Below are 55332 nucleotides of genomic sequence, written 5' to 3' on the forward strand. Positions count from 1 at the left end.
CGGCCCAAGGCCGGTCAGCCAAGCCACATTCCCCGGATTGGCTCTGTTGAGTGGGGCCGATCCGCAGGCACTGTCGTGTTCCAGTCGGTCGATCGGCCCGCACGAGAGGCGATCGGCCCGCACGAGAGGGGACACGGTGAACGCATCAGGAGGCACCCACAGGCCAAGACCGGACGAGCACGGCTGCCGCGCCAACTCCCGTACGGGGCGAGGCCGTCTGGTCGTCGGAGTGAGCGGCTCGCTGACGAGCCTGGCCGGGCTGCGCCAAGCCGCCGAGGAGGCCCGCCGCACCGGCGACACCCTGCTGGCCGTCATCGCCTGGGAGCCGCCCGAGGGGGAGCACGCCTATCTGCGCCGACCCGACAGGGCCTGGGCACGGCACTGGCAGCGGGAGGCGCACGCCCGGCTCGAGCGCGCCTTCGAGGAGGCATTCGGCGGCGCGCCGCCCGGGGCCGACGTGCACAAGCGCGTCGTACGGGACACGCCGTGGCGGGCGCTGAGCGAGGCGGCCGACCGGCCCGGCGACCGGCTGGTGCTGGGCGTCCGCCACACCGGAAGGGGCCGTGGAACCGTCGGCCGGACGGTCCGCCGCGTACTGGCCCACGCCCGCTGCCCCGTCCTCACCGTCCCCGCGCCAGCCGTGCCCAAAGGCATCCGGGGCGCCCTGCGCCGGGTGACGGCAGCGGACTTCTGCACGGCCGGTCTCGCGGCCTGACAGGACCGGGGGCCGTGCGGCGCGCGCCCCTTGCTCGACGGGGCGTAGCTTTGGCGGGGCACCGTGCTCCCTCATTGACGGGGCACAGCGTCCGCAGGCTCAGCCCAGCCCAGCCCAGCTCAGCCCACGGCCCCCAGCCCCAGGGCCCGCATGCCCGGGGCGCAGCTCTCGCGCAGCGCGGCCAGCTCCCGGGACGGGAGTCCCAGTGCCGCGCCGCGCCGGGAGCCGTCCAGCATCGCGGCGCCCGTATCCAGCCAGCGCGGCAGGGGTTCCACGTCCAAGAAACGGGCGAGTCGGGTGAGTTCGTCGTACGGCGCGTCCAGCAGCCGTTCGTAGGACAGCGTCGTACGCGCCTCCTCCGGCAGCTCGCGCAGGTTCTCGGCGCCCTCGGCCACCAGCCGCGACCACAGCGTGCCGAAGCGTGTCACCGGCATGGGCCGCTCCAGGACCAGCGCCGGATCGAAGCGGTCCGCCAGCAGCGCCGACAGGTGCGGCGGCAGCGCCGCCACCCGCTCGGGCGTCAGCTCGGACGGCGAGGCCACACCGGCGAGTTCGGCCATCTCCAGCAGCTGGGTGATGAAGCGGTATCCGGGGTGGCGGCTCATGGACAGCGCGCAGTCGGGTCCGTCGCGGAAGAGATGGACGAAGCGCGCGTTCGGGAAGGCACGGCGCAGCGGCGGAACACTGCCCGTCGAATACCCCGAGCGCTCGACGGCCGCCCGCGCGCTGCCCCCATGCTCGGCCAGCGTGTCGAACAGCGCCTCCCAGTGCCGCGGTCCCGGGCGTACGGGCCAGCCCGTGACCCGCGGCTCCAGCGCGTCCAGCAGCGCGTCCGGGTCGTCGGTGAGGTGGGGCAGCGCCATGAGGCTGAGCGCGGGGATGCCGGTCGTCTCCGCCGAATAACGCCCGGGGGAGCGGTTGTAGAGGAACTCGGGCAGTGCCGCGCCGCTGCGGATCATGCTGTCGAAGACCCGGTTGGGCTCGGTCACCCGCGCCCAGAACTCCCGCCCCGACAGCGGCTCCTCACCCAGCGTCGTGGACCCCATGGCGGTGGCGCCCAGCTCGTTGAGGCTCAGCACGCCGGGGTGCTCGCGCAGGACGCGGGAGAGTGCCGTGGAGCCGCTGCGGCCCGTGCCCACGACGAAGGTCAGCGTCCGAACACCCATCCCGCACCCCTCACCTCACCCGCGGCGGCCCGCGGCCTCGCACTCCCGGAAGTCGAGCGGCGAAGCGGCGCGCCGGAACTCGTAGAACTGCTCCACCCCGGCCATCAGCAGCGCCCCGTCCCACAGCCTGCCCGCAGTCTCCCCGCAGGGGGTGGGCGAGACACACGGTCCGAAGAACGCGGTGCGCTCCCCGCCTTGGCCGCTCACCGCGAGGACGGGCGTGCCCACCTCCGTGCCGACCAGGCCGATGCCCTCCGCGTGCGAGGCGCGCACCGCCGCGTCGTACCGCTCCGAGCCCGCCGCGTCCGCGAGCCCCGCGGGGAGGCCGGCCTCCGCCAGGGCCTCGGGCAGCACCCTGCCCCAGTCCCAGTCGCTCCGGGTGTGCACCCGGGTGCCGAACGCGGTGAAGAAGTCGCCGAGCGCCCGCTGTCCGTGTTCCTCGGCCACGGCGGCGCACACCCGCACCGGCATCCACAGATAGCCCTCGGTGTCGCCCTCGGGGTCCTCGTCGAGGTGCTCGTTCAGCACCGAGAGGCTCATCACGCGCCAGCGCACCTCCACCTCCCGCACCCGCTCCACCTCGCGGATCCAGCGCGAGGTGAGCCACGTGTACGGGCAGGAGGGATCGAACCAGAAGTCCACGACCGTCATGTGCCGAGCCTATGGTCCGTCCGGCGGATCTTTCACTGCTCTCTTTCCTGGTCCTTTTCGTGGGGCAGGGGAACGCGCCACACAATGCGGGTGCCCTTGGCCGCCCCGGGCGAAGAGTTGGTGCCACTCTCGTGCGGGGCGCTCTCGTGCGGGGCGCTCTCCTGCGGGGCAGCCCCGCCCCCGCTCCCGCCCACGGTGAGGCCGCCGCCGAGGAGTTCCGCCCGGGAGCGCATGTTGTCCAGGCCCCCCGAGTGGGTGCTCTCGCCGATGCCCAGGCCGTCGTCGGTGATCGACAAGGTGATGTCGTCGTCGACGTTCAGCGTCACATCGACGCGGCGCGCGTGTGCGTGCCGCACGATGTTGCTCAGCGCCTCGCCGAGCACCGCACGCACATGCTCGGCCGCCTCGGGCGGCACGTTCGTGTCCACGGGGCCTTCCATACGCAGCGCGGGCATGAAGCCCAGCTGCTCGGCGGTGTCGCTGACGGCCTTGGCCATGGTTCTGCGCAGGCTGACGCGCGAGGGATCGCGGCCGTCGTCGGAGGAGCGCAGCGCGAAGATGGTCGAGCGGATGATCTTGATCGTCTCGTCCAGGTCGTCGACCGCGCGGCCCACCCGCTCGGCCGCCTCGGGACGGTCGATCAGCCGCGCCGCGCTCTGGAGCGTCATGCCCGTCGCGAACAGCCGCTGGATCGCCAGGTCGTGCAGATCGCGGGCGATGCGGTCCCGGTCGTGGAGCAGGGCGAGCTGCTCCGACTCCGACCTGTGCTGGGCCAGTTCGAGCGCCAGTGCGGCCTGGGCCGCGAAGTCGGACAGGAGGCCCACCTCCGTGTCGTCGAACGGCGGCTTCCCCTTGAGTCTGCTCAGCCGCAGCGCGCCGGGAGAGTGCTTCTGCGCCAGCAGCGGCACGGCGACGGCGGGCCCGTGTGCGTTCTCCACGCCGGGAAAGGCGTGGGTGCGCGGGTCGTTCATGATGTCCGGCGTCACCGCGGACTCGCCGGTGCGCGCGGCCAGCCCCGGAAGGGTGTTGTCGTAGGCGACGACCAGCCCGGTCATCTCCTTCGACAGCTCGCCGACCGCCACGTCCACCCGCAGCGCGTCGGTGAGCGGATCGGGCAGCAGCACACACGCCGAGTCGGACTGGGAGACCTCCAGCGCCCCCCAGGCGATCAGCCGCAGCACCTCGCCGGAGGAGGCGCCGCTCAGCAGCGACCTGGTGATCTCGCCCAGCGCCTCCAGCCACTGCTCGCGGCGGCGGCTCTCCGCGTACAGGCGCGCGTTGTCGACCGCGACGCCCGCGGCGACGGCCAGGGTGGTGACGACGGCCTCGTCGTCCGCGTCGAAGTCGGCGCCGCCGCGCTTCTCGGTCAGGTAGAGATTGCCGAAGACCTCGTCGCGCACCCGCACCGGCACACCCAGGAAGCTGTGCATCGGCGGGTGGTTGGCGGGGAAGCCGTGGCTGGCCGGGTGCGCGGCCAGGTCCGTCAGCCGCAGCGGCTCGGGGTGCCGGATCAGCTCGCCCAGGATGCCGTGGCCCGAGGGCAGCGGCCCGATCTGTTCGGCCAGCTCGTCCGGGATGCCGACGGGCAGGAAGTTCGACAGCCGCTGCCGGTCGCCGATGACGCCCAGCGCGCCGTACTCCGCGTTGGTCAGGGCGAGGGCCGCCTCCACGATGCGGCGCAGCACCTGTGCCAGATCCAGCTCCCTCCCGACGCTGAGGACGGCCTCCAGGAGGCTGTGCATCCGGTCCTGCGTGGTGCGCGCGGCATCAAGCCGCGTCTGGAGCTCATCGAGCAGCTCGTCCAGCCGGAAGTGGGGTAACTCCCCCCGGTAGGGGCGGTGCTGCCCGTGGTCGGCCGAGTCCGTCATGCGACCTCCGTACGACAGCCGGGCGCGCTCGCACCCAGGTACGCATTCTACGGCCGAACCCCCTCCGTACAGTGGGTGTTGACGGCAACACGGACGACGGCGCGCGGGCGGTCTCGCGCGTGGAGGTGCCGAACGGCCCTTTCTTGACGGAGTGTGTGTACTTCAGTCTGGGAAGGCGTTCTGAGGAGGCTCAGTGCCGGACCCCGACACCCACGGTGACGCATCCGCTCACCACCCCATCCGTGTCTTCCTGCTCGACGACCACGAGGTGGTGCGCAGAGGGCTGCGCGATCTCCTGGAGGCCGAGCCGGACATGGACATCGTGGGCGAGGCCGCCGACGCGCGCCAAGCCATCGCGAGGGCGCCCGCGCTGCGCCCCGAGGTGGCGGTGCTCGATGTGCGCCTCGGCGGCTCCGACGAGGGCGGCGATCAGGCGGGCATCGAGGTGTGCCGCGAGCTGCGGGCCCGCATGCCGGAGCTGGTGTGTCTGATGCTGACCTCCTTCGACGACGACGAGGCGCTCTTCGACGCGATCATGGCGGGCGCGGCCGGCTATGTGCTCAAGCAGATCAAGGGCGCGGACCTGGTCACCGCGATCCGTACGGTCGCCTCGGGCACCTCGCTCCTCGACCCGCGCGCCACATCCCGGGTCATGTCGCGGATCCGGGCGCGCGAGCACCAGTCGGCGCCGCCCGAGCTGGCCAGGCTCTCGCCGCGCGAGCGGGAGGTGCTGGAGCTGATCGGGGAGGGGCTGACCAACCGGCAGATCGGCGAGCGGCTCTTCCTCGCGGAGAAGACCGTCAAGAACCGGATCTCCTCCATCCTCTCCAAGCTGGGCGTCGGCCGCCGGGTGCAGGCCGCCGTGATCGCCGAGCGCATCAAGGAGGCCGATGGCTGACGCCCCCGGTACGCTGCCGGCCGTCAAGGGAGCGCGGCGGAAGGGTGAGGCGTATGCGGCGGGTGGCTCAGGTGATCCGGGTCCGTCCCGAACGGCTGGCGGAGTACGTCGAATTGCACCGGGCCGTGCCCGGCCCCGTGCTGGCGCGGCTGCGGGCGAGCGGGGTGGCCAACTACTCGATCCACCTGCTCGGCGACCGGCTCTTCAGCTATTTCGAGTACCACGGTGACGACCTGGAGGCCGACCTCGCCGCTATAGCGGCCGACCCGGCGACCCAGGCGTGGTGGGAGCTGACCGACCCCTGCCAGGAGCCGGTGCCCGAGGCCGCCGAGGGCCAGTGGTGGGCGCCCATGGAGCAGGTGTTCTTGATGGAATGAGCCGTGAGCGAGCCGGGCGAGGGAGAGTGGTCCGTACGGGTGAGTCAGTGACCCTCGCGCAGCCGGTCCAGCTCCCGGCGCTCGCGCTTGGTGGGGCGCCCGGCACCCCGCTCGCGCTGCGCGACCACGGGGATCTCGACGCGGGGCGGGGGCGGCGGGCTGTTGTCGACATAGCACTCGGCCGCCGCCGGGGCACCCACCCGCTTCTTGATCAGCTTGCGTACGACCAGGATCCGCTCTCGGCCCGCCTGCCGTACGCGCACCTCGTCGCCCACCCGGACGGGGTGCGCCGCCTTGGCGCTCTCGCCGTTGACCTTGACGTGTCCGCCGCGCGCCGCCGTCGCCGCCTGGGAGCGGGTCTTCGTCAGCCGCACGGACCAGATCCAGCTGTCGACCCGCACCGATCCCTCGTCTGCCGTCATGTCTCGACTGTAGGCGAGCGGGCAGGGCCGCAGGGCCCACCGGCCGAAGGCCGTGAGCACCAGTACCTGCCCGTAAGGGCCGCCCGCCGCACCCGCGGCGGCTCCCGCGCGGCGAACTGCCGCCATACGCCCCAGAATGCCCCTATATGAACTCTCCGGCCCCCGCCCCCGGGCAACCCCAGGACTCCTCGCAGACGCACGCGAAGGCGCGTGACGACGCCCTGCGCGAGCTGGACTGCCTGGCCCTGCGCACCGCGGCCCTGGCCCGGATCCGGGCGCGCGAGCGCGTCGCCGAAGGGGCGGAGCACCACCCGGCTCCGGCCACCGGGAGCGTGCCGGACTCCGCTCACTCCGGCAGCGGTCCCTTCGCCCACGACGACACCGGCACCGACCAGCCCCGCGAGGCCGTCGCGCTGCCCGGCCTCCCGCCGTGGATCCCCGACGTCCTGGGCGTGCTGCGCGGCAGCTCGACCGTGCTGCGGCCCGACTACGCGCCCGACGGCACGGTGCGCGACTTCATCGTCGTCGCCGCCAACCACATCCAGCTGAACAACCAGGAGCGCGGGACAAGCGGCCAGGAGCGCACGACCGAGGACTTCCTGGGCCGTCCCCTCTCCGAGACCCGCCCCGGCGCCCGTACGAGCGGGATGTACGACGCCTATCACGCGGCCCTGGCCAAGGGCGGCCCCGTCAGCACCGGCACCATCGACTACGTCGACGTCCTCGACGGCACCCTCCAGCACGCCCGGCTGCGCGGCACGGTGACCCTGCTGGGGACCGAGGGGCTGCTGCTGACCAACTGGGAGCCGGTCGGCGAGGCCCGGATCAGCCGTCGCATCCAGGAGAGCAGCCGCACGGGCTGGGTGGAGTGGGACCTGGTCGCGGGGCGGGTGCAGTGGTCCCAGGGGCTGCGCGAGCTGCTGGGCCTCACCGTGCCGCCGTCTGAGGGCGTCGAGCCGGGCGACGCGCGGAGCGTGGACCGGGCGGCGCGGACGGTCGCCCCGGCCCGGGAGATCGCCTCCGACATCATGACCATCGGCAGGATGCTGGAGACCGACGACGTGCCCGGCTTCGCCGACGATGTGCGCGTCCTTCTGGAGGGCGGGGAGGTCTCCGACCGGGAGATCACCATCCACGGCCGGGACAGGGACCGCAGGGTGCGCTGGATCGGCTCGGCCCAGCCGCCGGGGGCGAAGCCGCCCGAGTCCGTGCTCCTGGCCGCGCGGGACATCACCGAGCAGGACGAGCGCCTGCGCGCCGCGCTCAGCGACGCCGAGCGGCTGCGCCAGGAGGCGGCGGCCGAGCGCCGCGTCTCGGAGACCTTCCGGCACGCCCTCACCCCGCCCCTTGCCGCGCTCAAGCCGAGCTGGCTGTCGGTGAGCGCCGCCTATGTGGCCTCCGAATCCGGGGTCGGCGGCGACTGGTACAAGTGCCGGGAACTGCCCGACGGGCGCGTGCTGCTGGCCGTCGGCGACGCCTCCGGGCACGGGGTGGAGGCCGCCAGCAGAGCCGTGCAGCAGCGCTCGGCGCTGGCCGGGCTCGCCTACACCGACGGCGACGCGGGAGAGCTGGCGACGGCGCTGGGAGAGGTCGTCTACTACGCCGGGATCGACACCACGGCCACGGCGGTCCTGGGCCATCTCGACCCGGAGACCCGTGTCCTGCGCTGGGCCAGCGCCGGGCACCCCTCGCCCGTCCTGGTGCGCGACGGCGAGCCGACGGTGCTGAAGGCGGAGCACGGGGTGATGTTCGGCGTCACCCCGGAGGCGACGTACCCGGTCAACTCCACCCAGCTGCGCTCCGGCGACATGCTGCTCATCTACACCGACGGCGTCATCGAGCGCAGGGGCATGGACATCGACGCGGGAGTGGCGGCGCTGCTGAGCGCTGTGCGGTACTGCGCGACCCGGGGCGACGACGCGGAGACGGTGACCGACTGCCTGGTGGAGACGCTGCTGGGCCCCGAGGCGGAGGACGACGCGACGATCCTGGCGCTGCACGTGGCCTGAGAGCGCGGGTACGGGCGTGGGCGCGGGTGCAGGTGCAGGCGCGGGCCGGGTCCTGCCGCGGGCCGGTCCCGGCCGCGAGGGGGCTTGCCGTCAGCGGGGCTGCCCCGGCGCGGCCGAGTTCCCGCGGGAGCGGCCGGACAGGCCCGAAGCGGTGAAGACGGCGCGCGCGGCCTCCTGCTCCACGCGCTGCGCGAGGCGCGCGAGGACCGGTGCGCCTCGCACGAGGGTGCCGGCACGCTGGGCGCGGCGAGCGCCCTCCTCCAGCCGGAGCCAGATCGCCGGCGTCGCCGTCAGCACAGCCAGGTCCAGCTCCAGCCGCGTCCCCTCGGCGTCCCGCAGGACGATCCGGCCCGTGCTGCCCGCCGCGCCCTGCTGCCAGTCCAGCGCCACCATCCGGTCGGTACGCACCCGGCGCTCGCCCCACACGTCGCGGGCGGCCAGCCAGCCGGGCCCGGCCGTCACGCGGGGCGGGACCAACACCACGCACAGCAGCAGGGAGAGCCCCGCCCACAGCGCGGCACGCTGCCAGGTGAGGCGGCCGTAGAGGTGGTCGACGATCAGCAGCGAGACGAGCAGGAACGTCCCCGCGCCGACCGCCCAGCGCACTTGCGCGGCCCAGCGGACGTCGCTCACCCGACGGTCGTGCCGCGCTTGTCCGCCGTGCGGCGCTCGCCCGTCGCGCCGTGCTTGCCTGCCGTGCCATGACCGGTTGCCGGACAGCCCCTTCATGACGTTGACATTAGGGACATTCCACCGGAGCTGCCTCTTGGCTGACGCCACCTTGACGAGTTCCGGCCGCGACGGTTGCGCCCCCGTTCTCGGGGCACTCGCAACGCGCCACGCCCAGCACGCCGAGGTCGTGCTGGGCGTGGTCGTGCTGGGTGTGGCCCTTGTGCGCCCGGGGCCGGGCTCCGGCGGTCTCCTGCCACTCACTTCGGGTCGGCCTTTCCGCGCTCGTAGCGGTGCAGCCTGCGGTAGCCGGTCAGCTCGCCGTCCTCGTCCAGCGTCACCTCGTACGAGCCGAGCATGCTGGTGCTGTCCGGCAGCCGGCGCAGCTCCACGACCTCCACGTGCAGGGTCCAGCCTCCGTCGTCGCCTCTGATGACCGAGGAGACCGACTCGGATTCCAGGCCGGTGAGCGCCTCCAGCGTGTCCTGGGCCGACCTCAGCACCTGTGCCGCGCCGGGCTTCTTGGGGGCGGGCTGCTCGGCGGGCTCCTCGGCCGCAGGCTGAGGGCTCTTGCTCCGGCTTCCGCTTCCGGTGCCGGATTTGGTGCCGGTGCCGGCACCGGTGCCGCGGGTGCGTGTGCGGGTACTGCGGCTGCTGGACCCGGGCTTGCCGTTCCGCGTGCTCGTGCTCTCCGGCTTCGCGCTCGTGCCGTTCGACTCCCGGTCGCTCATCCCGGTGCTCCTCCCTCTCCTTGCTGCGGGGAACTTCGGCGAACCGCCCGGGTGCCCCGATCCGCGCGGACTGAACCGCCGGGTCACGGGTACCGGGGAGGGGCTGGAAGGAGAACCGATGGACTTGTCAGACATCCTGAGCGCTCTGATCGTGGGGACCCTCATCGGGGCGCTGGGACGTGGGGTGCTGCCCGGCCGACAGCACATTGGGCTGCCGATGACCTTCCTCATCGGCATCGGCGCGGCGCTCGGCGGCCTGGGGGTCGCCCGGGGCCTGGGCCTCACCGGAACCGAGGGCGCCGCCTGGGGTCAGCTGTTTGTACAGGTGGGCCTGGCGGCACTCGGCGTCGCCGCGCTGGACCGGGTCCGTCACCTCTTCATGGTGACGGGCCGCCTCCCGCTGGCGCGGCTCCGCCTCCCGCTGGCGCGGCTCCGCCTCCCGCTGGCGCGGCGCTGAGCTGAGCCGGGCTGGGCTGAGCTGGGCTGGTGCGATGCGGGAGTCGGGAGCGATGCGGGAGTGACGGGCGCCCGTGCGCCGCGTGGCGGCGCAGAGGGGCGCAGAGGGGGCGGCTGAGAGCGTCGCGGCTGAGAACGCGGCGGCCGGGGTCGGGCCCCGCCGCTGTCGTGGGATCAGTCCTCGCCGCGGAAGATGTGCGGCTCGGGATCGTTCTCGTCGGCGGACCGGCGCGGGCCGTAGCCCATCGGTCCGTCCGGACGTCCCCGGCCGTGGCTCACGTTCCCTGAGACGACCACGGTTCTGCCGCCCCGTCGGCGGTCGTTCCGGTCGTGCGTGGTGCCCTCGGTCTTCTGCACCTGCGATCACCTCCACATTCGATTCGAACACGGGTCCCCGCGCCCCGCAGTGCGAAACGGGGGCGGAGGAGACGAAACGGCAGACGGAGGAGAAGAGATGGCGCACAAGCAGGATGTGCTGGAACTGCTCATGGACGACCACCGAGAGTGCGAGCGTCTCTTCGCCGCGTACGAGGCGACCGGTGATCCCGAGCGCCGCAGGCTGCTGGCCGAGCAGCTCGTCGCCGGGCTGGTACGGCACGCGGCGGCGGAGGAGCGCAGGCTGCACCCCGTCATCCGGCGCAGGCTGTCCGGCGGCGATCGCCTCGTCGACGCGGCGCTCGCCCGCCGCGCCGAGGTGGAGCGGACGCTGGAGGCGCTGGAGGGCGCCGACCCCCGCTCGCCCGCCTTCGACCGGGACATGAGCGCGCTCATGAACTGGATCCAGGAACACGTCGCGACCGAGGAGGGCGAGGTCTTCCCCCGGCTGCACGCGGCCCTCAGCCACCGGGAGCGCCTGGAGCTGGGCGCGGGCGCGCGGGAGGCCAAGCGCCAGGCCCTCGACCCTGGGCCCGGCGTCGTGGACCGGGTCCGCGACTGGCTGACCACCAAGGCGTAGGGGACGACGTCCCGGCACCCGGCCCAGCGCGCGGCTCGGCGTCCGACCTGGCGCCCGGCCCGGGGTCCGACCGGGGTCCGACCGGGGTCCGCCGGGGTCCGACCAGCGCCCGGGCCCGGGGCCCGACCCGGCGTCCGGCCTGTGCCTGAGCGGCTGCGGAAGCGACTGGTTTGCCCGGACAGCTGACGGCTACCCGATGCCGCGTTCGAGCTGCAACGACTAGTAGCGAAGGAGGCATCGCCTCATGACTGTCGCTCCGGCACAGCAGCAAGGCGGCGGTTCCGGCAATCTCTACGACGTGCTGGAACTGGTCCTCGACAGGGGCCTCGTCATCGACGCGTTCGTGCGTGTGTCTCTCGTCGGTATCGAGATCCTGAAGATCGACATCCGGGTCGTCGTGGCGAGCGTCGACACATATCTGCGCTTCGCCGAGGCGTGCAACCGGCTCGACCTCGAATCCGGCCGTAACAAGGACCCGGGGCTGCCCGACATCGTGGGCCAGGTCACCGAGTCCGGCGCCAAGGGCAAGACCAAAGGCGCACTGACCGGAGCCGCGGAGACCGTGTCCGACGCCTACCGCCAGGCCCGCGAGGAGTCCGAGGAGTCCGGCACCCGGCGGCGCGCCGGCTCGCGGAAGAAGGAGGAGCGGGAGTGAGCACCTACGTCTACGGCATCGCCAGGACCCCCAGCCCCAGCATTCCCGACGGCCTGACCGGCGTGGGGGACCCGCCGCGGCCCGTGCGCGTCCTGAAGGAGGGCGGCCTGGTGGCCGTCGTCAGCGAGGCGCCCGACGGCCTCAAGCCCAAGCGCAGGGAACTGCTCGCGCACCAGCAGGTGCTCGCCCAGGCCGGCGCGGAGGCCACCGTGCTGCCCATGCGTTTCGGCAGCGTCTCCGAGGACGACGAGAAGGTCACCTCGGTCCTCGCCGAGCGGGCCGAGCACTTCCGTGAGCGCCTCGACGCGCTGGAGGGCAAGGCCGAGTACAACATCAAGGCCGTCCACGACGACGAGGCCGTACTGCACCGCGTCATGGCCGACCAGCCCGATCTGCGCGCGCTCAGCGAGGCCAACCGCGCCGCCGGAGGCGGCAGCTACGAGGACCGGCTGCGGCTGGGCGAGATGGTCGCCAACGCCGTCCAGGCCAGGGAAGCCGTCGACGGCGCCACCTTGCGCAGGGCGCTGGAGCCGCTCGCCGCCGATATCAGCGAGGGCCCCGAGAGCAGCGGCTGGCTGGCCAACCTGTCCTTCCTCGTCGACAAGGAAGCAGCCGGCGAGCTGCTGGCCGCCGTCGAGGAACTGGGCACCTCCGAACCCCAACTCGACCTGCGGGTCAGCGGCCCGCTGCCGCCGTACAGCTTCGTTGAGAAGACCGGTGCGACAGCGGACGCCAGCGGATTCGCGGCAGGCTGACGGGAACACCTCATGGGGCTTATCAGCGAATTGCTGCTGCTGCCCGCCGCCCCCTTCCGGGGCACCGCCTGGGTGCTGCGCCAGGTCCAGGAGGAAGCGGAGCGGCAGTACCGCGACCCCGCCACGGTCCAGCGCGAACTCGCCGCTCTGGAGCAGAAACTGCTCGCGGGCGAGATCGACGAGGACGAATTCGACCGGCGCGAGGACGAGCTCCTCGCCCGGCTGGAGAACAGGAACCCATGGACATGAACAACAGACTGACCATGGCGCTGGCGGTCGGCGGAGGATATGTCCTCGGCCGGACGAAGAAGGCCAAGTTCGCCTTCGCCATCGCCACGATGGTGGCCGGCAAGCGGCTGCAACTCAGCCCGCGCGCCCTCGCCACCTTCGCCTCGGAACAGCTGGCCCAGAACCCGCAGTTCAAGGAGCTGGGCGACCAGCTGCGCGAGGACCTGCGGGGAACGGGCAGGGCGGCGACAGGCGCCCTGGTCAACCGCCAGGTCAACGCGCTGGCCGACCGTCTGCACGAGCGCACCCTCGATGTGCGCGACCAGCTCTCGGGCGCGGCCGATACGGCCAAGGAGGCGGGCGGCGCGGCCAAGGACACGGCCAAGGACACCGCGGACTCGGCGAAGGACACCGCCGAGGACACCGCTGAGAAGGCCACCGGCACGGCGCGCGGCGCCGCCGGTTCCGCCAAGCGCGGGACCGCGTCCGCCGCGAAGACCGCCAGGTCGCCGAAGAAGACGGAGTCTTCCGGGCGAGCCTCCGGGGGGTCGTCCTCCGAGCGCACGTCTTCCGAGCGCCCCTCTTCCGGACGTACGGCCTCCGGCGGCAAGCGGGCGGAGGGCGGGCAGGCCAAGCGCCCGGCCAAGAAGCAGCCCGCGAACAAGGCCCCCGCCAAGAAGTCCTCCGCCGCCAAGCCGGCCTCGCCTTCGCGGTCGTCGTCCTCCTCACGGTCGACGGCGCAGAAGACGGCCCGTGCGAAGGGAGGCCGGGACAGTGGCTGACACCAGGGCCGACAGCGGCAACGGCAGCGGCAGCGGCAAGGTGCTGGGCGGGCTCGATTCCGAGGCGGCGGACCGCCTCAAGTCGGTGGCGCGTGACCTGGCCATGGCCGAGGCGGAGAAGCTGCTCATGGGAGTGGGCCGCAAGCTCGGGCAGACCACGGGCAAGCTCACCGACGTCGCCGAGGGCCGCAGCCCCGGCTTCGCCAAGCTCGCTCTGGAGAGCGGTCGCAAGGTCGTCGAGGGCAAGGGCCCCGTGCGCGGGGCCCTTGAGGCCGGCGCCTCGCAGCTGAAGGACAAGGCGGTGGAGGGCGTCAAGAGCGCCTTCCAGGGCGGCGGCAAGCGGAAGAAGGGCGGCGGCCAGAAGCCCGTCGTCATCCTGGAGCACGTGGACGTGGGGGTGCCCCTGCGCGACGCGTACGACCAGTGGACGCAGTTGCAGGACTTCAGCTCCTTCACCAAGGGCGTCAAGGACGTCACGGTGGCCGACGACACCAGCTCGGACTGGAAGCTGAAGATCTTCTGGTCCAACCGCAGCTGGCGGGCGAGCACCACGGAACAGGTGCCTGACCAGCGGATCTCCTGGACGTCCGAAGGCGCCAAGGGCAGCACCAAGGGCGTGGTGACCTTCCACGAACTGGCCCCGACCCTCACCCGGGTCGTGCTCGTCATCGAGTACTACCCCAAGGGCCTCTTCGAGAAGACCGGCAACATATGGCGCGCACAGGGCCGCAGGGCACGCCTGGACCTCAAGCACTTCGCCCGGCACATCTCCATGAAGGGCGAGGCCGACGAGGGCTGGCGCGGTGAGATCCGCGACGGCGAGGTCGTGACCACCCACGAGGACGCGGTCGCCGAGGAAGAGGGCGACGAGGCCCCCGAGGACGGCGAAGCGGTGGACGCCGAAGCGGAGGAGTCCGAGGAGCCCCGCTCCGAAGAGGACACCGACGAGGCCGAAGCGGACGCTGCCGACGACGACGAGGCCGACACCGACGAGGCCGACACCGACGAGGCCGACGACGAGTACGTCGAGGACGCGGAACTCGTGGACGAGCCCGATGAGGAGGACGAGCCGGACGAGCCCGAGGAGCTCGACGAGGAAGACGCCGACGAGCTCGACGAGGAAGACGAGGAGCCGGAGGAGGAGCCGGAAGAGGAGTACGCCGAGGCGGGTGAGCGCCGATGACCACGCCCAGCAGGCTCCCCGAGAGGTACGAGAGCGGCGGCGGGTCCAACCTCGCCGACATCCTCGAACGCGTCCTGGACAAGGGCATCGTCATCGCCGGCGACATCAAGATCAACCTGCTCGACATCGAGCTGCTCACCATCAAGCTCCGGCTGATCGTCGCCTCCGTCGACAAGGCCAAGGAGATGGGCATCGACTGGTGGGAGTCGGATCCCGCACTCAGCTCGAACGCCCGTCACCGCGAACTGAACGCGGAGAACGAGCACCTGCGCAACCGCATCGCCGAACTGGAGGGCAGTCCTCATGAACAGCGCCACGAGCGATGACACCAGAGCGGAGCTGCGCTACGTCTACGCCGTGACCGCGCCCCTGGACGGCCCGCTGCCCGAGGACCTGCGAGGCGTGGGCGGCACGACGCCCTTCACCGTCGAACACGCCGGACTGGCGGCCGTGGTGAGCCTGGTCCCCGAGGCCGACTTCGCCGAAGAGCCGCTGCGCGCCCATCTGGAGGACCTCGACTGGCTCGCGGACACCGCCCGCGCCCACCAGGCGGTCGTCGACGCGCTCACCGGCCTCACCTGCCCGCTCCCGCTGCGCCTGGCCACCGTCTACCACGACGAGGACGGCGTACGGCGAGCCCTCGCGGAGGGCCGGGAAGAGTTCGAGGCGACGCTGCGGCGGCTGGAGGGCCGCGTCGAGTGGGGCGTGAAGGTCTACGCGAGCGCGCCCGAGACGCCCGCCGCCGCTCCCGCAGCCCCGGCATCAGGGGGCGCGCGGGGCAGCGGCGAGCGGCCGGGGCCGACGAGCGGACGCGACTATCTGCGCCGCCGCCGACACCAGGTCACAGCGCGTGAGAACGCGCTTCAGGAGGCCGAACAGCTCGGCCGAAGCCTCCACTCCGCGCTCTCCGGACAGGCGGAGGAGGTGCGGGTCTACCCCGCGCAGAACCCGAAGCTCTCGAAGGTTCCGGGCCAGAACCTCCTCAACGCCGCCTATCTCGTGCCCCGCGAGCGCTCCGAGGACTTCGTCTCCCGCGTCGAACAACTCGGCGCGCACGACCCCAACGTCCGCGTCGAGCTGACCGGCCCGTGGGCGCCGTACTCCTTCGCGGCGGCCGACCGCGCCGACGAACGCGGTCACGCGGGCGAACGCGACCGCACCATCGAACGACCCGCCGAAGAGAAGACGGAGGGAGCGGCACGGTGAGTGCCGCTCAGCCGGAGCCCCACGCGTCGCGCCACGTCACCTCCTATGACACACAGGAGCCGCTGGCGCGGCGCGAGGTCTCCCTCGTCGACCTGCTGGACCGGCTGCTGGGCACGGGAGTTGTGGTGACCGGCAGCCTCACCCTGGGCATCGCCGACGTCGATCTCGTACGGATCGACCTGCGCGCCCTGATCGCCTCGGTCAACGAGCGCGTGCCCTCGCCCTGGGAAGGAGGGGAGCCCCTGTGACACGCCGCCTGGACTTCGACCCGGATACGGTGGAGCGCGATCTCGCGGCGCTGGTGCTGACCATCGTCGAGCTGCTGCGGCAGCTCGTGGAGCGGCAGGCCCTGCGCCGAGTAGAGGTCGGAGACCTGACCGACGACCAGGAGGAGCGGATCGGCATGACCCTCATGCTGCTGGAGGACCGGATGGAACTCCTCCGAGAACGCTTCGGGCTGACCCCCGAGGATCTGAACCTGGATCTCGGCCCGCTGGGTACCCTCCTGCCCACCGATCAGAGTTCGTAGATCCTCCCTATGCCCGACGCGTTCTACTCCTCGATGGGCCAGGGCTGGCCGCAACTCGCGGATCTGGCCCTGGCCTTCGTCCTGACCTCGATCATCGGCCTGGAGAGACGGGCCAGACGCAAGAGCGCGGGCCTGCGCACCCACGCACTCGTGGGGCTCGGGGCCGCTCTTTTCATGCTCGTCAGCAAGTACGGCTTCGCCGACCTGATGGGCATGGAGGACGTCTCCTTCGACCCGTCACGCATCGCGGCGCAGGTCGTCTCCGGCGTCGGCTTCCTCGGCGGCGGCGTCATCTTCCTGCGCCGCGATGTGGTGCGCGGCCTCACCACGGCGGCCATCGTGTGGGTCTCGGCCGCCGTCGGTATGGCGTGCGGCGCGGGCCTCCCCCTGCTGGCCGTCGCTGTGGTGGCCATGCACTTCCTCACCGTCTGGGGCTTCACCAAGCTGGGCGAACACCTCCCGGACGGCGACCCCGGCCGGCTGCGGCTGACCTACGAGGAGGGGCGCGGGGTGCTGCGCAGCGCCCTGACCCGGTGTACGGAGCACGGTTTCGCGGTCACCGAGACCGACGCGGCGCACCCGGAGGAGGGCATGCCGGGCGAGGCGGGCCCCGGCAAGGCCGGTCCGGGCGGGGCCGGCCCGGCGACGGAGCAGCCCCAGCGGATACAGCTCACGCTCGCGGTCGCGGGGCGCGGCTCGGTGCCCGAACTGGTGGGGGAGCTGATGAGCATCCCCGGCATGATCGCCGTCAACGGCCGCGAGGCGGCATCCACCCGGGACTGAGCCCCGTCGAGATCCACCAGGGACTGAGCCCCGTCGAGGATCAGGAGCGCCGGGCGCCGTCCGGAGGGGTGAGGCGGGGTCTGGATCACGGCGACTTCCGAATCGTCGACGCGGCAGCTCGGCGACGCCCCGGACGGGGGCACGTCTGGTGGAGCCTTCAATCGGTCACCGCCTTGACCGGTGACGCCGTTTTGCCGGTCCGGTATCTGGCCGGCCACCTTCTCGGCCATGGCCGAACCCCTGCTGCCGGGGCTCGGCGGGCTGTGGGCGCGCTCGGTTTCCCGGCGTAAGGCGCTCGGGTTTCTCCGGCGTGGGGAGGGAAACCCCGAGGGGTGACTCCGCGAGCCGAAGGGGCTGAGCACATGAACATGGACGTCACCCTGGCTGCCACCGACCTCGCGGCCCACGATCATCTGGTGGGCATCGCGCCCTTCGCGATAGGAATCGTCCTGGTCGCGGCACTGATCGGCGCGGTCTGGCTGGGTATCCGGATCCGCAACCGAGAGGTGCCGCCCGACCCCGACTCCCAGCCGCACCTGCCCAAGGAAGGGCCGACGGACGAGATCATGGAGAACCGCGAACCCGACGAGATGCCTCGCGATGGCGAGCGCCGTCTTCCCCACGTGGGAGTGCACGACCAGGGCGACCGGGAGAGCCACCCCGGCGAGCCCCCGCACCGCAAGACGTGGGAGCCCGGCAAGAGCGGCTCGTTCGGCAGCGGTGGGTTTGGCTGACCCCTTCGGCCGGCCCGTTGACCCCGGCCCCGGCGCGGATTCGCGTGCGCCGGGGTCCCCGCGGCGTTGTCATCCCCCGGCGGTGCCGTCCCACCCGGTGGTGGTCAGCCAGTCGGTGAAGTTGGCGAGCTCGGGGTGCAGGGCGCGCAGGGCCTGCGGGTCCCGGTCCTGGGAGAGAAGGTCACGGTCCTGGAAGAACGCGAACATCGCGGCCAAGTCGTGGCCGACCCCCGGTAGGGAGCGGCTGAACTCGTCGAGGTCCACCGCCTGGTAGGCACTCGGCACGCCGGTCGTCTTCTCGAACGCCGCCGCGATCTGGTCACCGGTGAGGGCGTCGGCGGCGATGCGCAGGGTCCGGCCGCCCCAGTCGTCCCAGTGGTCGAGCAGGTGACGGGCGAAGAAGGCGATGTCGTCGAGCGCGATCAGGGGCCAGCGGCCGTCCTCGCCGAGCGGCAGGGCGAACAGGAGGCCCTCGCGTCCGTCGGGCAGCCGGGTCCGCTGCGGCGCCAGGCCGTACAGGTTCTCGAAGTACGGTGCCGTCACCAGGACGGCCACATGCCGCGAGTACCAGCCGTCGGTCTCCTGCCGCATGGCCTCTTCGGAGCGGTGCAGCGCGATGTGGGCCTCCACAGCGGCCTTCGCGTCGTAGTGCGGGACCGGGATCCGCCCGTCGGTGAGGATGGCGGCGTTGTCCAGTGATGACCAGACGAACCGGTCCACCCCGGCCTGTCGCGCCGCGCGCAGCGCCCGCAGCCCCTGGGCGTACTCCTGCTGGGGGCTGGCCGTGGCGAAGAAGTCGGTGTTGCAGAAGACCTGGTCGACACCTCGGAAGGCGGCCATCAGGGACTGCTCGTCGTCCAGGTCACCGCGGATGGGCCGAACGTCACCGGGAGTGTTCTCGACCAGGGCACGGGCCCGCTCCGAGGACGGGTTCCGCGTCAGCACCCGCACGACGGTGCCGGTCCGTGCGGCGAGGGCCCGGACGACCCGGGCCCCCATGGTCCCGGTGCCCCCGATCACGAGTGCGGTCGTCGACGTCACTGCGCCACCTTCAGCACGAGCTTGCCGCGGGTGCGGTTGGTCTCACCCAGCCGGTGCGCCTCGGCGGCCTGCTCCAGGGCGAAGGTGCGCTCGACCTCGACCCGGACCGCGCCGGAGTCGACCAGGCCGGCGATGGCACTCAGAGCGGCGGCGTCCGGCTCGACCAGCAGCGGGCTGGTGCGCACACCCGTCTGCCCGGCCGCGGCGGCCAAGCCGTCCGAGACGCCGCCCGGGATGGAGACGACCAGTCCGCCGGGCCGGGTCACCGACACCGACCGCACGTCGGCGTCGTCCGCGGCGCCGATCAGGTCGATGACGACATCGACCTTGCCGGTGACCTCCTCGAACCGCTGCCGGGTGTAGTCGATCGTCTCGTCCGCACCCAGCTCCTTGAGCCAGGCATGCCGGGGCTCGCGGGCGGTCGCGATCACCTCCGCGCCGAGGTGCTTGGCGAACTGCACCGCCAAGTGCCCCACGCCACCGGCCGCGGCGTGCACCAGCACCCGCTGCCCGCCGGTGACGCCCGCCGTGTCGACCAGGGCCTGCCACGCGGTGAGCGCCGCGAGCGGCAGGGCCGCGGCCTCGACATGTGAGAGTGCGGCCGGCTTGCGGGCGAACTGGCGGGACGGCGCGGTGACGAACTCCGCGTAACCGCCCGCCGGGCGCGGGAACCACGGCATGGCGTAGACCTCGTCGCCGGGTGCGAGCGTGGTGACACCGAAGCCGACCTCCTCGACGACGCCGGAGACGTCCCAGCCGAGGATCAGCGGCAGCGTCTGAAGCCCGGCCATACCGTGACCCGCGCGGGTCTTCCAGTCCACCGGATTGACCCCGGCCGCGTGCACACGCACCAGCACCTCGGTCGGCAGCGGCTCGGGGCGCGCGACCCGGCCGGCGCTCAGCACTTCCGGTCCGCCGAACTCCTTGACGGTGACGGCGCGCATCGTTGGCTCGCTCATGCTCTCCTCGTTCGTCTTTGCTTCGTACGTTCTTCAGCCCGGCGCCAGGAGCCCAGGCACGGACAACCCTCGCCGACGCTCAGGGCCGCCGTGAGTGGCTGGACAGCCACCTGTCGTACCATTCCAGCCATGCCGCATCGTGTTGTCGTTCTCGCCCTGGACGGGGTCCTGCCGATGGACCTGGGCATCGCGTCCCGGGTACTCGACGAGGCTCTCGACCCGACCGGGGCACGGCTCTATTCCGTGACCACCTGCTCGCTCGGCGGCCGGCCGGTCCGCACGAACGGGGGCTTCCGGATCATCGTCGACAACGACGAGTCGCTCCTGGAGAGTGCGGACACCGTGGTGATCGCCACCCAAGAACCCGAGGAGCACCTGCTCGCCACCGGGCAGCTGCCCGGTGAGGTCGCCGCGGCGCTCGCCCGGATCCGGCCGCTGACCCGCATCGTCAGCCTGTGCACCTCGGCGTTCCTGCTCGCGGCGGGCGGCCTGCTGGACGGACTGCGGGCCACCACCCACTGGGCGCTGTGCGGCCAGTTCGCGCGGCTGTTCCCCGATGTCGAGGTCGACCCGGACGTGCTGTTCGTCGACAACGGACGCATCCTGACCGCTGCCGGCGGGGCGGCCGGCATCGACCTGTTCCTCCACCTGGTCCGCAGGGACCACGGCGCGACCGTGGCCGGCGCCGCGGCGCGACGATGCGTGGTGGCTCCATGGCGCGAGGGCGGGCAGGCACAGTTCATCGAGCACCCGGTGCCGAAGGACGTCGACCGTTCCACCTCGGCCACCCGCCAGTGGGCACTGAACCGGCTGACCGAACCCGTCACGCTCAAGGAAATGGCCCGCCACGCGCACATGAGCGAGCGCACATTCACCCGGCGGTTCCGCGCCGAGGTGGGCACGAGCCCCCTCCAGTGGCTGGTGCAAAGCCGACTGAGCCAGGCGCGCCGCCTGCTGGAGTCCAGCGACCTGACCGTCGAGCGGATCGCCACCGCCTGCGGCTTCGGGGACCCGGTCGCGCTGCGCAAGCACTTCCACACCCACCTCGGCCTGTCCCCACTGGCCTACCGCCGCGTCCACTGCGCCCCTGAACCGATCCGGGCAGAGCCCGCCGCGACGTAACCCCCGCCCTCCCGGAACTCGGCCGCCAGCCGCCAGCCGCCAGCCGCCAGCCGTTACGGCGAGAGAACGGCATGCCGATGACCCTCTCGCAGGGCCTTGAGGGCGCCGCGCCAAGCCTGTTGCCGCGCGGCTACGCAGCCCTGAGTCCGGCCCCGTCCTGGACAGCCCCGTTCACCGGGCTGAGCCCGCTTCGGTTCAGCAAGCCGATCACCGCTGCGCCGCGGAGGCGCAGATGCGGTCCGCAGAGGACGACCGTGGAGCCTGTCGCTGGAGGACCGGATCCCGCTGGTCGCCGCGTACTGGCGGACGAACCTGACACTGCGGCAACTCGCCTCGCTTTCCGGTGTCTCGAAGTCGGCCGCCGGCCGCATCATCGACCACCTCGGGCGATCAAGGCGTGGGGCTGTCCGGCGCGAAGGACGCCGTCGGCAACGCCACCGTCATCGCGGACGATGGGTACCGGGGCACCGGCCTGGTCGTTCCCCACCGCCGTGAGCGCGGTCAGGCCTCACACTCACCCAAGCTTGAACAGGGTGGTATGAGATCACCTTCGTGTCTCCTCAGCCACGCCAAAATCACGACGCACAGCCTCAACCTGCTCGCGATTCGGGATGACCGAGTGCGGGTCGTCAGTTACGCCGAGATCACTGCGCATGGACTCCCTCATGGCGTCGATCAGGGACCAGAGCGAATGTTGCGCTTCAGCCGCTGATCGTAGGGTCTCACCCGGCCGCGGGTTTCCCTGCTCCAGGCGTTTGACCTGTCCGTAGACGAGGGTCAGTGCCTCGTTCACGTCGTGAGCCGAAGGGATCACAGTGTCAGAAGCGATCATCAATGCCTCCGACCAGCGGTCGCGGTAAGTGTCCTTGGTTTCTTCCAACGCCCGAATATCCTCGGCCTCGGCCGTACGGTCCCGCATGACGTACAGGTGACGGCTGAGTGCTGTGGAAAACTGCCGCGCGTCCCTGTGAAGCTCCGTATAGCAGCTGCGCCGCAGCTCGCGGTGCTCGCGGGCCTCCTCGAAAGCGTGGGTCATCTCCAGCTCACGTCGCTTGGCCCGGTCGGCACCGCGCTGGGTGAGCAGCGCGCCCCCGAGCGTCCCCCCCCCCCGACACCGGCGACCGCGATCAGCACCGCACCGACATCCATCCGATCACCTTAACGGCCTTCCCTGCGGGAGCCTTTGGCGCCCGATGCGCGATGACACGGCGGCTCGCGGGCAACGACGGAGTCGGGCTATCCGAACGGGCAGTGCGGCGCCTTCGAGAGCTACGGGCCCCTCGGGGATGTTGCCCGGTTTCTTGATGTCGACGTGGACCAGTTCGCCTGGGCGGTCGCGTTCGTAGCGGCGTATCACCCGGCCGGTGGCCCGGTCGCAATGGGCGAGGCGGCTGATGCCGTAGCGGGTCAGGACGCGGTGCACGGTCGAGGGCACCAGACGCAGCAGGCCCGCGATCCGGTCCGGGCCCCAGCGGCGCAGGACGCGGACTTTGATGATGCGCCGCTCGATGCGTGTCGGGGTCCGGCGTGGGCTACGGCCAGGGCGGCAGGAACGGTCGGTCATGGCGGCGGGGCCACCGGCTCGGCAGCGGTTCGCCCACCGCTGAGCCGTGGTGACCGAGACGTTGAACCGTTCGGCCGCCCTGCGCAGTGGCCAGCCGTCCTCGACCACACAGCGGGCCAGCCGCAGGCGCCCGGTCTCGGTCAGGGGTGCGTCGGTGCGGCATGAGGGCCTTTCTGGTCGCCGGTGCAGATGTCGCAATCCACACCGGGCCAGAAGGCCCTCACCCATTTCAAGATCACCTACCGGTGATCGCTGTCACCAACCTCCGTGGACAGAACAACTAGTACCGCGGCGCCACTTGTCTCGGGGCTTGAGCAAGTGCTGAGGTCACGAGGACAATGCTGCCCGCTCGGGTTCGGCCAGCAATATGCAGAACTCGTTGCCCTCCGGATCGGCGAGAACGACCCAGCCCCAGCCGTCGGGCTTGCGGCGATCGGCGACCAGGGAGGCGCCCAGCTTCAGCAGCCGCTCCACCTCTGCGTCCCGCGAGGTGTCCGGGCGCAGGCACAGATGAAGCCTGTTCTTGGCCGGCTTCGGCTCTGGAACCTCGTTGAAGTGCAAAGCCGGACCGCCGGGCAGCATGACCTCTGTCTCGTCGTCACCCGGTTCGTCCTCGGGATCCAGCGGATGTCCGGTCACATCGCTCCAGAACTGCGCCAGTTGGTAGGCGTTCGCACAGTCGATCGCTATGTTCGTCACCGTTGAGGCCATGCGCGCGATCATGCCCGAGTGGTGCCCCGCCCGCCACCGGAATAGGGCCGCACCCGCGGCCCGCTACCGCAGCCGGTTACGGGGGCCGGTGGCCTCGGCGGCGATAGTGGCTGAGACGGGTGCGGTGTTGATGGCGTCGGCGCCGGCGTGACCAGTGCAGGATGTGACCGGCTTCGTGCCGGGAGGCGTGGGCGCATCTGCTCAGCAGGCGGCGGATCTCGTTCACGCTCAGCCGGATCAGGTCGCGGCCGGCTCCCCCTTTTCGTGCTCGGTAGCGTGGATGGGACCATCGGCCGGCGCGACGACTTCCTCGGGTACGACTTTGGGAAAGACGGCAAAGCGCCTCCCCGCGTAAACATCTGGGGCCCTCGCGTAAACAAGAAGGCACATCTTTACTACTGGTCCAGTGGCCTATGGAGTGCAATGAGTGCGTGGTGGCGAATGCAGTGCGAGGAGGCGCACCAGTGGGAGGTCTACTTGATGGGAGAGTCTGAACCCGGTGCAGAGCAACTCCTCTGCGAAGAGGACGGAGAGCCAGCCGTAACGGCAACCCGCCTGACGCTCGCCGACCGGGCCGTAATCACTATTATGCCGGCCACATGGGAACGAGGCGGAGGTACAGGCAGGGAGGACCAGTATTTTATCGAGGTGCGCTCTTCGAGAAACGAGGAAGAATTCCGAAGGCTTGAGCACCCGATTTCCTGGGAACAGGCTGTGAAGTTCGCATCCCTCCTCAAAGGAATCCCGTGGAGCCGATCGGCACAGCGTTGGGACCGGTTCTCGCCGGACCGCAAGAAACGGGAGCAAGCCGACTAAAAGGGCCCACCGCCGGTCAAACGTCCATTGTCCGTGAGGCCGCCGCACCGTGGCCTGTTCCCGAGACAAGGTCGGCCCCCGCGTCCGTCCGCTTTCCGGGCCCATGCCATGACCCCGAAACTGGTCTCCACGACCACTGCTTCCGCTACTACCATCCGTAGGCGCTCGGTACCTGACGAGTGACCCCCGGCTCTCAGCCCTTCCTGGCGAAGGAGCGGGCACGGTCGTCGGGGAACAGTCTGCCGACAAATGCGCGGGTGGCGGATCGGTAACCTTGCCCGCCACATCAACTATCGGGACTGGCCGAAGGAAAGACAGGTGAGGGCGGCGTCTTTGGGTATGAGGGGTTCCCCGAAGACGTATCGACATCTGGTCACGTCATATCGGGTGGGTGCCCTGACGGGCCCTCCGCAGGGAACATAGTGGAGGGAAACCGGGGGATGCCTCCTCACCTCAAAGAGACTCTTGCGAAGATCGGAGCCTCATCGAGCCCGTCAGCCTTCGAAGAAGCAGTCGATCTTCTGGGTGGCACCTTGGCGCAGGTACCAGAGATCCAGCGGAAGGCTGGAGCTGTCGCTGACGTCTCCCGCTTCCTCTCGGAGGACCTGCGGAGCTGGCTACTCGCACAGCCTGTGACCACCGATGCGGAAGCGCTGTGCGTCTGGCTGGCAGACGGGCTCGCCGCCCGCGCCTCCTATGGGGCGTTTGCCGATGTTATTGACGACCTTTGGTATCCGGCATCGGATGACGTGGCCATCATTTGCCGTGATCCTGGCAGTGTTGCCGTGATCGTTATCGATCACGAGGAGAGGGTCACCTTCACGCGAATCGAGGCACCCGACTGAGGGCCTTCATGGCCAAGCGGCCATCCCCGTTGTCGGTGGGTGGCTTCCCCAGCTCTCGTCCGTCCGCGACCAACCGTCTTCTCCAACTTGCGTGACCTCGTGGCTTTCGGGCCCCACTGACAGCAGACGGCGGCGGCGCGCTTCATGCACGGGAAGCACCTCTGCTGAACCGGTGCCCGCACGCCTGCGTAGTCGCTCTGCGGACCCGGGCTCGCCCGGCACCGCCGAGGACCGACCCACGAGGACCGACCCACGAGGCCCGACCCACGAGGCCCGACCCACGAGGACCGACCGACGAGGGCCGGCGTGGGTGAACAAACTGGCTGAAAGCGCAATCACGCGCCGCCCGGGACGCGGCAGTGCGATGACCTGGCTGCTGAATTCGGGGACTGGGCCCGTATGTTCGCCTCAATCGTCGGAGGAACTTGACGGTGGCACAGGCGGTCACTGCCACCGTCACCGCCACCAGCGGCACGTGCCCGGCGCGGGGTTCCCTCTTGAAAGGTAGGAGAAATGGCCCAGGAGCGGGTTATATCCGTCATCACTCCAGTTCACGTGGGCGGAGACGGGTTCATCCTGGAGACGTTCGAAAGCCTGGCATCCCAGAAGCTCCCTGCCGGGTGGAGTCTTGAGTGGGTTGTCCAGGAAGACGGTCGGACAGGTGAGCCCCTGCGCGGAGTTCCCGACCTTCCCTGGGTCTCGAAGGGGAACGGGCGCGCGGGTGGCGCTGCGCGGGCCCGGACCGTGGCCCTGCCCCGGGCCCGCGGATCCCTCGTGCGCACGCTGGACGCTGATGACCTTCTCCCGGACGCCGATGTGTTGGCGCGGGACATTGACGTGCTCCTGGACCGTCCCGGGATCGGCTGGTGTGTCTCTCCGTGCCTCGACCTCCTCCCGGACGGGGAGCTCAAGGAGGGGCCGAACGATCCAGCTCCCGGCCTCCTTCCGGACGGGTTTCTTCTCGATTCGTTGATCGAGGGAGAACTTCCCGTGATGGGGACGACCATGACGGCTCACACCGCCCTCGTGCGCGCGGTAGGGGGCTGGCCGGCGATTCCCGCGTTCGAGGACGCGGCCACCTTGCTGGCATGTGAGGCCGTGTCTTCCGGGTGGGTTCAAGAGCAGCCCGGGGAGATCTACCGTAAGCACACGTCCCAGTCGACCGCGTCCGTTGAATATCACGACCCGAAAGAGCGGGAGCTACGCGTGCGAGCGAGCATTGAAAGGGCTCTCGCTCTCCGTGATACCGGTTGGCGGTGGACACCTGCCGAAAACTGGTGGCAACTGGTGGCGCGGCAGGCGAGTTGAGACGTCGATCCCCGGGCTGTTCCGCCGGTCCGGCTCCATCTTGCCGATCCCGAGCTCATTTGCCGATCCCCAGCGTCATCCCCGTGATGATCCGGCGGGACAGCCACGCGTACATGATCAGCATCGGTGCCACGATCAGGCACAGTCCGGCGAACATTCCGCCCCAGTCGGCCCCCTTGTACTGCTGCTCACCGATGAAGCGGGCCAGTACCAGCGGCAGCGTGAAGTTGTCGTTGCTCTGCATCAGGGAGAGCGCGAACAGCGTCTCGTTCCAATTGTTGATGAGCTGGAGAATGAACGCGGTGATGAGCCCGGAGCGGGCCAGGGGAAGGACTATCTGCCAGAAGGTCCGGGCCGGCGAGGCGCCGTCCAGCGCGGCGGCCTCCTCCAGTTCGCCGGGCAGGGAACGGAAGAAGCCGGTCAGGAGGAAGACGGTGAACGGCATCGCGATGCCGACGTACACCAGGAACAGTCCGGGCAGCGTGTCCACCATGTTCACCTCGGTGAGCATGAAGAACACCGGGATCAGCAGCACCTGCCCCGGCACGCCCAGGCCCAGCACGAACAGCATCGTCAGCGGGCCCGCCAGCCGGTTCAGCCGGCGGCTGAGCGCGTAGGCCGCCGGGGCCGCCAGAAGCACCGAGACCAGCGCGGCCGAACCGCTGACCAGCACGCTGTTGAGCGCGGCACGGCCGAAGCCGGAGTCGAAGGCCGTGGTGTAGTTGGAAAGCTTGAACGGGTCGGGCAGCGCCCACGGCCGGTCGAAGATCGCGCGCGAGTCCCGCAGCGACGTCAGCAGCATCCACATCAGCAGCAGCAGGCTCACCGCGACGAACAGCCAGATCAGGCCGATGCCGAGGGCGCGGGCCGGACCGACGCGGGCCCGCCGCCGGCGGGGCGCGCGGCCCCCGTCCGCCGTGAGGGGCGGCGGCGGGGCGGGGTCCATGAGGGGGGTTGTCACCTTGGCTGTCACCTTGGCTCACCTCAGAACTCGACGGGATCGCGGCGCATCAGGCGGCGCAGCAACGCGGTGAAGACCGCCACCAGCACCAGACTGGTGATGCCGGCCGCGCAGACGACCCCGAACTGTGGGATGTGGTCGCCGGTGAACGCGTTGCGGTAGATGTACAGGGCGCTCGTCCAGGTCTCGATGGGCGGCCCGCTGGTGGTGAAGGTGCCGCCGAAGACGAGCACCAGCTCGAAGACCTTCACCGAGCTGATCGTCCACAGCACCGCGCACACGGTCACCACGTCCCAGCTCAGCGGCAGTGTGATGTGCCAGAACTTCCGGAACGCGCCGGCACCGGCCAGCTCGGCGTCCTCGTAGAGATACGCGGGGATGTTGTCGACGGCGGCCATGAGGATGGCGACGTAGAAGCCGGTGGAGGTGCACACCATCGTGGCCATGATCAGCAGGAAGACGTTGTCGCTGCCCAGCCACTTGGGCGGGTCGTCCACCCCCAGCCAGGACAGCGCGGAGTTGACCAGGCCGCCCGGGTTGAACAGGAAGCCGGCCAGCACTCCGAACACCATGGCGTTGACGATGTGCGGGAAGAAGATCACGGCGCGCACGAACCGCCTGCCCGCCATCTCCCGCAGCACCATCGTCAGCGCGAACGCCAGCACGAAGACGGCGACGCCGACGAACACGAGGATCTTGAACGTGTTCAGCATCGACGTGCGGAAGAACGGGTCGTCGACCAGCGTGCGGTAGCTGCCCAGGCCGTTCCACTCCATGGCGGAGTAGCCGTCCCACTTGTGGAAGCTGGTCCAGATCCCGAACAGCAGCGGCCCGATGTAGAAGACCGCGAGGAAGGTGAGCGAGGGCGCAACGAACGGCCAGAACAGGCGCCGCCGTTTGATCGCCAGCGGGGTGTCCCGCGCGGCGCCCCGCACCGGGGGGCCGTGCTCGCGCCGCCCGGCCGTGAGTACGGCCATCAGCGCTGCGCCTTGACGTAGGAGGTGTGCAGCTTCTTCACCTCGGCCACGAACCGGTCCGCGTCCGCCTTGCCGAAGAACAGGTCCTTGTAGGCGGGGTAGAGCGCCTTGTCGGTGTAGGAGGTCACCGAGCCGGGGAGCTGCTCGCGCGAGGGGGTGGACTCCACCTGCTCCTTGACGTCCTGGAGGATCGCGGGCGCCTCGATGTCGGGGCGCGGGGTGATGTTGCCCGCCTTGGCCGCGATGCCGGACAGCCGCTTCTTCGCCAGGAAGTAGGAGATGAACTTCTCGGCCGCCGAGGCGTTCTTGGCCTGCTTGGGCACGGCGAAGCCGAACAGCCGCACATCCGTGGCGTTCCGCTTGCCGCCCTTGTCGGGGACGGCGGAGGGGAAGGGCGCGGCCTTGTAGTCGAAGCCCTCCTTGGCGAACTTCTTGGTCTCGGTGGGCAGCCAGCTCCCGTTCAGGTTGAAGGCGGCCTTGCCCTGGGCCCAGCGGTTTTGCTGCTCGGGGTACTTGCTGGCGTCGTAGCCCTTGAGGAGGTAGCCCTTGTCGACCAGCTCGCGGATCTTCTCCGCCGCCTCCTTGACCGCGGGGTCGTCCCAGCCCTTCCCGGACTTGTCGGTGATGGCCTTCTTCATGACGCCGTCCCCGCCGATGCGGTCGGCCAGGTAGTCCAGCCACCAGATGATGTAGACCGGCTGGTCGCCGTCCGCCGAGACGCAGGCGCGGCCCTTGGACTTCAGCTTGGCGCAGACATCCAGCAGCTCGTCCCAGGTCCTGGGCGGCTTCACGTCCTTGTCGGCCGCGTTGTACCAGAGGTTGACGGAGGTGACCTCGTAGGGGACCAGCCACTTGTTGCCGCCGTCGGGCTGCTTGCGCAGGTAGCCCAGGTAGCTCATCTTCAGCTTCGAGGACAGCTTGCCCTTCTCGCCCGTCGCGGGCTTGTCGAAGACGCCCGAGAGGTCCTTGGCGCGGCCCGACTGGACCAGGGTGGGGTAGAGCTTGTCGTCGGACTGGTCGACCAGGTCGGGCACCTTGCCCGTGGTGAGGGTGGGCGCCAGCTTCTCCATGACGGTGCGGCCCTGCCACTGGACGTTCACCTTGATGCCGGTGTCCTTGGTGAAGTCCTTGATCGCCGACTTGAGCACGGCCGCCTGCGGCTCGTTCTCCGTCCACATCGACCAGTACGTCAGGGTCTTGCCGTCCCCGCCGTCGGAGCCGCACCCGGTGAGCGAGGTGAGGACGGCGGCAGCGGCCACCGCGATCGCGGCCGTGCGTATTCCGGTGTGCGTCATGGGCCCTCCCGGCGGACAGGGCGCGCCGTTCCCCGTGGGGGGCATGTCTGCCGGGACGCGCGTGTTGACGTGGACAGGGCTATTGATCCCCCCTGACAGCTCACGGTCAAGACACGTGCGCAGAAGTCCAGTTGCGGACAGCACTTTGTCCAAGCCCCGCCCGGCGCTCAACGCAACCCCGGGTGCGCGCCCAAGCCCCCTCGGGGGCGCCCGCAGCCCGGCGGGGGAGCGCGTCATTTGCCGGACCGGCAAGCTTCCTTGGCCGGGGGCGACCCGCTGCCGGAGGCTCGGGGCGTGCGGGCCCGAGGGCCGCACGGCACGCCTGAGCACCCAGGAGAGCGTCATGCCACAGCCCCCTTCAGGACCCATCCCCGCGCCCGGTCCCGGGCCCCGTTCCGCGCGTCCCGAGCCCCTTTCCGGTGCCTTGTCCGCCTCCCCTCCCGCTGCCCCGCCGGGCGGCCTGCACCGGCTGGCCGAGGTGCCTGGCGGCCGGATCCACCTGGTCGAGCAGGGCACAGGGCCGCTGGTGCTGCTCGTCCACGGCTTCCCCGAGGGGTGGTACTCCTGGCGCCACCAGCTGCCCGCGCTCGCGGCAGCCGGATACCGCGCCGTCGCCGTGGACGTACGCGGCTACGGGCGCTCCTCCAAGCCAGGGGCCGTCTCCGACTACCGGATGCTGGCCCATGTCGCCGACAACGTGGGAGTCGTCCACGCGCTGGGGGAGCGCACCGCGACCGTTGTGGGGCACGACTGGGGCGCCACGATCGCCGCGAACAGCGCACTGCTGCGCCCCGATGTCTTCACCGCCGTCGGCCTGCTCGGTGTCCCCTACGCGCCGCGCGGGGGGATACGGCCCACCGAGGCGTTCGCCGCGCTCGGCGGAACTGAGGAGTTTTACGTCAGCTACTTCCAGCAGCCGGGCCGGGCCGAGGCGGAGATCGAGGCCGATGTGCGCGGCTGGCTCGCGGGCTTCTACGCGAGCCTCTCGGCCGACACCGGGGCCGGGGCCGAGGCTTACGGCGGCAGCCCGTACTTCGTGCCGGAGGGCGCCCGGATGGCCGACCGGTTCGTCGGCGGGCGGCTGCCCGGGTGGCTGAGCGAGGCCGAACTGGACGTGTACGCCGGGGAGTTCGAGCGTACGGGCCTGACCGGCGCGCTCAACCGCTACCGCAACGTCGACCGCGACTGGGCGGACCTGGCTGCCTGGGACGGGGCGCCCATCGGCGTGCCCTCGCTGTTCGTGGGCGGCGAACTGGACTCCTCGACGACCTGGCTGGCCCCGGCGATCGAGGCGTTCCCCCGGACCCTGCCGGGCCTGCGGGGCTCGCACCTCCTGCCCGGGTGCGGTCACTGGGTGCAGCAGGAGCGGCCGGAGGAGGTCAACGGCCTCCTCGTGGGATGGCTGGAGCAGCTTTGAGGCGGACGGGAGCAACTCGGCGAGGACGGACGCAACTCGGCTAGGACGGACGCAACTTGGCGGGGAAAAACAACGACTTGAGTGTTGATGGATTCATCAATGCAGGGTCCCTGTTGACGCCTCAGAGGAAGGAACGCCATCCATGGCGAAAGCGAGACGGCCGGGACCCAGCACGAGAGTGAGCCGACCGGCCCTTCCGTGAGGCGGGTTGTTCAGTTCCGTGGGGTGAGCAGCGCGGCGAGCGGGCCCGTGATGTCCGCGCGGGTGGGCGGGCGCGCCGCGGCGAGCGACTGGGCGAGCAGGCCGTCGAGCACTCGGACGAGTGCGATGGCGGTCTGCTCGTCCGTGTGCCGCGCCAGGACCGCGCGCTCGGTCTCCGCGTACAGCAGGGCCGAGGCGCGCAGTTCGGGCCGTCGCATCGCGGCCGTCAGCAGCTCGTAGCTGACGATCAACTCCTCGCGCGCGTGGCGCAGTTGGTCCTCGACCAGGTCGGCGAGCGCATCCACGAGACCGGCCGGCGACACCTCGCCCAGCTCCTCGCCCCAGGAGTGCAGCCAGTCCGCGTAGCGCTCGCTCAGCCGCCGGGTCGCGGCGTCCAGCAGATCGTCGAGGGTGGCGAAGTAGTACGTCGTCGACCCGAGCGGTACCTCCGCCTCACGGGCCACCGCGCGATGGCTGACCCCCGCGATGCCCTGCTCCAGCAGGAGCCGCTCGGTGGCGGCCATGATCCGCTCCCGGCGCTCGGGGTCGGCCGGTCCGCGCTTGGCTCCCATCGGCACTCCGTATCTCCGGGCTCTCTCGGCTCTTCCGGTTCTCTGGGCGGTTCCCCGGGTGGATTCTCCGGGCGCTCTCCGCGGCGCCGGGAAAGAAACGAGGCGCGGCCCCGGCGCGATTTGTGTACTCTAGTACACAGATTTATGTACGCCCGTACACAAATGCCGGGGGCGTGACCCGCACCCGGTGGAGGGGAGGCGCTGCGACATGGCGCACAACGTACGCGACGCGACCGACGCGACCGACGCGACCGACGCGACCGACGTGGCCGACGTGGCAGCGAAGGCCGGCGCGCGTGAGTGGGCGGGGCTGGTGGTCCTCACGCTGCCCGTACTCCTGATCGCGGTCGACCTCACCGTCCTCGGCTTCGCGATCCCCGCGCTGAGTGCGGACCTCGCTCCGTCGAGCAGCCAACTGCTGTGGCTCGTGGACATCTACTCGTTCGTGCTCGCCGGACTGCTGGTGACCATGGGCACGCTCGGCGACCGCGTCGGCCGCCGCAAGCTGCTGATGACCGGCTGCGCCGGCTTCGGTGCCGCCTCGGTGCTCGCCGCCTACGCGCCCAGCGCCGCCGGGCTGATCGCCGCGCGCGTCCTGCTGGGCGTCGCCGGTGCGACGCTGATGCCCTCGACGCTCTCGCTCCTGCGCAACATGTTCCGCGAGGAGCGGCAGCGGCTCGTCGCAGTCGCCGCCTGGGGCTCGGCCTTCAGCGCGGGCTCCGCGCTCGGGCCCGTCGTCGGAGGGGTGCTGCTGGAGCACTTCTGGTGGGGCTCCGTCTTTCTGATCAACGTGCCGATCGTGGTGCTCGCGCTGATAGGGCTGCCGCTGCTGGTGCCCGAGGCGCGTGACCCCTCGCCGGGCCGCTTCGATCTGCTGAGCGCCGCGCTGACCTTGCTGACGGTGCTGCCCGTCGTCTACGCCATCAAGATCTTCGCGCACGGCGACGAGCTGAAGGCGCTGCCGTTCCTCGTCGTCGGACTGCTCTTCGGCTACGTATTCGTACGGCGCCAGCGCACGCTCGCTGATCCGCTCATCGACATCTCCCTGTTCAGGATCCGTACCTTCTCGGCCGCGATCGTCACCAATGTGCTGGTGGTCTTCGTGATGGCCGGATCGCTCTTCTTCATACCGCAGTTCCTCCAGCTCTCCGAAGGGCTCTCCCCGCTGCGCGGCGGGCTCCTGCTGCTGCCGGGCGCCGCGCTCTCGGTGGCCTCCGGCTTCTTCGCCGCCGCCGCGGCCCAGCGGGCCGGGCTGCGCCGGCTGGTCGCCGGAGGTCTCGCCACGGCGGCGCTCGGCTACGCCGTGATGACGGCGCTTCCGCTGGGGCATGGCGTCGCCGTGATCACCGTCGCCTTCTGCCTCATCAGCCTGGGCGCCGGCACGGTGATGACGCTGACCAACAGCATCGTGCTCTCCACCGTGCCGCCCGAACGCGCGGGTGCCGCCTCCGCGGTGTCCGAGACCGGCATCGAACTGGGCGGCGCGCTGGGTGTGGCGGTCCTGGGCAGCGTGCTGTCCTCCGCGTACCGCGTGGGTCTCGACCCGGTCGAGGGCGTGTCCTCCGAGGTGATGGGCAGCGCGCGGGAGACGTTCGCGAACGCGCTGCGCCAGGCCGCCGAAACGGGTGGGGCGGCGGGCCGTTCGCTGGCCGGTGCCGCGCGGGACGCCTTCGCCGGGGGTGTACAGCTCACCGGGATCGTCGGCGCGGGCTTGCTTGTTGTCGCGACGGCGCAGGCGTGGGTGCTGCTGCGGCCCGGTGGCGCGGCGGGTGACGGAGCCGACCGGGGCGACGGTGCCGACCCCGATGGCGGTGCCGCCTCCGATGCCGGTGCCGATGCCGGTACCGGCCGTCCGCTTGGTTCTACAGTCCTGTAGATTCAAGGGAATCGGTCAACCGACACACTCATCCGGGAGGACACCGTGGGAGTTTCACTCGCCAAGGGCGGCAACGTCTCGCTGAGCAAGGAGGCGCCTGGCCTGACGGCTGTGCTTGTCGGCCTCGGCTGGGACGTCCGTACGACGACCGGCACCGACTACGACCTGGACGCGAGCGCCCTGCTGTGCGACGCGTCCGGCAAGGTCCTCTCCGACCAGCACTTCGTGTTCTACAACAACCTCACCAGCCCGGACGGTTCGGTCGAGCACACCGGCGACAACCTCACGGGCGAGGGCGAGGGCGACGACGAGACCCTCAAGGTCAACCTCGCCGCCGTCCCGGTCGAGATCAACAAGATCGTCTTCCCCGTCTCCATTCACGACGCCGAGCGCCGCAGCCAGAACTTCGGCCAGGTCAGCAACGCGTTCATCCGCGTCGTCAACCAGTCCGGCGGCGCCGAACTGGCCCGCTACGACCTGAGCGAGGACGCCGCCACCGAGACCGCCATGGTCTTCGGCGAGCTGTACCGGCACGGCGGCGAGTGGAAGTTCCGCGCCGTGGGCCAGGGCTACGCCTCCGGACTCGCGGGCATCGCCCAGGACTTCGGCGTCAACGTCTGAGGGGCCCCGGCGCGGAGCGGCGTGGCGCGGACGCGCGCCGGAGGCGCGGGAGGAGTCGATGTGGTGCCCGCCCGCCCCGTCTGAGCTGCGAGCTGTCGCCCGGCCCTGCCTGGCACCCGACGGGCGCGGGGCGGGCGTTGGGGTGTGACCGGGGCGTACCAGGGTGCCGGGTGTCCGCCGGGCCGCCGGTAGGGGACTAGCGCTGGCGACACGCCCCCAGGCCCCTTCCAGTGGGCCGTTGGGGGAGCCCGAGCGCTGTCGGATGGGCTGTCTGCTGCCCCAAGCACCAGGCGGGGGGTCTTCCCGCTGGTGCACTCGGGGTCCTGCTGGGGGAGTCGGGGCAGCGACAGGAGCGGCGAGGCGCCGCCCGACCCGTGCCCTGCCTCCCCGCGCCCCCCCCGTACTGCGCCGCGCCTCCTCGCGCCGCGCCGCATCCGTAGTCGCCTCGTCCCTGCTCATCGCCCTTGCCCACCCGCAGTTGAGACCCGTGGGGAACGCCACCGTGACCAGTCGTACCGACCCCCTCCGCCTCCACAAGCGCGACAGGCCGGACTTCGAGCGCGTGCTGCACGAAGCTCTGGAAATCGATCACGTCCGCCAGGCGCTGCGTGCCTCTTCGGCGGGGGCCGCGACGGCCATGGAACTGCGTGCGCGTGCTCGGGACGCCGCCGACGGGATTGTCTCGGCGGCACGCGTGGAGTACGCCGCGTATCTCCGGCTGCGCACCGGCGCCGACAAGCGTGCCGCCCGGCTGACCCGGCCCTCCGGAGCGCGCGGGCAGGGCCTGCCCGCCGCGCTCGCCGTGCTGACCCCGGCCATCTCCGGCACCGCTGCGGCGATCTTCCTGTTGCTCGGCTACGGCCTGCGGCTGACCGGTACGCAGCGGGAGCTGGCCGGCTCCCTGGTCAGCACCGGCTGGGCGGGCGCCGCACTCGCCGCCCTCGCGCTGGCAGCCGGCATGGTCGGCATCCTGCTGACGGCGCTGCGCAACCGTGCGGCGGCCAAGCGCAGTCACGGGCGTGCCGGAGAGCTCGAACAGGCCAGGAAGGACTGGCGGTCCGCGCTGCTGGAGCGCGGCATGCTGCCCTTCCTCCAGGACCTGCTGGCCCGGTGGGAGACCCGCGGTCCGGCGCCGGACGCCTCGTCCGCGCCCACGGAGCCGCCCCCGCCCCGCCGCTACTCCAGCCCCGACTTCTCGGCACCCGACTTCTCGGGCCCCGACTTCAGCCGCTGACCGCCGGACTCTTGGGGCGCTGTCGCCGGTATGCCCATCGCATGATGGTCACATGACACCCGACGACACGCTGCCCGCCGCGTGCTGGACAGCGGGTCCCCGCTCTCCGACCGCCTCACCGCGTGGTCTGCCGACTGCCTGACCGGCCCGGTGCGTTGAGCTCATCGGATCCGCTCGCCCTCGTTGGGCGCTGCGTTGCGGAGACGCCGCTCCTTTCTCCGTCGCGACGGCGGGACGCGAGGCGGCGGTATTCGGCGGTGCCGAGCGGGCGCGCGCCCGCCCGGTGGGCACCGCCGGTCAGGCTGTCGGTGGCTGAGCGCCGTTGCGGCGGGAGCAAGTGGCGGGAGCAGGCGGCGGGAGCAAGCGGCGCCCCGTGTCGCCCTTCTCGGGGATGAGCCGCTGCGGCGATTGGCTCAAGGCGTCAGCGCGCCGCAGCGCCATCGCGCGTCGGGGCAGGACGATGCGTGCCATGAGTCAGGTCGTACGAAGGAGACGGGTGGCGGCTCGCACAGCCGCGCTGCTGTGCGCCGTGGTGCTGGCCGGCGGGCTGCCGCAGCCGGGCGCGACGGCTCGGTCCCGCCCCGGGCCCACCGAGGCCGCGCTGCCGGTGCCCGACCGGATCGCCGTGCTCTACCGCGAAGCCACCGCCGCCTCGGCGCGCTTCGAGCACGCGCACCGTAAGGCGGACCGGCAGCGGTCGGCGGTCGCCAGGACCCAGCGAGCCGTCAGCCGTGGCAAGAAGCGGCTGCGCCGGCAGCACCTCCAGCTCGGGATCGTCGCCCGCAGCCAGTACCAGCAGGGTGGTTGGAGCCCGGGGACCCAGCTGCTGACGAGCCGCTCGCCCGACAGCCTGCTCGAAAAGCTCCGTGCCCAGCGCCAGGGCGACCGCGCGTTCGCGCGGCTGCTGCGCGCCACGAGGACGACGCAGCACCGGCTGGAGCGGAACAGCGCGCTCGGCAGGACCGTACTGCGCAGGCTGAAGGCGAACGAGGCGCGGCAGGAGCGGGCCAAGCACACCGTCGAGGTGCGGCTCGCGCTGGCCAAGCGGCGGCTCCACCGGATGCGCGCGGCCCGCGTCGCGCGGGCCGTGGGCCCGGTGACCCGCACGGCGCCGGCCCCTCCCGCCGTCGCCGTGCCCGCCGTCATGCCCGCCGCCGCGCCCGGCGGCTGCGCGTACTCACCGCCCTCGGGCAACCGCGCCAAGAGCGCCGGGAGCGGCAAACAGTGGGTGACGCCGGTATCCGACTACGTGCTTTCCGCGGGCTTCGCCTCGTCGGGCAAGCGATGGGCGCACAGCCACACCGGGCAGGACTTCGCGGTGCCGACCGGCACACCCGTACACGCCGTGGGCAAGGGCACGGTCGTGTCCACGAGTTGCGGTGACGCTTTCGGGAACCAGATCGTCATCCGCCACCCCGGCGGCTACTACACGCAGTACGCGCACCTGTCGCGTATCCACGTGCGGCGGGGCCAGGAGGTGGCGACGGGCGAGCTCATCGGGCTGTCGGGCAGCACCGGCAACTCCACGGGCCCGCATCTGCACTTCGAGGTGCGGGTCACCCCGAACATGGGCTCGGGCGTCGACCCGGTGCGCTGGCTGCGCGAGCGCGGCGTACGGGTGTGAGGGCGGGGCCCGGCGACGCATGGCGCCGGGCCCCGCGGACAGTTGAGAGCCCCGCCTCAGTGCGGCGAGGAGAGCCGCGCCTTGCGCCGTCGTCCCAGCCAGGTCTGTACGACCACGACGAGCACGAGGAAGGCGCCGCTGACGACCTGCTGGTAGGCGGAGTCCAGGGAGCCGATCTGGTTGATGACGTTCTGGATGACCTTCAGCAGCAGCACGCCGACCAGCGATCCGCTCACGAAGCCCATGCCGCCGGTCAGCAGCGTGCCGCCGATGACGACCGCGGAGATCGCCTCCAGCTCCATGCCCTGCCCCAGGATGGTGACGCCCGAGGCGAGCCACGCCGCGTTCAGCGCCCCGGCCAGCCCGGCGAGCAGCCCCGACAGGACGTAGACGGACACCTTCGTACGGACGACGGAGGTGCCCATCAAGGAGGCGGCGTCCTCGTTGCCGCCCACCGCGTAGACGTTCTGCCCGAAGCGGGTGCGGCGCAGCAGCAGGCCGCCCAGCCCGAACAGCACCAGGGTGATCCACACCGGGACGCCGAGGCCCAGTAGCTTCTCCCGGCCCAGATCGGCGAAGAGCGAGTCCTTGGCGACCAGGAAGGTGTCGGCCCCCTCGTCGGTGATGTTCAGCATGATCCCGCGCGCGCCGAGCATCGCGGCGAGCGTGACGATGAACGGGGCCAGCCGCACCCGGGCGATCAGCAGCCCGTTGACCAGCCCGATCGCCCCGCACACCGCGAGCGGCAGCAGCAGGGCGACCACCGGGCCGTGCCGCGAGCCCCACGCGGCCAGCACGCCGCCGAGGACGAACACCGAGCCGACCGACAGGTCGATGCCGCCCGAGACGATCACGAACGTCATGCCGAGCGCGACGATCGCGAGGAACGCCGCCGAGACGGCGACGTTCTCCAGGTTGTCGGCGCCGGCGAACGAGTCGAACGACAGCGAGGCGATCAGCACCGTCAGCACCAGCGCCACCAGCGCGCCGTGCCGTTGCGCGAGGGCACTCAGCCGCTCGGCGCGGGCGCCGCCGCGCCCCTTTCCGCCGTCAGGCCCCTTGCCGGGGCCGGGCACGGGGGTGGGCGGCCCGTCGCCGGTCGGGCTCGGCCTCGGCGTACTGTCCGAGCGGTCCTGGGTGTTCGTGGCGCTCACCGCTTCCCCCTCTCGCGTGCCGCGTAGACCGCGAGCACGATGACCACGGCCTGCGCCAGCTGCGTCCAGGAGGGCGGCAGATCGTGCTTGATGAGCGTGGCCGTCAGCAACTGGATCAGCACGGCGCCCGCCACGGTCCCGCCGATGCGCACCCGCCCGCCGCTCAGCGGGGTCCCGCCCACGACGACGGCCGTGATCGCGGACAGCTCCATCAGCGTGCCCAGCGAGGTGGGGTCGCTGGCCTGGAGCCGGGCCGTGGCCAGATATCCGGCGATGGCCGCGAGCACCCCGGAGCAGATGTACACACAGATCAGCACACGCCGCACCGGCAGCCCGGACAGCCGTGCGGCCGGGCGGCTGTCGCCGATGGCCAGCAGCTGCCGGCCGAACGTCGTACGCCGCACCGTGAAGCCCACCAGCACCACCAGCAGCAGCGCGATCAGCGCGGGATACGGCACACCCAGCAGATCGCCGGAGCCCAGCGCGCGCATGCCGGGGTCGCGTACGTCCTTCAACTGCGGCAGCAGCACCAGCGCGAGGCCCCGGCCGCCGACCATCAGCGCCAGCGTCGCCACGATCGGCTGCACTCCGACGAAGGCGATCAGCGAGCCGTTGACCAGGCCCACGACCACCCCGCCGACCACCGCCGTCAGCAGCGCGACCCATGGCCCGTAGCCGAGGTAGAGGGCCACCAGCGAGGTGGAGAGGGCCATCACGGAGCCGACGGACAAGTCGATGCCCTCGGAGCCGATGGCCAGCGCCATGCCGAGCGCGACGATCAGGATGGGGGCGACCTGCACGGCCTGGGTGCGGAAGTTCTCTGCGGACAGGAAGTGTTCGGTGAAGGCGACGTTGAACACCAGCAGTACGGCGACGCCCGCGTAGACGCCGTACGCCTGGAGCCAGGCGGTGACGGCGGCCCGGTCGGGTCCCGTACGGCGGACAGCGACCTCAGCCATGCGGTGCCTCCTCGGTCGGCCGGTCGGACGGCTCCCGGTCGCTGCTCTCCGGCGTTCTCTCCGGCGTGTCCTCCGCCGCGCCGGCTGTTTCCTCCGCTGCCGCGGCGATCGCCTCCATCAGCCGGTCCTCGGTGACCTCGTCGCCGGACAGCTCGCCGACGACGGCGCCGTCCCTGAGCACCACCACACGGTCGGAGCCCTCGATCAGCTCCTCCAGGTCGGAGGAGATCAGCAGCACGCCCAGGCCGTTGTCCGCCAGCTCGTCGATGAGCTTTTGCACCTCGGCCTTGGCACCCACGTCGATGCCCCGGGTCGGCTCGTCCAGCAGCAGCACCTTGGGCTCGGTGGCCAGCCAGCGGGCGAGCAGCACTTTTTGCTGGTTGCCGCCGGACAGCTCGCCCGCCTTCTGACGGGGCGAGGACGCCTTGATGCGCAGCCGCTTCATGAACGTCTCCACCAGCGCGTCGATCCGCGCCTCGGAGACCAGGCCGCCCCGCGAGAGCCGGGGGAGCACCGCCAGCGCGATGTTCTCCCGTACGGAGAGGCCCGGCACGATGCCCTCGGTCTTGCGGTCCTCGGGCAGCAGCGAGACCCCGGCGCGAATGGCGGCGGACGGCGACCCGGAGCGCAGCGGGGCGCCTGCCACCGTGACACGGCCCCCGCTGAGCGCGAGCGCCCCCGAGAGCGCCTTGACCGTCTCGGTGCGGCCCGACCCGAGCAGACCGCCGAGGCCGACCACCTCGCCGGGGCGCACCTCGAAGGAGACGCCGTGCAACTGGTGCGGCACGCTGAGCCCTTCGGCCCGCAACACCGGCTCCAGGGCCGCCGCCTCGTGCTCGCCACCGAACTTCGTGGTCCCCTCGGCCCGCACCTCGCCGATCTCCCGGCCCAGCATCAGCGACACCAGCCGCAGCCGCTCCAGTTCGGCCAGCGGACCGGTGTGCACCCGGCGCCCGTCGCGCAGCACCGTGACCGTGTCGCACACCGCGTACAGCTCATCCAGCCGGTGGCTGACGTAGACCACGGCCACGCCCTGCTCCCGCAGCCGCCGGATGACGCCGAAGAGGGTCTCCACCTCCCGCGGCTCCAGCGACGAGGTCGGCTCGTCCATGATCACCACGCGCGCGTCGACGGACACGGCGCGGGCCAGAGCCACCATCTGCTGTGCCCCGACGCCGAGTTCGCCCAGCGGACGGCGCACATCAGCGCGGACGCCGTACTCGCGCAGCGTCTCGGCCGCCTCGCGGTGCATCCGGGCGAAGTCGATGAGGCCCAGGCGGGAGCGCGGCTCGCGGCCCAGGTAGAGATTGCGGGCCACGCTCATCAGCGGGACGAGGTTGACCTCCTGGTAGATCGTGGAGATCCCGGCGCGCTGCGCGGCCAGCGGGGTGGCGAACTCCACGCGCTCGCCACCGTGCCGGACCTCGCCCTCGTCCGGGGCGTACACCCCGGTCAGCACCTTGATCAGCGTCGACTTCCCCGCCCCGTTCTCGCCGATCAGCGCGTGCACCTCGCCGGGTGCCACGCCGAAGTCGACGCTGTCGAGGGCCAGTACGCCGGGGAAGCGTTTGGTCAGGCCGTGGACCGAGAGCGCGTGCGTCACCGCGTGCATCAAAACGCCTTGCTCAGGTCCCGCTCCGCGTTGGCGGGGGTGTAGGCGCTGTCCTTGATGACGATGTCCTGGCCGACCTTCTTGCCCTGGGTGAAGTCGTCCAGCGTCTGGAAGGCCAGCGGCCCGAAGCGGGGGTTGGACTCCACGACGCCGTAGATCCACTTGTCGACGATGCCCTGCACGGCGTTGCGGGTGCCGTCCACGGTCACGATCTTGACGTCGCCCGCCTTCTTGCCCGCGCCCTTCAGTGCGTTGACGGCGCCGAGGCCCATCTCGTCGTTCTCCGCGTAGATCCCGTCGATGCCGGGCTTGGACTGGATGAGCTGCTCGGTGACCTGCTGGCCCTTCTCCCGCGCGAACTCGCCGGTCTGCTTGAAGACGACCTTGAGGCCAGGTGCCTTCTGCTTTATCCGCTCGGAGAAGCCCTTGGTGCGCTCGGTGGTGACGTTGTTGCCGGGCGCGCCGAGGAGGATGGCGACCTCGCCCTTGCCGCCGGTTGCCTTGATCATCTGGTCGGCGGCGCGGCGGCCCTGCTGGACGAAGTCCGAGCCGATGAAGCTGACGTAGTCCTTGCACGCCTTGGCGTTGATCTTCCGGTCCACGGTGACGATCGGGATGTTCTTGGCCGCCGCCTGCTTGAGGACCGGCTCCCAGCCGTCGGAGTTGAGCGGCGCGATGACCAGCAGGTCCGCGCCCTTGGATATCAGGTCCTGCACGTCGCTGATCTGCTTGGAGAACTGCGACTGCGCGTTGGCCGTCAGCAGCTTGACCCCGCGCTTCTTGGCCTCCGCCTTGATGGAGGCGGTCTCCGCGATACGGAACGGGTTGGCTTCCTTCTCCGACTGCGAGAAGCCGACGGTGGCGTTCTTGAGGTCGGTCTTCTTGCCGCCGTAGGCGGCCAGGGTGCAGGTCTTGGCGCCCTTGGCGGGCTCGGCCGCCACCTGGCCGCTGTCCTTGCCGCCGCCTGAGCTCGCGGAGGACTTGTCGTTGTCGTCCTCGGACTTGGCACAGCCGAGCGAGAGGGCGAGAGTGGTGAGGAGCGCTGTTGTCGCTGTGAGGCGTCTTGCGAGCGGCTTCATGGTGGGGTTTTTACATCGTTGGAACGGCGCGTGTAAATACTCTGTACGGCAACTTGTACGGGCACGCTCGGAGTTGGCCTCCTCCCTTGGCGTCTGCCCGTATCCGACAGAAGCCTGGGCCGTCGCCTTGGGGGACTGGCTGACTGAGCCCGGCTCCCCGTCAGCCGCGCGGACTGCCGACGCCACGCGCATCGCCCTCCGTCACCTTCCTTGGTGGATCGACGCCGACACGGTTCAAGCCCTTGCGGAACTGGTGAACGGCTGAGGCTCTCCCGTGAGTGATCTCGCCTCGGTGTCCGGTTTGACGCTACGCAGGACAGGACGGTGCAGGTCTGGCCGAAGCGTCACCGGTCACCGCCTTGACCGGTGACGCGTCTTCTGTTGGTCCGGCCGGCCGTGGGGGCCGGACCCTTCTCAAGGTCTGGTTCCCGCTGCGCGAACTGGGCTCGATCCCGGGCGGCGACGCCCGGCCGCCGGAGGCCGGGGGAGGGGCAGGGGCCCGCTCAGCCGACCGTTCGCCCCACCGTGCTCTCCCGCTCCAACAGCGCGAATCCCGGCTGGAGTTGGCGGGGGGCGCCGCCGGGGGCTTCCCCGTCGGGTCCTCCCGACAGGCGGTTGACGATCGACTCCACCGCCATGCGGGCGATCGCCCGTTTGTCCGGGGCCACGGTGGTGAGCGTCACCGCACCGTAGCGGCCCTCCGTCAGGTCGTCGAAGCCGACGACGGCCACGTCCTGCGGCACCCGTAGCCCCCGCTCGGACATCACCCGCATCGCCCCGATCGCGATGAGGTCGTTGTAGGCGAACACCGCGTCCGGCTGTCGCCCGGCGTCCAGCAGGGCGGCCATCGCGGTGGCGCCGTCGGCCCGGTCCCAGCCCTCGACCGGGGCGATCAGCGCGTCGTCGGCGGTGACGCCGGAGGCCGCCAACTCCGCCTGCCAGCCCAGCAGGCGCAGGTGGGCCGGGTGGCTGTGGCGGTCGCCGCGTGCGCCCAGGAAGGCGATACGGCGCCGGCCGATGTCCAGCAGGTGGCGCACGGCGGCGCGGGCCGCCGCGATGTTGTCGATGGCGATGTGGTCGTAGGGCAGGTCGTAGCGGCGCTCGCCGATGAGGACGAGCGGTGCGTCGTCGGTGCGCGAGGCCAGATCCTCCGGCTCCAGCTCCAGCGGGTTGAGGATCAGCCCGTCGATGACCCGGGCGCGGAAGCCCTGGGTGACCAGCAGCTCGCGCTCGCGGCGGCCCTGGGTGTGGTCGAGGAGGACGGTGTAGTCGTGCTCGGCAGCCGTGTCGACGACGGCGCCGGCCAGCTCGGCGAAGTACGGGTTGCCCAGCTCGGGAACGGCCAGGGCGATGATGCCGGTACGCCCTTTGCGCAGGTGGCGGGCCGTGAGGTTGGGCCGGTAGCCGAGTGCGTCGATGGCGGCCTGCACCTTCTCCCGGGTGGCCGGTGTGACGTGCTCGTATTTGTTCACGACGTTTGAGACCGTCTTGATCGACACTCCGGCCTGTTCCGCCACGTCCTTGAGACTCACCCGCACCTGGGCCACCGCTTCCCTTGGGATCCTGCTGCTGTCACGCACCTGGACAGGGGGCGGCAGGCATGCTGTTATGCCAACTGCCCCTGGTTTCCAACGTTATACAAGACGGATCACCCCAAGGGCAGAGTCGCTCCCACCTCGTGCACACCTCATCCGGAGGTTCCGTGAGACGCGCACCCACCTGGCCGGCGGCGATCACCGCCGCCTTCGCTCTCTTCGCTCTCCTCGCCACCGTGCTGGGTTCGAGCCCCTCGGCTACGGCGGCGGCACCCCCGAAGGCCGCCGCAGCCCCGGACGCCTCGGCGCCGCACGGTCTGAAGGGCGAGTACTGGACCCAGTCGAAGCCCGGCGCCTACGACTTCGACACCCTGAAGGCCACCGCCTTCGACCCCTCCCTCGACTTCAACGACCTGGAGCCGCGCCTCAAGGAGCGCACCGGCCAGGCCGACCACACCAGCGTCCGCTGGACCGGCAAGCTCACTCCGGAGAAGACCGGCCAGCACACCTTCCACATCACGGGTGACAACGGCTTCCGCATGTGGGTCGGCGACAAGCTCGTCATCGACCACTGGGTCGGCGACTGGGACAAGGAGCAGAACTCCGCCCCCGTCGAGCTGAAGGCCGGCACCTCCTACGACGTTAAGGTCGAGCACTTCGAGGAGGTGGGCGGCTCCAACCTCCATGTGCGCTGGACCCCGCCCGGCGGCAAGAAGACCGCCATCCCGCAGTCCGCGTACGCCCTGCCCGAGGACTTCGACTACGACGGCCCCGGCGCCGTCCACGTCCAGAAGTCCGGGCGCACCCTGGAACTGGGCTTCTCCCAGCGCCTCGCCGCACCCCCCGCCGGCTTCCGTGACCACTTCAAGGCGGTCATCGGCGGCGCCGAGTGGCCGGTGGGCGACGCGCGTCTCGACCCGCGCGACCCCACCAAGCTGCTGGTCGCGCTGACGGAGCCGGTGGTCGGCCAGGGCGGCAGCGCCGACATCCGCTACGACGGTGAGGGCGGATTGACCAGCGCGGACGGCAAGGCCGTCGGCGACTTCTGGACCTCGGGCGACAACCGCTCGACCTACCAGCTCAAGACCCGATGGGCCAAGGACGTCCGCCCGGACAACGCTCTGCCCGAGTACCCGCGCCCGCAGCTCGAGCGCGACCAGTGGAAGAACCTCAACGGCACCTGGCAGTTCGCCGGAGCCGAGGAGGGCGAGAAGCCGCCGGTCGGCAAGCACCGCAAGCTGGACGAGAAGATCCTGGTGCCCTATCCGGTCGAATCCCAGCTCTCCGGCGTCGAGCGGCACGAGGAACGCATGTGGTACAAGCGCTCGTTCAGCGTTCCGAAGGGCTGGCAGGTCGGCTCCGGCAAGCGGCTGAACCTCAACTTCGACGCCGTCGACTGGCACGCCACCGTCTACGTCAACGGCAAGCGCGTCGCGGACCACGAGGGCGGCTACGACCGCTTCACCGCGGATGTCACCGACGCGCTCAAGCCCGGCCGTGACCAGGAGGTCGTCGTCGGGGTGTACGACCCCACCGACTCCGAGAGCGGCGAGAACCCCCCGATGGGCAAGCAGCGCCTGAGCCCCGAGGGCATCTGGTACACGCCCTCCTCCGGCATCTGGCAGACCGTCTGGATGGAACCCGTCGCCGCCGACCACACCACCGACGTGAAGACGACGCCCGACATCGGCGGCGAGAAGGTCACCACGGCCGCGCGCGGCGTCCGTGACGGAGTACCGGTGACGGCGGTCGCCTACAACGGCAAGAAGGAGGTCGGCCGCGCGACCGGCAGCGGCAGCAAGCCCTTCGACGTGCCCGTGCCCGACCCGCACCTGTGGTCGCCCGATGACCCGCACCTCTACGAACTGAAGGTCACCGTCGGCAAGGGCCGCACCGCCGACACCGTCGAGAGCTACTTCGGCATGCGCGAGATCGCCGTCAAGACGATCGACGGCAAGCAGCGCATGGTCCTCAACGGCAAGCCGGTCTTCTCCATGGCCACCCTCGACCAGGGCTTCTGGCCCGAGGGCCTGCACACCCCGCCGACCGACGACGCCCTCGCCTACGACCTGGAGGCCCACAAGAAGATGGGCTTCAACTCCGTGCGCAAGCACATCAAGGTCGAGCCCGACCGCTGGTTCTACCACGCGGACAAGCTGGGCCTGCTGGTCTGGCAGGACATGCCCGCGATGGCCAACGGACGCACCCCCGACAAGCCCGCACGCGCGCAGTACGAGCACGAGATGAAGCGCATGATCGAGCAGCACGACAGCCACCCGTCGGTGATCATGTGGGTCACCTTCAACGAGGGCTGGGGCCAGTACGACCAGGCCCGTATCGCCGACTACGCGAAGGGCCTCGACCCCTCGCGCCTCGTCAACAACATGAGCGGCCACAACTGCTGCGGTGCCGTCGACGGGGGCAACGGCGACATCTCCGACGCGCACGGCTATCCCAGCGCGCAACTGCCCAAGGCCGACGGGAAACGGGCGCTCGTCAGCGGGGAGTACGGCGGGCTCGGCCTCGCCGTACCGGGCCACGCGTGGCCCGTACGGCACACCTACGTCGGCGTCGAGAAGGAGAAGTACACCGACGAGTACCTCACCAAACTCAAGGAGGTCGAACAGTTCGCCGCGTGTGACGGGAGCAGCGGGGCCGTCTACACCCAGATTACCGATCTGGAGGGCGAGTTGAACGGGCTCCTGACGTATGACCGGGAGGTCACCAAGCCCGATGTGGCCCGTCTCAAGGCGGCCCACCAGGCTCTGATCGAGGGCGCCGCGAACGGTTCTCTCACCTGTGACCGGTAGTTTTCGGCCCTAGGGGCCGAGAGGCGTGTCCCACGATCGCCGGACGGGTTCACCACGAGCCCGTCCGGCGATTCGGTGCGGGCCCCGCGCAAGGTCAGTGCGGGGCCTGCGCGAGGCCGGACCGGTGGGCGAAGACGACCGCGGAGCCCGCGGTGCCCACGGCCGGCCCGGGCGCTTCCGCCGGCCTCGGCGCCCGGGAACCGCTCGTCGATGAGGTCGAACGCCTTGTGGGACTCGATCCCCGGCAAAGAGTCAGCGTCCTCGGACGCTTCGCCGGTATTGAGGGCGCCGAAAGCCGACGGCGGCCAGGACCGCCGCCCACAGCAGCGCCACCCGGGCCTGGGCTACGCCTCCGCCGCCCACAACTGCGGGCTGTGAGCGGCGACAAGGGCGCTGATCCGGGTGAGCGCCTCGTCCGCGGGGAGCGGGTCGAGGCGGCGGCCGTCGCGCAACCGGAGGGCGACGCGGTCCTCCGCGGCCTCCTTGGGACCGATGACCGCCTGGTACGGCACCAGTCGCGCCTGCCGGATCCGGGCACCGAGGCTGCCTCGTTCCGGCCCTGCCACCTTGACGCGCAGCCCTTCGCGAGCGCCGCGCGCCGCCACCGACTCGGCGTCGGACACCTGGTCCGCGGAGAGCGGGAGGACCACCAGTTGGGTGGGCGCCAGCCAGGCGGGGAAGGCGCCGCCGTGCACCTCCAGGAGGTGGGCGACGGCCCGCTCCACGCTGCCGACGACGGCACGGTGGACCATGACGGGCCGGTGTTTGGCGCCGTCGGCGCCGATGTAGCGCAGCCCGAACTGCTCGGGCTGGTGGAAGTCGACCTGCACGGTGGAGAGGGTGGACTCCCGGCCCGCGCTGTCCACGATCTGCACGTCGATCTTGGGCCCGTAGAACGCGGCCTCGCCCTCGACGGCCTCATAGGGCAGTCCCGCGCCGTCCAGGACTTCGGCCAGCACCGCGGTGGCCCGCTCCCACAACTCCGGGTCGGCCACGTACTTCCCGCTGCCGCTGTTGCCGGCATCCGCGCCCGGGAGCGAGAGGCGGTAGCGGGCGGGTGCGATGCCGAGCGCACGGTAGGCGTCACGGATCATCTCCAGCGCGCCCCGCGCCTCCTGGGCGATCTGGTCCGGGGTGCAGAAGACGTGCGCGTCGTTGAGCTGGATGGCCCTGACGCGGGTGAGCCCGCCCAGCACCCCGGACAGCTCCGAGCGGAACATGCCGCCCAACTCGGCGATACGGTAAGGGAGCTCGCGGTAGCTGTGGGAGCGGGAGCGGTAGATCACCGCGTGGTGCGGACACAGGCTGGGGCGGAGTACGACCTGCTCGGCGCCCACGTCCATGGGAGGGAACATGTCCTGGCGGTAGTGCGACCAGTGCCCGGAGATCTCGTACAGCTCCCGTTTGCCCAGCACCGGCGAGTACACGTGCTCGTACCCGGCGCCGCGTTCGGCCGCACGGATGTACTCCTCCAGCGCGTGCCGCACGGCGGCCCCTTCGGGCAGCCAGTAGGGCAGCCCGGCGCCGATGAGCGGGTCGGTGTCGAACAGCTCCAGCTCGCGGCCGAGCCTGCGGTGGTCATGCACGGTGGTCTCCTCACTGTGGGCGATCGGTGCGATCAGCGCGATCACTTCGATCGGTGCCTCGTGAGCGGGAGCCCGGGCCATGACGAAGCCCCGGGGCACTCGCCCCGGGGCTTCGATGGACATCGATCAGCGCGCCGGGACAGCCTCCGGCGTCCTCGTCAGTGCTGCGGCGCGCTTCATGCGGCAGACCGTAACAGGAGAGCCGCGCCCGCTCACCTCATTTGTCCGGCGCTGCTCCCGGACGGGGGAAGCCCCGGGGTCCCCCACGGACCCCGGGGCGCCGCCGCCACGGGTCACGTGGCGGCCAGTGCCTCCGTAGGAGGCAGCCGCGCCGCTCTGACGGCGGGATAGAAGCCCGCCAGCCCCCCGATGAGCAGCGTGGCACCCACACCGCCCGCCATGGCCCAGGCCGGCACGACGGCCGGCCAGCCCTGGTAGGCGGCATAGCCCGCGGTGACGCAGATGCCGATCAGTACCCCGCCCAACCCGCCCAGCGAGGAGAGCAGTTGGGACTCGCACACGAACTGGGTGCGGATCTGTCCCCGGGTGGCGCCCAGCGCGCGCCGCAGCCCGATCTCCGAGCGCCGCTCCAGCACCGAGATCACCATGGTGTTGGCGACCCCCACACCGCCGACCAGCAGGGCGACGGCGCCCAGTCCCAGCAGGAGTCCGCTGAGGGCGTCGTCGGTGGCCTGCTTGGCGGCGAGCGCGTCCGAGGGCCGGGAGACGGTCACCTCGTTGGGGCGCTCGGGGTTGGCCGTCGGGCCCAGGATCTCCTGGACCTCGCTGACGGCCGTCTCCTTGGCGCGGGTGTGCACGGTGGTGGGGTAGCCGTCGAAGCCGAGGTACTCGCCCGCGACGCCCCAGCCCACCAGGGCGCCGGCGTCCAGGTCGGGAGCCAGCTCGTTGGGCGCCATGATTCCCACGACGCTGAACCAGCGCCCGCCGAGCCACACCTGCGTGCCGGACTTCAGTTCGTGGATGCCCAGCTGCTGGGCGGCCCTGGGGCCCAGCACCACGGCTGGGTAGCGGGAGTTGGCCGCGTTCAGCCAGCGTCCCGCCGCGACCTCGCCGCCGACCGCCTCGGGCAGGTCGGTGCGCGCGGCGACCACGGACAGGCCGCCGGTCTCCTCCTCGGGTATCCGGTCGTTGCGGAAGACCTTGGCGTCCGTCTTGCCCACCGCCGAGACCGACTCGACGTCCGGCAGGTTGCCGATCATGTCCACCGCGCTCTTGGGCAGATGGGCGTCCTCCCCGGAAAAGGACTGGCCGGGTGTGACGGTGAGCAGGTTTGTGCCCAGCGCGGCCAGCCGCCGGTTGAGGTCCTCGGTGCTGGAGGTGGAGATGCCCACCACGCCCACCATCGCGGCGATGCCGATGGCGATGCCCAGCGCCGAGAGGAACACCCGCATCGGCCGGGAGCGCAGCCCGGAGCCGCCCACCCGCAGCACATCGGCCGGGCCCATCCTGGCGGCACGAGGGGTGGGCCCGGCGGCGCGCGGCGCGTGGCCCGGCGTGCGGTCGGTCATCGCCCGCTCCCTGACGTGGTGGGGGCGGCCGAGTCGTACTCGATGCGCCCGTCCCACAGCCGTACTTCGCGCGGCAGGGAGGCCGCGATGTCCCGGTCGTGCGTGATGACGGCCACCGTCGTGCCCGCGCGGTGCAGCTCATGCAGCAGTTCGAGGACGGCGGCACCCGAGCGCGAGTCGAGCGCGCCGGTGGGCTCGTCGGCCAGCAGCAGCCGGGGGCCCGCCTGCCCGGAGGCCGGGGACGGGCCGCCGGCCACGGCGCGGGCGATGGCCACCCGCTGCTTCTCGCCGCCGGACAGCTGGTGGGGCTCGTGGAAGAGCCGGTGGCCCAGGCCGACCCGGCGCAGGGCCACTTCGGCGGCGCGCCTCCGGTCGGCGCGCGGCCGGCCGCTGTAGAGCAGCCCGTCGGCGACGCTGTCCAGCGCTGAGACGCCGGGGGAGAGGTGGAACTGCTGGAAGACGAAGCCGACCGTGCCGGCCCGCAGCGCCGAGAGCTCACGGTCGGAGAGCTTCGCCACGTCGTGCCCGTCGACGCGCACCGTCCCGCCCGAGGGGCGGCTGAGGGTACCCATGATGTTGAGCAGCGTGGACTTGCCGGAGCCCGAAGGGCCGACGATGGCGATCAGTTCGCCGCGCGCGATGGTGAGGTCGGCGTCGCTGAGTGCCGTGACGTCCCCGTACCGCTGGGAGACGCCGGTCAGCTCGACCACCGGCGCCGGGCCGTCCGCGCCGCTCGCGGCGGGCCGGGTGTCCTGGGTGTCCTGGGCGTACGGGGGGAAGGCAGCGGCGTGCGGGATCGATGTGCGTGCGATGCTCACCGGGGCACCCCCACGTCCAGCCCCTCCTTGATGCCCTTGCCGGACACCTCCACCTTTCCGTCGGCGAACATGCCCAGCGTCACCGGCTTGCGGCGGGTGGTCCCGTCGGCGCCGGTGACCTCCACCGCGTAGCCGCCGCCCTGCTGGGCCAGCAGGGCGTTGACGGGCACCGCGAGCACGTCCTCGCGGGACTCGGCCTTGAGCCGCACATCGACCGAAGCCGCCTGGTAGCGGCCGAGCTTGCGCTGGGAGCCGACCTTCAGCTCGACCGGCAGTGTCGCCTCCTCGGCACCGCCCTCGCTCTCGCCCCCCTCGGAACCGCTGCCCGAGGAGCCGGAGGCGTCCGTGCTCGTGGGGGTGCCGATGTCGGTCACCTCGGCCTCTGCGCTGCCGCCGTCCGGCAGCCCGATCGACGCCTTGGTGCCCTTCTTGACGAGATCCTCAAGACCGGCCTCCAGATCGACGGTGACGATCCGGCCGGTACCGGTCCAGGTCAGCGCCTCGCCGCCGGCCAGCGCGCCGGGCGAGGTCTTCTGCTCGGCGACCCGGCGGGCCCCCGGGGCCACCACGGCGTCCCCGGGCTCGACCTCGCCGGTCTCCGTGCGGTTCATGTCGTCCTGCCAGTCGCGTACGGCCTCGGCCGTGCCGCTGGTGAACTCGTCGTCGGCGGTGAAGCCCGTGTAGCCGAGCTTGGCGAGGTTCGCCTCCAGCGTCTTGACGTCGTCGCCCTCGGTGCCGCCGCGCAGCGTGCGGTAGAGCGGCTTGGAGCCGTAGAGCAACGGGACCTTCCGCTCGTCGACGCTGTAGACCGTGTCTCCCCGGGAGAGGGTGTCGCCCTCCTCGGGCAGCCAGGTGACGATGCCGCTGTCCTCGTCCTGTGTGCCGCTGCCGCCGTTCCGGGAGGACTGGCCGGCGCCCTGCCGGCCCCCGCTTTCCGAGGACCCGGCCTCGGACCCCGAGCCGGAGCCCGATTCCGAGCCGGAGCCGGTGCCCGCCTGCTGGACGGTCGTCGGAGTGCCGAAGCCGAGCGTGCCGTCCACGGTCTCGGTACGGGTGAGCGTGGTGCGCTCCACCTTCGCTGTCGCCTTCGGGCCGGTGGTGCGGGGCGTCTTGGCGGTATCGCCCTCTCCGCCGAAGGCGCCGGTGGCCGCCACCCCCGCGGCGCCCACCGCCGTGACGGCGGCGAGCGCGAGCAGCGAGGCGCGCAGCGGGCGGCGGCGCCGGGTCTCCACGGGCCGCGCGATGTCCTCGCCGCCCGCTTGGTCCTCGTCGGTGTGTACCGGCCCGTCTCTGTCAGTGTCCGTGCGTACCGTCCCGTCGCCGGTACCGGCCGGTCCACCGGGCCCGTGCGCCTGGTCGGTCACTACGCCGTTGTCGTGGGCGTCGTGGGCGTCGTGGGCGTCGTGGGCGTCGCGGGTGTCGTGGGCGCCGGGGCGCGGGCTCCGGCCGCCGGAGGCGGACTCCTCGTGGAGCGTCACTTGGGCCCGCCGCCCTTCATGATGATCCCGCCGCCCGGGTACTTGCTCCGGCACGCCTTCTGGGCGTCCTGGAAAGGCTTGGCGTTCGGCCTGATGCCGCTGTCCGCCATGTCGAGCTGCATGGCGCTGCCGTTGATCTCGGGGTCGGGGAAGTCGTCCAGGCCGTGCTCGCGCATGCACTTGGCCCACGCGGCGACCTTCGCGGAGTCCAGCGGCTTGCCCTTGCCGCCGTCCATCTGCGGCGCCTTGTCGCGGCACGCCTGCTCGGCCTTCTCGAACTCGGGCGAGTCGCGGTCCAGCTTGGCGCCGGAGCCGCCGATCCGGACGCCGCCGCCGCTCTCCTGCTTCGGGTCGGGGAAGTCCTTGACCCCGTTGTCCCGCATGCACCGCGAGTACTCCAGTGCCTTGTCGAATGCCTTGCCCGCCTGGCCGCCCTTGGCGCTGCCGCCGGTTCCGCCGCCGCTGCCGGTGCCGCTCTTCTTGCCGGTGTCGGCGGACGAGTCTCCGCCGCATCCGGTGAGCAGCACGCCTGCCAGCAGCATCGCGGCGGCGGGAAGGGCGCGCCCAAGGGGTCGCCTTTGTGCGAGGGATGTGGAGCTGCGTGTGATGAACATGGAACCGAGTTCTACGCGGCGGAGGGTTACACCACGGGAACGGACGGTGTTACGCCGCTGTTATGCCGCGTGCCGCATCCTGACGTCATGCGAGTGCTGATCGTGGAAGATCACCGGGAGCTGGCCGAGACCGTGGCCACGGGGCTGCGCCGCGACGGGATGGCCGTCGATCTCGCCTTCGACGGGGAACAGGCCATGGAAGAGGCGACGGTGCACGACTACGACGTCATCGTGCTCGACCGCGACCTGCCCCGGCTGCACGGCGACGAGGTGTGCCGTGCCCTCAGCCGCGAAGGGAGCCGCTCCCGATTGCTGATGCTCACGGCGGCCTCCACCATCGAGGACCGGGTGGACGGCCTCGGCCTCGGCGCGGACGACTACCTCGCCAAGCCGTTCGCCTTCGCCGAACTCATCGCGCGCGTCAGAGCGCTGGCCCGGCGCTCCCAGCCCGCCGTCCCGCCCGTGCTCACCCATGGCGACCTCACCCTGGTCCCCGCCGAGCGGCAGGCCCGCAGAGCCGGGCGCCGCCTCGACCTGTCGCCGAAGGAACTGGCGGTCCTGGAACTGCTGTTGTCCGCGCGCGGAGCCGTCGTCTCCGCCGAGGAACTGCTGGAGCGCGCCTGGGACCAGTCGGCCGACCCGTTCACCAACACCGTGAAGGTCACCGTCAGCCGGCTGCGGCGCAAGCTGGGCGAGCCGCCCGTGATCGAGACGGTGCCGCATGCCGGCTACCGCATCTGAGCCCGCCCGGCCGCGAGGCCGTATTCGCTGGTCGGCCCGGCTGCGGCTGACGCTGATGTACGGCGCGCTCTTCCTCGTCTCGGGCATCGCCCTGCTCGGCTCCACCTACCTGCTGGTGGCCAGCAGCCCCGCCAACAAGAACACCAGGATCACCGCCTGGCGTGCGGAGGATCCCCTGCATGACGGCCGGGACCGTACGCAGACGCAGATCGCGCACGTGGTCAGCGAGCGCCGCTCCGCCGAACTGCGCACCCTGCTCACCGAGTCGGGCGTCGCGCTGGCCGGTATGACCGGCGTGTCGGTCGCGCTGGGCTGGTTCATGGCGGGCCGGGTGCTGCGCCCCGTGCGCACCATGGCCGACAAGGCGCGCCGGATCTCCGAGCGCAACCTCCACGAACGGCTCGCGGTCACCGGGCCCGCCGACGAACTCAAGGAGCTGGGCGACACCTTCGACGGGCTGCTGTCCCGGCTGGACGCCGCGTTCGAGGCGCAGAAGCGCTTTGTCGCCAACGCCTCCCACGAGCTGCGCACCCCCCTCACCCTCCAGCGCGCCACCATCGAGGTGGCCCTAGCCGAGCCGGACGCCGAAGCGGCGGCGCTGCGGGAGGTCTGCACCCGGGTGCTGGCGGCGGGAGAGAGCCAAGAGCGGCTGATCGAGGCGCTGTTGACGCTGGCCAGCAGCCAGCGGGGTCTCGACCCGAAGCGCAGCGGCCCGGTGGATCTGGCGGCCGTCACCCGACTCGTGCTGCGCGACCGGGAGGAGCCCCGCGCCGGCGTCGCGCTGGCGCCGGCGCCCACCCACGGCGACGCGGCGCTCGTCGAGCGGCTGGCGACCAACCTGGTGGAGAACACCCAGCGCTACACCCCCGAGGACGGCTGGATCCACGTGTCGACCGGCACCAGCGCGGGCCGCCCCTATCTGCACGTGGCCAACAGCGGTGAGGCGATACCCCAGGACCGCATCCCCGTGCTCTACCAGCCTTTCCAACGGCTGGGTCGGCGTGGCGCGGGCGAGGGCCACGGGCTCGGCCTGTCCATAGTGGCGGCGGTCGCCGCAGCCCACGGCGCCGTCATCACCACCGTCCCCGGTCCCGAGGGCGGCCTGGCCGTCACCGTGGCCTTTCCGCCGTCTCCGCCCTCTCCATCCGGTGCGACCGCCGGATCGGAGCGGCGGCAAGTGGTGGGGGAGCGGCCGGGGGCGGGGGAGCGGCCGGGCGAGCGGGTCGTCAGCGCAGGGAAATGAGCGCGATCGAGCCCCCCCCCGCGCACACCAGCCCCGCCACCTGGGGCCGCGAGAGCCGCTCGCGCAGCACGGCCACCGCCAGCAGTAGCACAGCGCGGCGGCCAGGGCGAATGCGTCGGCACTCATACGGACTCGGCGCGCGCACCGCCATCGGCGCGCGCACCGCCATCGGCGCGCGCACCGCCATCGGCGCGCCCACCGCCGTCGGCGCGCGCCGAGTCATCGCGCCCCGAGTCACCGTCTGCCGTGCCGTCCCCCGCCGCTCCGTCGTCCGCGGTGCCGTCCCCCTCCGTGCCGTGGCCCGTCGCGGCGCACCGCTGCCGGTCCGCCTCGCCGACCGGGCAGATCTCACCCTGGCCACGCACGCGACGCGGTCGCACAGCCGGCACAGCCGGTCGGCGTCGCCCGGCTCCTGGCACAGGTGCGCGAGGAGCTTGCCCAACAGCGCGTCGAGCTGCGCCCGTTCGCGCTCTTCCAGTGTCTCGACGGCGTCGTTGAGTACCTGCTGGCGCGCCACGAGCAGGCTGCGGGCCGCCTGGACGCCCAGGCCGGTCAGGTGCAGACCCGCCCAGTTGGCCCACGAGCTCTCTCTGCGCAGCAGGCCGTGCCCCTCCAGCCCCTCGGCCATGCGGGTCGTGGCGGGTTGGCTGAGGCCGACGCGGCGGCCCAGCTCGGTCACGCTCAGTCCCGGCGCGTCGGCCAGTACGACGAGCGCCGCCGCACCACTGCGGCTGGTGCCAGCGGCGGCAGCCGGACGCGGAACGGGGTACCAGAACGCGGTAGCAGAAGTGGGCCACCGTGTGTGAAGCTCCGGTCATGGACGAGCGGGCCACGGCCGACTGGGAAGCACACGTCGCCGACACGTGGGCGACAATCGACGAGATCACCGACGCGCGGGGCGGCAGCGGCTTCCGCGCCGTCATCGAGGAACTGGCCGCCGAACTGCCACCCGGCAGCGCCGTCGCCGACTTCGAGCGGGCCTCTTCGTTCGACTCGACGGGGCATCCGGACCGTGCCGTACCCCTCTACCGCGAGGCGCTGCGCATCGGGCTGACAGGCGAGCGCCGCCGCCGCGCGGTCATCCAGCTGGCCAGCTCGCTGCGTAACCTCGGCCATCCGCAGGAGAGTGTCGCCCTGCTGCGGGCGGAGCTGGAGGCCGGATCCGACCCGCTCGACGACGCCGTACGCGCCACCTTGGCCCTCGCCCTCACGGACCTGGGCCAGGCCCGTGAGGGAGTCTCGCTCCTTCTGCTGTCGC

55 protein-coding genes and 3 pseudogenes (1 of these 58 cut by a window edge) are annotated in these 55332 nt (G+C 71.4%); 31 read left to right on the forward strand and 27 right to left on the reverse strand.

Features of this window, described 5'->3' with window-relative positions:
* Positions 1–136 precede the first annotated feature (136 nt).
* Positions 137–715: a universal stress protein gene (locus OHB04_RS33895; RefSeq protein ID WP_326691450.1), complete on the forward strand. Its 579-nt coding sequence runs from the start codon at positions 137–139 to the stop codon at positions 713–715.
* 119 nt (positions 716–834) lie between these two features.
* Here the strand turns inward: OHB04_RS33895 and OHB04_RS33900 are convergent, their stop codons facing one another.
* Genes OHB04_RS33900 through OHB04_RS33910 form a run of 3 tightly spaced genes read right to left on the reverse strand, consistent with a single transcriptional unit; the run spans position 835 to position 4400 of the window.
* Positions 835–1881, reverse strand: a complete 1047-nt coding sequence (locus OHB04_RS33900; protein ID WP_326808936.1) for a sulfotransferase family protein — start codon at positions 1879–1881, stop codon at positions 835–837.
* Positions 1882–1896: 15 nt separating this feature from the next.
* Positions 1897–2532 (reverse strand): mycothiol-dependent nitroreductase Rv2466c family protein, encoded by a 636-nt coding sequence (locus OHB04_RS33905; protein WP_326808937.1) that lies wholly within the window; start codon positions 2530–2532, stop codon positions 1897–1899.
* Positions 2533–2564: 32 nt separating this feature from the next.
* Positions 2565–4400 carry a sensor histidine kinase gene (locus OHB04_RS33910; protein WP_326808938.1) on the reverse strand — a complete coding sequence of 612 codons (1836 nt, stop codon included), beginning with the start codon at positions 4398–4400 and terminating at the stop codon, positions 2565–2567.
* Between the two features lie 193 nt (positions 4401–4593).
* Here OHB04_RS33910 and OHB04_RS33915 point away from each other — a divergent pair, with 193 nt between their 5' ends.
* Positions 4594–5298 carry a response regulator transcription factor gene (locus OHB04_RS33915; protein WP_326691454.1) on the forward strand — a complete coding sequence of 235 codons (705 nt, stop codon included), beginning with the start codon at positions 4594–4596 and terminating at the stop codon, positions 5296–5298.
* A 53-nt stretch (positions 5299–5351) separates the two neighbouring features.
* Positions 5352–5675, forward strand: a complete 324-nt coding sequence (locus OHB04_RS33920; protein ID WP_326691455.1) for an L-rhamnose mutarotase — start codon at positions 5352–5354, stop codon at positions 5673–5675.
* Between the two features lie 44 nt (positions 5676–5719).
* Here OHB04_RS33920 and OHB04_RS33925 read toward each other — a convergent pair whose 3' ends face one another.
* A complete protein-coding gene (locus tag OHB04_RS33925; RefSeq protein WP_326808939.1) occupies positions 5720–6097 on the reverse strand; it encodes an RNA-binding S4 domain-containing protein in 378 nt (125 codons plus the stop codon).
* Between the two features lie 146 nt (positions 6098–6243).
* On the opposite strand from OHB04_RS33925, the gene OHB04_RS33930 reads away from it, so the two are divergent.
* Positions 6244–8106 carry a PP2C family protein-serine/threonine phosphatase gene (locus OHB04_RS33930; protein WP_326808940.1) on the forward strand — a complete coding sequence of 621 codons (1863 nt, stop codon included), beginning with the start codon at positions 6244–6246 and terminating at the stop codon, positions 8104–8106.
* A 90-nt stretch (positions 8107–8196) separates the two neighbouring features.
* Here OHB04_RS33930 and OHB04_RS33935 read toward each other — a convergent pair whose 3' ends face one another.
* Together OHB04_RS33935 and OHB04_RS33940 are read right to left on the reverse strand one after the other, a co-directional pair.
* Positions 8197–8739, reverse strand: coding sequence for a hypothetical protein (locus tag OHB04_RS33935; protein ID WP_326691458.1), 543 nt, complete (start codon positions 8737–8739; stop codon positions 8197–8199).
* A gap of 296 nt (positions 8740–9035) precedes the next feature.
* Positions 9036–9506, reverse strand: coding sequence for a gas vesicle protein GvpO (locus tag OHB04_RS33940; RefSeq protein ID WP_326808941.1), 471 nt, complete (start codon positions 9504–9506; stop codon positions 9036–9038).
* 118 nt (positions 9507–9624) lie between these two features.
* Between OHB04_RS33940 and OHB04_RS33945 the strand changes: the two genes are divergently transcribed.
* Positions 9625–9963, forward strand: a complete 339-nt coding sequence (locus tag OHB04_RS33945; RefSeq protein WP_326808942.1) for a GlsB/YeaQ/YmgE family stress response membrane protein — start codon at positions 9625–9627, stop codon at positions 9961–9963.
* A 173-nt stretch (positions 9964–10136) separates the two neighbouring features.
* On the opposite strand, the gene OHB04_RS33950 is transcribed toward OHB04_RS33945, so the two are convergent.
* Positions 10137–10319, reverse strand: coding sequence for a hypothetical protein (locus OHB04_RS33950; protein ID WP_326691461.1), 183 nt, complete (start codon positions 10317–10319; stop codon positions 10137–10139).
* A gap of 97 nt (positions 10320–10416) precedes the next feature.
* Here OHB04_RS33950 and OHB04_RS33955 point away from each other — a divergent pair, with 97 nt between their 5' ends.
* The 12 genes from OHB04_RS33955 to OHB04_RS34010 all read left to right on the forward strand — a co-directional run bounded on the left by OHB04_RS33955 (position 10417) and on the right by OHB04_RS34010 (position 17772).
* Positions 10417–10917 carry a hemerythrin domain-containing protein gene (locus OHB04_RS33955; RefSeq protein ID WP_326691462.1) on the forward strand — a complete coding sequence of 167 codons (501 nt, stop codon included), beginning with the start codon at positions 10417–10419 and terminating at the stop codon, positions 10915–10917.
* 244 nt (positions 10918–11161) lie between these two features.
* Positions 11162–11572: a gas vesicle structural protein GvpA gene (locus OHB04_RS33960; protein ID WP_326691463.1), complete on the forward strand. Its 411-nt coding sequence runs from the start codon at positions 11162–11164 to the stop codon at positions 11570–11572.
* Positions 11569–12327, forward strand: a complete 759-nt coding sequence (locus OHB04_RS33965) for a GvpL/GvpF family gas vesicle protein (protein WP_326808943.1) — start codon at positions 11569–11571, stop codon at positions 12325–12327. The genes OHB04_RS33960 and OHB04_RS33965 overlap by 4 nt, the downstream gene beginning before the upstream one ends.
* A gap of 12 nt (positions 12328–12339) precedes the next feature.
* On the forward strand, positions 12340–12576 hold the full coding sequence (locus OHB04_RS33970; protein ID WP_326691465.1) for a gas vesicle protein GvpG: 237 nt from the start codon (positions 12340–12342) through the stop codon (positions 12574–12576).
* Positions 12573–13337, forward strand: coding sequence for a DNA primase (locus OHB04_RS33975; protein WP_326691466.1), 765 nt, complete (start codon positions 12573–12575; stop codon positions 13335–13337). The genes OHB04_RS33970 and OHB04_RS33975 overlap by 4 nt, the downstream gene beginning before the upstream one ends.
* Positions 13330–14520 (forward strand): SRPBCC family protein, encoded by a 1191-nt coding sequence (locus tag OHB04_RS33980; protein WP_442815019.1) that lies wholly within the window; start codon positions 13330–13332, stop codon positions 14518–14520. The genes OHB04_RS33975 and OHB04_RS33980 overlap by 8 nt, the downstream gene beginning before the upstream one ends.
* The gene (locus OHB04_RS33985; protein WP_326691467.1) at positions 14517–14846 is read left to right on the forward strand and encodes a gas vesicle protein; all 330 of its coding nucleotides are present in this window, start codon (positions 14517–14519) and stop codon (positions 14844–14846) included. The genes OHB04_RS33980 and OHB04_RS33985 overlap by 4 nt, the downstream gene beginning before the upstream one ends.
* The gene (locus OHB04_RS33990) at positions 14824–15726 is read left to right on the forward strand and encodes a GvpL/GvpF family gas vesicle protein (protein WP_326808944.1); all 903 of its coding nucleotides are present in this window, start codon (positions 14824–14826) and stop codon (positions 15724–15726) included. The genes OHB04_RS33985 and OHB04_RS33990 overlap by 23 nt, the downstream gene beginning before the upstream one ends.
* Before the next feature lie 62 nt (positions 15727–15788).
* On the forward strand, positions 15789–15974 hold the full coding sequence (locus OHB04_RS33995; RefSeq protein WP_326693052.1) for a gas vesicle protein: 186 nt from the start codon (positions 15789–15791) through the stop codon (positions 15972–15974).
* Positions 15971–16255, forward strand: a complete 285-nt coding sequence (locus OHB04_RS34000; RefSeq protein ID WP_326691469.1) for a gas vesicle protein K — start codon at positions 15971–15973, stop codon at positions 16253–16255. The genes OHB04_RS33995 and OHB04_RS34000 overlap by 4 nt, the downstream gene beginning before the upstream one ends.
* A 9-nt stretch (positions 16256–16264) precedes the next feature.
* On the forward strand, positions 16265–17038 hold the full coding sequence (locus OHB04_RS34005; protein WP_326691470.1) for an MgtC/SapB family protein: 774 nt from the start codon (positions 16265–16267) through the stop codon (positions 17036–17038).
* 362 nt (positions 17039–17400) lie between these two features.
* The gene (locus OHB04_RS34010) at positions 17401–17772 is read left to right on the forward strand and encodes a DUF6479 family protein (protein ID WP_326691471.1); all 372 of its coding nucleotides are present in this window, start codon (positions 17401–17403) and stop codon (positions 17770–17772) included.
* A 69-nt stretch (positions 17773–17841) separates the two neighbouring features.
* On the opposite strand, the gene OHB04_RS34015 is transcribed toward OHB04_RS34010, so the two are convergent.
* Complete coding sequence (locus OHB04_RS34015; RefSeq protein WP_326808945.1) at positions 17842–18813, reverse strand: NmrA/HSCARG family protein; 972 nt, start codon at positions 18811–18813, stop codon at positions 17842–17844.
* Entirely contained in the window at positions 18810–19772 is a 963-nt protein-coding gene (locus OHB04_RS34020; RefSeq protein WP_326808946.1) for an NADP-dependent oxidoreductase, read from the reverse strand. Before OHB04_RS34020 ends, OHB04_RS34015 begins: the two co-directional genes overlap by 4 nt.
* Before the next feature lie 129 nt (positions 19773–19901).
* On the opposite strand from OHB04_RS34020, the gene OHB04_RS34025 reads away from it, so the two are divergent.
* The gene (locus OHB04_RS34025; protein ID WP_326808947.1) at positions 19902–20894 is read left to right on the forward strand and encodes a GlxA family transcriptional regulator; all 993 of its coding nucleotides are present in this window, start codon (positions 19902–19904) and stop codon (positions 20892–20894) included.
* Between the two features lie 140 nt (positions 20895–21034).
* Positions 21035–21399 (forward strand): annotated as a pseudogene (locus tag OHB04_RS34030) (helix-turn-helix domain-containing protein); the annotation flags it as partial.
* Positions 21400–21438: 39 nt separating this feature from the next.
* Here the strand turns inward: OHB04_RS34030 and OHB04_RS34035 are convergent.
* From OHB04_RS34035 to OHB04_RS34045, 3 genes and pseudogenes are all read right to left on the reverse strand, one after another.
* Positions 21439–21930: a hypothetical protein gene (locus OHB04_RS34035; RefSeq protein ID WP_326809619.1), complete on the reverse strand. Its 492-nt coding sequence runs from the start codon at positions 21928–21930 to the stop codon at positions 21439–21441.
* Between the two features lie 240 nt (positions 21931–22170).
* Positions 22171–22647, reverse strand: a pseudogene (locus tag OHB04_RS34040) (helix-turn-helix domain-containing protein); the annotation flags it as partial.
* 138 nt (positions 22648–22785) lie between these two features.
* Entirely contained in the window at positions 22786–23169 is a 384-nt protein-coding gene (locus OHB04_RS34045) for a VOC family protein (protein ID WP_326691476.1), read from the reverse strand.
* A 276-nt stretch (positions 23170–23445) separates the two neighbouring features.
* Here OHB04_RS34045 and OHB04_RS34050 point away from each other — a divergent pair, with 276 nt between their 5' ends.
* The 3 genes from OHB04_RS34050 (at position 23446) to OHB04_RS34060 (ending at position 26138) form a co-directional block, all read left to right on the forward strand.
* On the forward strand, positions 23446–23985 hold the full coding sequence (locus OHB04_RS34050; RefSeq protein ID WP_326808948.1) for a hypothetical protein: 540 nt from the start codon (positions 23446–23448) through the stop codon (positions 23983–23985).
* Between the two features lie 440 nt (positions 23986–24425).
* The gene (locus tag OHB04_RS34055; RefSeq protein ID WP_326808949.1) at positions 24426–24830 is read left to right on the forward strand and encodes a hypothetical protein; all 405 of its coding nucleotides are present in this window, start codon (positions 24426–24428) and stop codon (positions 24828–24830) included.
* A gap of 513 nt (positions 24831–25343) precedes the next feature.
* A complete protein-coding gene (locus OHB04_RS34060) occupies positions 25344–26138 on the forward strand; it encodes a GltA (protein ID WP_326691479.1) in 795 nt (264 codons plus the stop codon).
* Between the two features lie 55 nt (positions 26139–26193).
* On the opposite strand, the gene OHB04_RS34065 is transcribed toward OHB04_RS34060, so the two are convergent.
* Genes OHB04_RS34065 through OHB04_RS34075 form a run of 3 tightly spaced genes read right to left on the reverse strand, consistent with a single transcriptional unit; the run spans position 26194 to position 29371 of the window.
* Positions 26194–27099, reverse strand: a complete 906-nt coding sequence (locus OHB04_RS34065) for a carbohydrate ABC transporter permease (RefSeq protein WP_326691480.1) — start codon at positions 27097–27099, stop codon at positions 26194–26196.
* 23 nt (positions 27100–27122) lie between these two features.
* Positions 27123–28076, reverse strand: coding sequence for a carbohydrate ABC transporter permease (locus tag OHB04_RS34070; protein WP_326808950.1), 954 nt, complete (start codon positions 28074–28076; stop codon positions 27123–27125).
* Entirely contained in the window at positions 28076–29371 is a 1296-nt protein-coding gene (locus OHB04_RS34075) for an ABC transporter substrate-binding protein (RefSeq protein WP_326808951.1), read from the reverse strand. The genes OHB04_RS34070 and OHB04_RS34075 overlap by 1 nt, the downstream gene beginning before the upstream one ends.
* A 343-nt stretch (positions 29372–29714) precedes the next feature.
* Between OHB04_RS34075 and OHB04_RS34080 the strand changes: the two genes are divergently transcribed.
* Positions 29715–30788 (forward strand): alpha/beta fold hydrolase, encoded by a 1074-nt coding sequence (locus OHB04_RS34080; RefSeq protein ID WP_326808952.1) that lies wholly within the window; start codon positions 29715–29717, stop codon positions 30786–30788.
* Positions 30789–31000: 212 nt separating this feature from the next.
* Here the strand turns inward: OHB04_RS34080 and OHB04_RS34085 are convergent, their stop codons facing one another.
* Positions 31001–31561: a TetR/AcrR family transcriptional regulator gene (locus OHB04_RS34085; protein WP_326691484.1), complete on the reverse strand. Its 561-nt coding sequence runs from the start codon at positions 31559–31561 to the stop codon at positions 31001–31003.
* A 208-nt stretch (positions 31562–31769) separates the two neighbouring features.
* Between OHB04_RS34085 and OHB04_RS34090 the strand changes: the two genes are divergently transcribed.
* The 4 genes from OHB04_RS34090 (at position 31770) to OHB04_RS34105 (ending at position 36916) form a co-directional block, all read left to right on the forward strand.
* Entirely contained in the window at positions 31770–33437 is a 1668-nt protein-coding gene (locus tag OHB04_RS34090; protein ID WP_326808953.1) for an MFS transporter, read from the forward strand.
* Positions 33438–33482: 45 nt separating this feature from the next.
* Positions 33483–34058: a TerD family protein gene (locus OHB04_RS34095; RefSeq protein WP_326808954.1), complete on the forward strand. Its 576-nt coding sequence runs from the start codon at positions 33483–33485 to the stop codon at positions 34056–34058.
* 502 nt (positions 34059–34560) lie between these two features.
* Positions 34561–35292 (forward strand): hypothetical protein, encoded by a 732-nt coding sequence (locus OHB04_RS34100; protein WP_326691487.1) that lies wholly within the window; start codon positions 34561–34563, stop codon positions 35290–35292.
* Between the two features lie 496 nt (positions 35293–35788).
* Positions 35789–36916, forward strand: a complete 1128-nt coding sequence (locus OHB04_RS34105; RefSeq protein ID WP_326691488.1) for a M23 family metallopeptidase — start codon at positions 35789–35791, stop codon at positions 36914–36916.
* A 56-nt stretch (positions 36917–36972) separates the two neighbouring features.
* Here OHB04_RS34105 and OHB04_RS34110 read toward each other — a convergent pair whose 3' ends face one another.
* The 5 genes from OHB04_RS34110 to OHB04_RS34130 form a co-directional block, all read right to left on the reverse strand.
* Positions 36973–37992 (reverse strand): ABC transporter permease, encoded by a 1020-nt coding sequence (locus OHB04_RS34110; protein WP_326693053.1) that lies wholly within the window; start codon positions 37990–37992, stop codon positions 36973–36975.
* 74 nt (positions 37993–38066) lie between these two features.
* Positions 38067–39029 carry an ABC transporter permease gene (locus tag OHB04_RS34115; RefSeq protein ID WP_326691489.1) on the reverse strand — a complete coding sequence of 321 codons (963 nt, stop codon included), beginning with the start codon at positions 39027–39029 and terminating at the stop codon, positions 38067–38069.
* Entirely contained in the window at positions 39022–40641 is a 1620-nt protein-coding gene (locus tag OHB04_RS34120) for a sugar ABC transporter ATP-binding protein (protein WP_326808955.1), read from the reverse strand. The genes OHB04_RS34115 and OHB04_RS34120 overlap by 8 nt, the downstream gene beginning before the upstream one ends.
* Complete coding sequence (locus tag OHB04_RS34125; RefSeq protein WP_326808956.1) at positions 40641–41720, reverse strand: ABC transporter substrate-binding protein; 1080 nt, start codon at positions 41718–41720, stop codon at positions 40641–40643. Before OHB04_RS34125 ends, OHB04_RS34120 begins: the two co-directional genes overlap by 1 nt.
* 503 nt (positions 41721–42223) lie before the next feature.
* Positions 42224–43258 carry a LacI family DNA-binding transcriptional regulator gene (locus tag OHB04_RS34130; RefSeq protein WP_326809573.1) on the reverse strand — a complete coding sequence of 345 codons (1035 nt, stop codon included), beginning with the start codon at positions 43256–43258 and terminating at the stop codon, positions 42224–42226.
* Between the two features lie 164 nt (positions 43259–43422).
* Here OHB04_RS34130 and OHB04_RS34135 point away from each other — a divergent pair, with 164 nt between their 5' ends.
* Positions 43423–46065 (forward strand): PA14 domain-containing protein, encoded by a 2643-nt coding sequence (locus OHB04_RS34135; protein WP_326808957.1) that lies wholly within the window; start codon positions 43423–43425, stop codon positions 46063–46065.
* A 344-nt stretch (positions 46066–46409) separates the two neighbouring features.
* Here OHB04_RS34135 and thrS read toward each other — a convergent pair whose 3' ends face one another.
* The 5 genes from thrS to OHB04_RS34160 all read right to left on the reverse strand — a co-directional run bounded on the left by thrS (position 46410) and on the right by OHB04_RS34160 (position 52090).
* Positions 46410–47651: a threonine--tRNA ligase gene (gene thrS / locus OHB04_RS34140; protein ID WP_405807255.1), complete on the reverse strand. Its 1242-nt coding sequence runs from the start codon at positions 47649–47651 to the stop codon at positions 46410–46412.
* A gap of 293 nt (positions 47652–47944) precedes the next feature.
* Positions 47945–49180, reverse strand: a complete 1236-nt coding sequence (locus OHB04_RS34145) for an ABC transporter permease (protein WP_405803100.1) — start codon at positions 49178–49180, stop codon at positions 47945–47947.
* Entirely contained in the window at positions 49177–49890 is a 714-nt protein-coding gene (locus tag OHB04_RS34150) for an ABC transporter ATP-binding protein (RefSeq protein ID WP_326693056.1), read from the reverse strand. The genes OHB04_RS34145 and OHB04_RS34150 overlap by 4 nt, the downstream gene beginning before the upstream one ends.
* Positions 49891–49994: 104 nt before the next feature.
* A complete protein-coding gene (locus tag OHB04_RS34155) occupies positions 49995–51476 on the reverse strand; it encodes a peptidoglycan-binding protein (RefSeq protein WP_326808959.1) in 1482 nt (493 codons plus the stop codon).
* Positions 51473–52090: a hypothetical protein gene (locus tag OHB04_RS34160; protein ID WP_326808960.1), complete on the reverse strand. Its 618-nt coding sequence runs from the start codon at positions 52088–52090 to the stop codon at positions 51473–51475. The genes OHB04_RS34155 and OHB04_RS34160 overlap by 4 nt, the downstream gene beginning before the upstream one ends.
* An 87-nt stretch (positions 52091–52177) precedes the next feature.
* Between OHB04_RS34160 and OHB04_RS34165 the strand changes: the two genes are divergently transcribed.
* Positions 52178–52831: a response regulator transcription factor gene (locus OHB04_RS34165; protein WP_326808961.1), complete on the forward strand. Its 654-nt coding sequence runs from the start codon at positions 52178–52180 to the stop codon at positions 52829–52831.
* Positions 52812–54074 carry a sensor histidine kinase gene (locus tag OHB04_RS34170; protein ID WP_326808962.1) on the forward strand — a complete coding sequence of 421 codons (1263 nt, stop codon included), beginning with the start codon at positions 52812–52814 and terminating at the stop codon, positions 54072–54074. The genes OHB04_RS34165 and OHB04_RS34170 overlap by 20 nt, the downstream gene beginning before the upstream one ends.
* Here OHB04_RS34170 and OHB04_RS34175 read toward each other — a convergent pair.
* Positions 54058–54795 (reverse strand): annotated as a pseudogene (locus tag OHB04_RS34175) (MarR family winged helix-turn-helix transcriptional regulator); the annotation flags it as partial. The gene OHB04_RS34170 and the pseudogene OHB04_RS34175 sit on opposite strands and share 17 nt — an antisense overlap.
* 95 nt (positions 54796–54890) lie before the next feature.
* Between OHB04_RS34175 and OHB04_RS34180 the strand changes: the two are divergent.
* Positions 54891–55332, forward strand: the 5' portion of a protein-coding gene (locus OHB04_RS34180; protein ID WP_326808963.1) for a tetratricopeptide repeat protein. It continues 128 nt past the right edge of the window; 442 of the gene's 570 nt are visible here — the first part of the coding sequence; its start codon is at positions 54891–54893; the stop codon falls past the right edge of the window.

Source organism: Streptomyces sp. NBC_01775 (assembly GCF_035917675.1).
Lineage (GTDB): Bacteria > Actinomycetota > Actinomycetes > Streptomycetales > Streptomycetaceae > Streptomyces.

Excerpts from the sequence above, each read along its gene's own strand:
- OHB04_RS33900 (WP_326808936.1), bottom strand. The coding sequence starts at position 1,881 with ATGGGTGTTCGGACGCTGACCTTCGTCGTGGGCACGGGCCGCAGCGGC.
- OHB04_RS33905 (WP_326808937.1), bottom strand. The coding sequence starts at position 2,532 with ATGACGGTCGTGGACTTCTGGTTCGATCCCTCCTGCCCGTACACGTGG.
- OHB04_RS33910 (WP_326808938.1), bottom strand. The coding sequence starts at position 4,400 with ATGACGGACTCGGCCGACCACGGGCAGCACCGCCCCTACCGGGGGGAG.
- OHB04_RS33920 (WP_326691455.1), top strand. The coding sequence starts at position 5,352 with ATGCGGCGGGTGGCTCAGGTGATCCGGGTCCGTCCCGAACGGCTGGCG.
- OHB04_RS33925 (WP_326808939.1), bottom strand. The coding sequence starts at position 6,097 with ATGACGGCAGACGAGGGATCGGTGCGGGTCGACAGCTGGATCTGGTCC.
- OHB04_RS33930 (WP_326808940.1), top strand. The coding sequence starts at position 6,244 with ATGAACTCTCCGGCCCCCGCCCCCGGGCAACCCCAGGACTCCTCGCAG.
- OHB04_RS33940 (WP_326808941.1), bottom strand. The coding sequence starts at position 9,506 with ATGAGCGACCGGGAGTCGAACGGCACGAGCGCGAAGCCGGAGAGCACG.
- OHB04_RS33945 (WP_326808942.1), top strand. The coding sequence starts at position 9,625 with ATGGACTTGTCAGACATCCTGAGCGCTCTGATCGTGGGGACCCTCATC.
- OHB04_RS33955 (WP_326691462.1), top strand. The coding sequence starts at position 10,417 with ATGGCGCACAAGCAGGATGTGCTGGAACTGCTCATGGACGACCACCGA.
- OHB04_RS33960 (WP_326691463.1), top strand. The coding sequence starts at position 11,162 with ATGACTGTCGCTCCGGCACAGCAGCAAGGCGGCGGTTCCGGCAATCTC.
- OHB04_RS33970 (WP_326691465.1), top strand. The coding sequence starts at position 12,340 with ATGGGGCTTATCAGCGAATTGCTGCTGCTGCCCGCCGCCCCCTTCCGG.
- OHB04_RS33975 (WP_326691466.1), top strand. The coding sequence starts at position 12,573 with ATGAACAACAGACTGACCATGGCGCTGGCGGTCGGCGGAGGATATGTC.
- OHB04_RS33985 (WP_326691467.1), top strand. The coding sequence starts at position 14,517 with ATGACCACGCCCAGCAGGCTCCCCGAGAGGTACGAGAGCGGCGGCGGG.
- OHB04_RS33990 (WP_326808944.1), top strand. The coding sequence starts at position 14,824 with ATGAACAGCGCCACGAGCGATGACACCAGAGCGGAGCTGCGCTACGTC.
- OHB04_RS34005 (WP_326691470.1), top strand. The coding sequence starts at position 16,265 with ATGCCCGACGCGTTCTACTCCTCGATGGGCCAGGGCTGGCCGCAACTC.
- OHB04_RS34010 (WP_326691471.1), top strand. The coding sequence starts at position 17,401 with ATGAACATGGACGTCACCCTGGCTGCCACCGACCTCGCGGCCCACGAT.
- OHB04_RS34020 (WP_326808946.1), bottom strand. The coding sequence starts at position 19,772 with ATGAGCGAGCCAACGATGCGCGCCGTCACCGTCAAGGAGTTCGGCGGA.
- OHB04_RS34025 (WP_326808947.1), top strand. The coding sequence starts at position 19,902 with ATGCCGCATCGTGTTGTCGTTCTCGCCCTGGACGGGGTCCTGCCGATG.
- OHB04_RS34035 (WP_326809619.1), bottom strand. The coding sequence starts at position 21,930 with ATGACCCACGCTTTCGAGGAGGCCCGCGAGCACCGCGAGCTGCGGCGC.
- OHB04_RS34045 (WP_326691476.1), bottom strand. The coding sequence starts at position 23,169 with ATGGCCTCAACGGTGACGAACATAGCGATCGACTGTGCGAACGCCTAC.
- OHB04_RS34055 (WP_326808949.1), top strand. The coding sequence starts at position 24,426 with ATGCCTCCTCACCTCAAAGAGACTCTTGCGAAGATCGGAGCCTCATCG.
- OHB04_RS34060 (WP_326691479.1), top strand. The coding sequence starts at position 25,344 with ATGGCCCAGGAGCGGGTTATATCCGTCATCACTCCAGTTCACGTGGGC.
- OHB04_RS34070 (WP_326808950.1), bottom strand. The coding sequence starts at position 28,076 with ATGGCCGTACTCACGGCCGGGCGGCGCGAGCACGGCCCCCCGGTGCGG.
- OHB04_RS34075 (WP_326808951.1), bottom strand. The coding sequence starts at position 29,371 with ATGACGCACACCGGAATACGCACGGCCGCGATCGCGGTGGCCGCTGCC.
- OHB04_RS34080 (WP_326808952.1), top strand. The coding sequence starts at position 29,715 with ATGCCACAGCCCCCTTCAGGACCCATCCCCGCGCCCGGTCCCGGGCCC.
- OHB04_RS34085 (WP_326691484.1), bottom strand. The coding sequence starts at position 31,561 with ATGGGAGCCAAGCGCGGACCGGCCGACCCCGAGCGCCGGGAGCGGATC.
- OHB04_RS34090 (WP_326808953.1), top strand. The coding sequence starts at position 31,770 with ATGGCGCACAACGTACGCGACGCGACCGACGCGACCGACGCGACCGAC.
- OHB04_RS34115 (WP_326691489.1), bottom strand. The coding sequence starts at position 39,029 with ATGGCTGAGGTCGCTGTCCGCCGTACGGGACCCGACCGGGCCGCCGTC.
- OHB04_RS34120 (WP_326808955.1), bottom strand. The coding sequence starts at position 40,641 with ATGCACGCGGTGACGCACGCGCTCTCGGTCCACGGCCTGACCAAACGC.
- OHB04_RS34125 (WP_326808956.1), bottom strand. The coding sequence starts at position 41,720 with ATGAAGCCGCTCGCAAGACGCCTCACAGCGACAACAGCGCTCCTCACC.
- OHB04_RS34145 (WP_405803100.1), bottom strand. The coding sequence starts at position 49,180 with ATGACCGACCGCACGCCGGGCCACGCGCCGCGCGCCGCCGGGCCCACC.
- OHB04_RS34160 (WP_326808960.1), bottom strand. The coding sequence starts at position 52,090 with ATGTTCATCACACGCAGCTCCACATCCCTCGCACAAAGGCGACCCCTT.
- OHB04_RS34165 (WP_326808961.1), top strand. The coding sequence starts at position 52,178 with ATGCGAGTGCTGATCGTGGAAGATCACCGGGAGCTGGCCGAGACCGTG.
- OHB04_RS34170 (WP_326808962.1), top strand. The coding sequence starts at position 52,812 with ATGCCGGCTACCGCATCTGAGCCCGCCCGGCCGCGAGGCCGTATTCGC.